Below are 42,581 nucleotides of genomic sequence, written 5' to 3'. Positions count from 1 at the left end.
CAGTAGTTAAGCATTCAGAGGCCGAAAGTACTTGTCTGGAGACGGACTGGGAGGATAGGAAGTTGCCGGTTAAGCAAAGGCTCCGCTGCGGCGGAGCTTTTTTCGTGCAAGAATACCCTAGAATATGGTATAATGGATTCGTTATTATATCGAGAAGAACAGAGAATAGGAAACAGACAGAGGAAATAGGTATGAACAACGTCTACGCACTTGTGGAACATTTTTATGAGAATCATGTGGATGCAGAAAAGATTTTGGCGCAGGAGATTATCGAAAAGTATCTGCGCAAAAAGGCATGGCATGGTGCGGATGACGCAGAACTGCGCAGGATCTGGCAGGCCGTATCGATGCTCATCACGTATGTGGAACAGATGAATTTGTATTCGTTTGCTTCGCTGACTATTTACGATTATCAGGAGATTCTCTACCGTTTGGCACAGGATAATCAGGATTTTTCCCTGCAGGAAGACTGCGTCAATGCTTTTTTTGACATCGTCGAGGATTTTTACCGCTCTTATCAGAAGAAATACGGCAGCGAGGAAGACCTTTCTTATATCCGCGATGCCAGAGAGTCCCTTTACGATAACGGGCACTTTGTCATGCCGCCGCGCCGTTCGCAGGATGAATTCTACACATCCCTCAATCATCAGGAAGAAGTCACGGAGGAGGATGTCGACCATCTTAATGACCTGCTCGACAATCTCCTGACGCGCATCGGCCGCTATTTTCACCAGAAGGATTTCGAACGCGATATGGACCGCGCTCTGCTGCTTTATTCGGGACCGGAATGCACGACGCTGCCGCAGAAAGAATCCCAGTCTGATGAAAAGGATACGTTTTGGCTGAGTTTCTGGGATTATTTTCTCTTTGATTATCATATGATTGAGACGGATGAAGTTCCGCTGCGCTATTTTTTCAAACACGAGCAGGAAAATCTGACTATCATGGAACAGGATATCATACGCGATCTCCTGAAGGCGAAGTTTACGGTTTTTTATGTTGTGGGCATTGGCAACGGTTTTGCCACGTGCCGCAATCTCTTTACGGATGAGCTCATCGATCTGCCGGATCAGGATTTTATGTTCCCCGATATCGAACATTTGATTTTCTTCGGGCATCTGCATGCCCGCGGGGTCATGATGCTCAATTATGTGACGTCACTGCCGGCCAGCGGCAGACTGCGGCGCCGCATGCGGGATATCATCCTGCGCCAGTTCGAAATTTTCCGCTGCCAGAAGCCGGATGCGGTCCTCGATGATTTTTTCCAGCGTGATGCGGTGGTCGTGCGCCATACCCTGCACATCATGGCGACATTTGCCCAGCTCAATGTTGTGCCGCTGCGCAAGATGCCAAAACCTTTGCCGGCCAATCCGGCCATTCGGCAGAGCTTTGAAGAAGAAGAAAATATCCTGCGGGAAGTTGCCTACCGGATGGGCTACAGTCTTTTTTCGGGCAGTCTCATGTGCAAGCTGTTCGAGGACTATATGTCCGTAGCGGACCCTGCTTCGTACCCTGAGGAAATGCCGGCCATCGTCACGGCCTGCCTGTTAAGCTACGGCAAGATCAATGACTTGGGCTTTGAGCGGGTTCCTGCCCTTTACAGCATGTTCGGTGCCACGAAAGAGGACGTCTATCGCCATATGGAAATCCTGCGCCAACGGCTGCACTGCACGAAATTCGACCCGCGCTATCTGACGGAAGAGGCCTTTGTCACGAGCCTCTATGTCAATTAAATCAGGAAATAAGGATTGACAGGTTTCGGGGGCGTCTGTTATACTGATGCCATAAACGAATAGCGAAGGGGAGTAACCTCGCGGCTGTTGTCAACAAGCATGCTGCCTTGGCAGCTGGTGACAGCGTTACGGCTATAATGAAGTAATAGGTGAGACTTTCGCATGATACCCATTTGGGCTACCATGCGAAAGTCTCTTTTTGTTTCTATAGAATCTATAGAATGTATTTCATAAAGAGAGAGGAAGCGAAAAAATGGAAATTTTATCGATGCAGTTTTTGATGGCTCTGGGGACCATCGTGCTTATGGATTTGCTGCTCGGCGGCGACAATGCCGTCGTCATCGCGATGGCGGCCAACAAGCTGCCGGAGAGCCTGCGCAAAAAGGCGATTCTGATTGGTACGGCGGGGGCCGTCATCATCCGTTTGCTCATGACGTTTGCCGCTGTGTGGCTTTTGACCATTCCGTATCTGCAGGCCATTGGCGGCCTCATCCTGCTGCCGATTGCCGTGAAGCTCCTTTTGCCAGCGGGGCAGGAGGAAGAAGTACAGGCTTCGGACAGCCTGATGGGAGCGGTAAAGACCATCATCATCGCGGATGCGGCGATGGGCGTCGACAATGTGCTGGCCATTGCCGGTGCTTCGCACGGCAGTTTTCTGCTCGTGGTCCTGGGCTTTCTCATCAGCATCCCGATTATTGTCGGCGGCAGCACGCTGATTGGCAGAATCATGGACCGTTTCCCTGTCGTGCTTTACGCCGGTGCGGGACTTCTCGGCTGGACGGCCGGCTCGATGATCGTGCATGACAAGATTATCGGCGCGATGCTGACGGCGGCAGCGGGGGATGGAGCGGCTCTTATCGTGCAGGGCGTTCTGGCCATCGGCGTCATTTTTGCCGGCATGGTGCTCGGCCGCAGGGCAAAGCGCCAGTCGTCGGAAGTTTGAAGAAAAGCAGGAAAGAAGCCTCATAACATGATATAATGAAGGGAACTATGAAAAATCACGACTTATGAGGGGGTACTTTCATGAAGAAAATCTTTACACTGGTCCTGACGGCCCTGATGGTGCTGTCTTTTGCGGCGGTCACGCAGGCAGCAGGTCTCAATGAACTGACGGAGACCAAGGTACAGCTTGAGGACAATCTCGACGCCGATGGCTTTGCGGCCGCGTATAACAAGGTCAGTGCCTATCCGATTCAGGGCGATTTGACGAAACGGGTGCAGGGCAATTACATCTCGTATTTTGCCGGTATCGACGACAGCACGGTCATGATCCTCAATGCCAATCAGCTCGGCAGGCTCTCGAACATCGTCATCGCGCATCACGGCGCGATTGATTCGGCCGAACAGGAAAAGCTGCGCATTGTCTTTAACTGCACGCTGACGGCCCTCGGGCTCAAGGCGAACGAGAATAATCTGTTCTTTGCGAATCAGGCCTTCGACCGCCTGAGCCTGACGAATGACACGCTGCTCGCCGCCCGCCTGCCGCGCGAGGAAACGAACCGTACCTGGACGTTTTTAAAGGCAGTCAATCCGGAAAAACAGGTCACGACCATTCTCATCGAAGCCGTCGTGGATGCCAATAAATGACGCGCATACGCATGATGGAAAAACAGGAACCCTATAAAGTGGACTGGCAGCATTTTTCCCTGCAGGATTTTCTGGAACTGCGCTGGCGCCTGCTGCATGACTATGATGCCGTACTGCCGGGCGGCGAGTACTTCGGTCAGGTGCGCTGCGGCGATGTCTGCTATGATATCCAGATTGAATGGCTCGATGCCGATATCTGGGATAGAAAAGACGGAAACGCCGATGTTCGTGGGGAAGCCCCTGAGACGGAGCGTGAGCTCTTTGTCACGATGAGTCCGTTTTTTCCGCACGCAAAAGAGGATTCGTCCCTGCCATATGATGAACTCGTGCCGGGCATGCCTTATGATACGCAGAAGGGCGGCAGTCTTGTCTGTGCGCGCAGGGATTTCCTGCGGATGGCGTATGAAGACTTCCAGCTGTTTGCAGAGCGCGGCATTGCTGATAAAATAGCAGTGTTTCCGCGCCTGCAGCAGGAAGCCTGCCGGCTGACGGGCTTTTGGGACAAGCATGACGCGATTCTCTGCCGCCTGCGTGAGCAGGAAAAGGAAGGGCAGAACGGCAGCACGGATAACGAAACATGAGGGAACATAAGATGAAGGAATGTGGGCTGAGGGTAAAGCATTTTTTCTTTGGACAGGCACGGCGCCGCTTTGCCGAGGGGCTGTTTGTCTGGCTCTGTCTGACCAATACGACACAGCTCGTGCAGCTCTATATATATGAAGGAAAATCGCTTCCCACTGCCGAAATGATGATGCTGCTCGGGGAAGGTGCCCTGCGGGTGGCGGGCCTCTCGTTCCTGCTGGCACTCATCTGTTCGTTTCTGCCGCGCGTGCTGCGCTTTCTTATCGCTGTTTTAAGCGGACTGCTCCTGCTCGTGGATATTTTTTCCCTGCTTCACTATCACAGCGTGCTCGATGCCGGCCTGCTGCAGGTCATTCTGGCAACAAATCCGGCAGAAGCCGTCGAATACCTCGTGACACAGGGCCGGGATATCCTGCCGCTGCTGCTTTTGGCAGGACTGGGCCTGTTTTTGCTGCTGCTCGGGCGCTCTTGGATGCTGCGGCATGGCAAAAAGCTGCATTTTTTGAGGCTGTGCAACGGGAAAAGCGGGCAGAGGAAGCAGCTTTCCTTTTTCAGCAGCTCCGGACGCAGGCGCTGCGCGGCCATGCTGACTTTTCTGTTTGCCGCTTCCTGCTGCCATGCCTGGGCCAATCCGGAGGAACACCTCGAAAAGATGCCGGCCAATCTTTCCGTGGGACGTCTCGCCATGAATCTTGAGCAGTCGTATGAGGAAACGCGTTCGACTGCCTATGTTGATTATGCCCTCGCGAATCAGCCTGTGGAAATTCTTGCCGACCGTCACGATATTCCGAAGGTCGTCTTGATCCTCGGGGAGTCGACGAGCCGCCATCATCTGCAGCTTTACGGCTATGACCTGCCGACAACGCCAAATCTCATAAGGCGGCAGCAGGCAGGGGAGCTCACGGTGTTTTCGGATGTGACGAGCCCGCACGCGGGAACGATGGCCGTCATGCGGACGCTGTTCAGCTTTTACGACAACGAAGCAGCGGGTATGTGGTACGACTACGGCAATGTTTTTGACATCCTGCGTGCGGCCCATGTGCATACGGCCTGGCTCTCGAATCAGGAGTCCTCGGGCTTTTACGGCAGCATCGGCCGGACGCTGGCCGCGCGCTGTGACGAACAGGCCTTCACGAGCCATCTTGCCCATACGATTGACTTGTCCGAGCGCTATGATGAAGAAGTGCTGCCGCTTCTCGATGACGCTCTTTCAGGCGACGGGCGCAGCGATGACGCACAGTCGGATTTCTTTGTCGTGCATCTGATGGGCGCGCATGAGGACTTCAAAAGGCGGTATCCTGCCGAATTTGCCAGGTTCACAGCGGCGGATGAAACGGGCGGTGTGAAAGATGACGCCGCTTCGCGGACCATTCGCGCCGAGTATGACAATGCCGTGCTGTACGATGATTACATCGTCAATGAAATCATCAGGCGCTTTGAAGAGCAGGACGCCGTGGTTATCTTTTTATCGGACCATGGCGAGGAAGTCAACGACGTGCGCGAAATCGTCGGTCATGGCGATGAGAGCAGCGCCTGGCAGCGCGATATTCCCATGGTCATCTGGACTTCGGCGAAATTCCGCGCGCACCATCCGGAGGACGCGGCCCGCATTGAACGGTCAAAAGACCGCCAATGGCAGAGTGATGAAATGATTCACACGCTGCTGGACCTCATGAAAATTGCCGTACCGCAGTATGAAAAAGAAAAGAGCCTGCTGCTCTGAGACAAAAAGAAGACCTGCCGCACTTGGAAAACGTTGCGGCAAGTCCTTTTTTGTATGAATATGATGAAATGGATGCTGTTATTCTGTCTGGGCCTTGGCTGCTTTCTTGGCCGGCAGCAGGAACGTGGCGCCGGCGCACAGGGCGGCGATGAGAACGAGCAGGGCCATGACGGAAGCAACGCCGAACGTGTCGGCGAAATGGCCGAGCACGGGGACGACAATGCCGCCCACGCTCATGGAGATGCCGAGCGTGACGCCCGAAGCAAAGCCAATATTCTTGGCGAGGTATTCCTGACCGAGAACGACGAAGGAGGAATACGGCGCCAGCATCGCAAAGCTCAGCGGGATGAGCATGGCATAGACCGCGTAGATGCTGCCGGAAAAAGCGACGACGGCGAGCAGCGGCACGAGCAGAAGATTGCCGAGGCAAAGCGTACGGCGGTACCCGTGACGGTCGGCGAAGCGTCCGCCGACAAGCGTGGCGAGCACGCCCATGATGCTGACGATCGAAAGCGTCAGAGAGCCCGTGGCTTCGCTCGTGCCCAGTGCGTGGATACAGAAGAGCGGCAGGAAACTCGAGATGCCCGTGAAGACGGTCGCACGGAACAGGATGACGACGAACAGTCGGAAAAAGGCATGCCAGTCATTTTCCGCAGCGACGGCCGCCGGTTTGTCTTCTTTGACGGCCTCAGCTGCTGCCGCTTTGGCGGCTTCCGCCTTGCTCTTGGCGATGGCGCGGCGCAGATGCGGCGCCGCAAGCAGCAGCGCCAGACTCATGATGACGGCATTGATGCCGTAGAACGCGAGGCCGTGCATGCCAAAAGTCGTGACGAGGAAGACGGCGAGCAGGGGACCGAAGCCAAAACCGCCGTTGCCGCCGACGCTGAAAATACTCATGCCCTCGCCGCGATTGCCCTGTGAGACGCCGTTGACGCAGCGGGCGGCTTCGGGGTGGAAAATCGCAGCCGCGATGCCCATGACGGTGACTGAGGCAAAAATCAGCCAATAATTCGTGACAAAACCCGTGAGTGCGAGGGAGGTGCCGGCAAAAAAGACGCCAAGGGCCATGAACCATTGCCGCGAGCCTCTGTCCGCGAGCCAGCCAAAAAGCGGCTGAATGATAGAACTCAAAAAGGAAGAAGCAAACATCAGACCGGCGACCGCCGTATAATCCATGCCGTAATAGCTGACAAAGAACGGCAGCAGTGCCGGCAGGGAGCCTGTGTTGATGTCATTGCTCAAGTGCCCTGCGGCAAGTAAATAAAGGTATTTCTTATTCAATGTATCGTATCCTTTCTTTTCCCTCTTTTTTTCGCTGCCGTGTGTCCAATCTGCCCGTTCTGCTCCGTCAGGAGGTTACCTCTGGAAGTATGCGTTTGCCTGCTTATAGTTGAAATCGCACTGCAGGATCGAGTCACATTTTCCCTGCTTCAAGTCAGCGGCCATCTTGATGACGCTGCGGTAAACGACGCGGGCCGGACCGGAACCGACGCTGAGGCGGCGCACGCCGGCCTTTTTGAGACCGTCGAAGTCATGGTACTTGCCGTTCAGTAGGATATTGACCGGTGCAGGGATGTTTTCGACGACTGTTTTGACGGCAGCAAGGTCAAGGGGCCCCGCGACAAATATGCAGTCAGCACCGGCTTCTGCGTACTGGCGGCCGCGCTGCTTCTCGGTAATGGTATCCATGATCATTTCGCTCCTTTGTATTATACATCATAAGGATTATTTCTGCTTTTGATTATACGTGGTATAATGTAAGAATAACAGTTCATTTTTAGCAACCTGCTGTAAGAAAAACTTACATAAAACCCGCGCAGGGCTCTTTTTCCTGCAGAGAGGAAAGACATATGACCATCACACAATTGCAGTATTTTTGTGCGGCCTGCCGTTACGGCAGCATTACGAAGGCCGCGGAGGCTTTGTTCGTCTCGCATCCGGCCGTTTCCGTGGCGATCAAGTCACTGGAAAAAGAATTTGGCATTGATTTGTATACGCATACGGGCAACCGCGTCATCCTGACGGAAGAGGGCAGGGCGTTTTACCGGCATGCCCTTGACATTTTGCAGCGCTGTGATGCGATGTATGCGGATTTTGCCGGACGGCCGGAAGACAGTTACCGCGTGCAGATGGGTATTCCGCCCATCCGTTCTGTCTCGCTTTTCCCAAAGCTCCTGCAGGACCTGCAAAAGAAGCATCCGGTGCCTGTCGTGCTGCACGAATACAGTTCGGGCCGCTGTCTGCAGAAACTCAGCAATGGCGAGCTCGACTGCTGTTTGGTGAATTTCCGTGACGCGGATCTGTCGCGCTTTCATCATCAGGTCCTGCTGCAGGACCGCTTTGTCTTTGGCATTGCCAGGGAGCATCCGCTGGCTCAAAGGGATTTTGTCACACCGAAAGACCTTAAAGATATCCCGCTGCTGCTGCAAAACGACGATTCAGTTCAGAATCAGCCGCTGCTGCAGGCTTTCTATAAGGCTAATGTCACGCCGAACATCCTGCTGTACTCCAGTCAGGTCCTGACGGTCCTGAATTTCCTGCGTGCCGGCTGCGGCGGTGCATTCCTCTATGAAACGGCGGTCCCAAAAGATGAATTCGCTATATTGCCTTTTCATCCTGAAATCCGGGCGAAATTCGTCCTCGTCTGGCCGAAAGGCGGCTATCTGAACCGAAATGTACAGTTCGTGCTGAAATTCATCCAGAATTATTTTTAGTAAAGCTGCTTTGAATTGCTTAGAATATGGAAATAAAAAGAAGAAGTTCCGGAACCATGCGGCTCCGGAGCTTCTTCTTTTTGATTTAGGTATTTGATTTTTGGGAAAGCGAATTTAAGTGGGGAAGTGCAGAGACTCAGGCAAACGGATTCTCGCTCGGGTAGAGCATGCCTTTTGGCTGATTGAAGGAGACATCGCCGACACCGAGGTACTTCAAGATGGAGAAGATGGCCTTGCCGTAGTGGCCGAAGGCTACTGCGCCATGATGCGGGAAGTGTTTCTCGATGAGAACGTGGCGGTAGAAGCGGCCCATCTCCGGGATGGCGAAGATGCCGATGCCGCCGAAGGAATTCGTGGCTGCCGGCAGGACTTCACCTTCGGCGATGTAGGCGCGAAGCTGACCGTCCGACGTGCTCTGCAGACGGAAGAACGTGATGTCGCCATCGGCGATATCGCCTTCGAGCGTGCCGCGCGTGATGTCCGGCGTGTTGCCGTTCTCGAGCAGGCGGTTCTGGATCAGCTGATACTTGACGCCGCCCTTGCGCAGTTTGCAGAGCGGGGTATTGCCGCAGTGGAAGCCCATGAACGTATCCTTGAGCGTGTAGTTTTTCGTGCCCTTGATGTGTTCTTCAAAGAGGTCTTTTGGCACGGAGTTGTTGATGTCGAGCAGCGTGACGGCATCCTGCGAGACGCAGAGGCCAATGTATTCGGAGAGGGCACCGTAGATGTCGACTTCGCAGGCAACCGGAATGCCGCGCGAAACGAGGCGGCTGTTGACGTAGCACGGCTCAAAGCGGAATTCCGTCGGGAAGGCCGGCCAGCATTTGTTGGCAAAGGCCACATATTTGCGCGCGCCCTTGTGCTCTTCCATCCAGTCGAGCAGCGTGAGTTCATACTGTGCCATGCGCGGCAGCAGGTCAGGATACGGATTGCCGCCTTCCGTGCCGAGCTCCTTCGTCATGTCGGCGACGACATCCTTGATGCGCGGGTCGTCTTTATGTGCGCGGTAAGCAACGAGCAGGTCGAGCTCGGAGTTTTCTTCGATTTCCACGCCGAGGTCGTAGAGCGGCTGAATCGGGGCATTGCAGGCAAAGAAATCCTGCGGGCGCGGGCCGAACGTGATGATCTTGAGGTCTTTGAGGCCGAGCAGCGTGCGGGCAACCGGCTGGAATTCGGCGATCATGTCCGCGACTTCTTCGGCCGTGCCGACCGGATACTCCGGAATAAAGGACTTCAGGTGGCGCAGGCCGAGGTTGTACGAGCAGTTGAGCATGCCGCAGTAAGCATCACCGCGGCCGTTGATGAGGTTCTTGCCGGTCTCTTCGGCGGCAGCGACGTACATGACAGGGCCGTCGAACTCACGGGCAATCAGGGTTTCCGGCGTCTCCGGACCGAAGTTGCCGAGGAAGACGACGAGGGCGTTGCAGCCAGCGTCCTTGGCTTCCTTGACGGACTCGAGCATATCTTTCTCGTTTTCAACGGTCTTCTTTACTTCATATAAAGAACCGTATTTTTTCGCATAGGCATCGACGATGGCCTTGCGGCGGTTTTCTGAGAGGGAAATGATGAAGCAGTCACGGCTGACCGAGATGATGCCGCATTTGAGATCTGGGATGTTGCTCATGTTCATGATAAAAACGCTCCTTTTGTTTTGCTTTTCGCTTGACTCCCAATTCATACACAGGGGGCAATGGGCTTTGATTTATTCTAGCGTGCCTGTGCACGCTCTTTACGGTTCTAAGAATATCACGAAGAGGCTGACTTGTCAATCATTTTAGATGATTTTTATCGAGTTTTGTCTAATTCTGTACTTGCATGACGGATTTCTTCTATTAGAGGCACCAAGAAAAGAAAATTATACAGAAAGAAAGCGATTACCATAATGACCTTCCCGAGCAAAAAAGAAAAAATAAAAAGTGATAGAACGTATTGACTCGTGTTCTATCTTGTGTTATATTGTGTTCATAGCAAGCGTTCATGTGCACGCAAAAAAGGCGGGCACCAAGGAGGAAAAAATCATGCGCTATCTTATCGGTATTGATATCGGTACTTCGGCAACGAAGACCGTCTTATTTGATGAAAGATGTCACGTCGTCACCTCGGCTTCGCAGGAATATCCGCTGTACCAGCCGCAGAACGGCTGGGCTGAGCAGGAACCGCTCGACTGGTACAGCGCGGTGCTCGTGACGATCCGCAAAGTCATCAAGGATTCCGGCATCGATGCCAAGGACATCAAGGGCATCGGTCTTTCGGGACAGATGCACGGTCTCGTCATGCTCGACAAGGACAACGAGGTCATCCGTCCTTCCATCATCTGGTGTGACCAGCGTACGGGCCGCGAATGTGAGGAAATCACGGAGCGCGTCGGCCGCGAGCGACTCATTGAAATTACGGCTAATCCGGCACTGACGGGCTTTACAGCTTCGAAAATTCTCTGGGTCCGCAATCATGAAGCCGAGAATTACCGCCGCTGCCGCCACATCCTGCTGCCGAAGGATTACATCCGCTTCCGCATGACAGGGGAGTACGCCACGGAGGTTTCCGATGCGAGCGGCATGCAGCTTCTCGATATCCCGAACCGCTGCTGGTCGGACGAGATCCTCGAGAAGCTCGAAATCGACAAGGCCCTGCTGCCGCGTGTCTATGAATCGCCGGAAGTCACGGGTACCATCAGCAAAGAATTTTCAGAAAAGACGGGCTTGTCAGTAGATACTGTCGTTGTCGGCGGTGCCGGCGACAATGCCGCTGCCGCAGTCGGCACGGGCATCGTCTTTGACGGCCGTGCCTTCACGACCATCGGCACGAGCGGCGTGGTCTTCGCGCATACGAGCAAGCCGCGCATCGACCCCAAAGGCCGCGTGCACACGTTCTGCTGTGCGGTGCCGGGCTGCTGGCACGTCATGGGCGTCACGCAGGCCGCCGGTCTCTCGCTGCGCTGGTTCCGCGACAATCTCGCTGAAGGGTATAAGGATAAGGCCGTGCGCCTCGGCGTGGATTCTTACGACCTCATCAATCAGGATGTTGCGAAAGTCCCGATTGGCAGCCGCCGCCTGATTTATCTGCCGTACCTCATGGGCGAACGCACGCCGCACCTCAATCCAAACTGCCGCGCCGTGTTCTTCGGCCTTTCGGCCATTCACACGAAGGCCGATATGCTGCGGGCTGTCATGGAAGGCGTCAGCTACTCTCTGCTCGACTGCTTCGACATCCTGCGCGAGATGAAAGTCAATGTCAATGAGATGATGGCCTGTGGCGGCGGCGGCAAGAGCCGCATCTGGCGTCAGATGCTCGCCGATATGTACGGCTGTGAAGTCAAGACCATCAAGGCGCAGGAAGGTCCGGCCCTCGGCGTGGCCATTCTCGCCGGTGTCGGCGCGGGCATCTTCCCCGATGTGCAGACGGCCTGCAAGGAGTTCATTGAGCAGGACACCTGGTGCCAGCCCGACGCTTCGGCTCACGCGTATTATGAAAAGGGCCACAAGCTCTATCAGAAGCTTTATCGTCAGCTCAAAGATTGCTATGAAGATCTGGCTGCTTTATAAGATAAAGAAAATGTATGGAAATGGTGTATTTGGTGTATGTAGTATCTTAAAGGAGTGTAAATCATGACAGAGGGAATCATCGATAACACGCCGAGTGCAGCGGACATTAAGCGCGCTGCCTGGGTCAAGAAATGTGTTTATTTTGCAGCTGGCATGGCCGGCCTGCTCTTCGGTCTTGACCAGGGCGTCATCGCCGGCGCACTGCCGTTCATCAGTCAGGAGTGGGGGCTTTCGAGCCAGCAGCAGGAATGGGTCGTCAGCTCCATGATGGTCGGCGCGGCCACGGGCGCTATCATCGCTTCGTTCCTCGCACGCGGCATCGGCCGTAAGAAAAGTCTGATCATCGGCGCTTCGCTGTTTATCGTCGGCTGCGTTGGCTCCGGCATGTCCCTGAGTGCCACGATGCTCATCGGCTTCCGCCTGATCCTCGGCCTGTCGGTCGGCATCGCTTCGTACACGGCGCCGCTGTACCTCGCGGAAATGTCCGACAAGGACGCGCGCGGCAAGGTCATTTCGGGCTATCAGCTCATGGTCACGGTCGGCATTCTCGCAGCCTTCCTCTCGGATACGGCTTTCAGTTATTCCGGCGACTGGCGCATGATGCTGACGGTCATTGCCATTCCTGCCATCATCCTCATCCTGACGGTTTCGCGCCTGCCGGACAGCCCGCGCTGGCTGGCCACGAAGGGCCGCTTCACAGAAGCTTCTAAGGTTCTTCATTCCCTGCATGCCAGTGCAAAAGTAGCAGAAGATGAACTTTCCGATATTAAAGAGACGCTTAAAGTCAAACAGGCTGGCTGGCAGCTCTTCAAGACGAATAAGAATGTCCGCCGCGTCGTATTCCTCGGCGTGCTTCTGCAGGCCATGCAGCAGTTCACGGGCTTCAATGTCATCATGTATTACTCGCCGAAAATTCTGAGCCTTGCAGGTTTCTCGAGCACGGAAGACCAGATGATTGGCACGGTCCTCAACGGTATTGTCTTCACGCTTTCCACGTTCATCGCGATTTTCATGGTTGATAAATCCGGACGCAAACCAGCCCTTAAAATCGGTTTTGGTGTCATGGCCGTTTCGATGGCAGCTGTCGGCGTCTGCATGTCGATGCTCGAGGACGGTACGGCAGCTTCGTGGGTTTCTTATTTCGCCGCTGTCATGACGATGGTCAGCATCGCTGGTTTTGGCATGAGCGCCGGCCCGATTGTCTGGGTCCTCTGCTCTGAGATTCAGCCGCTCAAGAGCCGCGAATTCGGCATTGCCTGCTCGACTATGACGAACTGGATCACCTGCGCGATTGTCGGTGCTACGTTCCTTTCGCTCGTCGATACGCTCGGCTCGGCCCATACGTTCTGGCTCTATGCCGTTCTCAACGCCTTCTTCATCGTTCTGACGGTTGCCTTTGTACCGGAGACGAAGAATGTTTCGCTGGAGCAGATTGAGAAAAACCTCATGTCCGGCAAGAAACTCCGCAACATCGGCTGCTGATAAAAGGACCTATGTCTTTTACAGATCCCGAGCCAGCGTGTAAAATAAATTGTGTGATGATATTGTGTAATCACTATATTGTGAGGAGAGAGAAAAATGAAATCTGTAAATGATGCTGCTTTCCGTCCGTACGGACGCGTGCTGCCGCTTGATACGAAAGAATTCTGTGAGACGCTCAAAAAGATTTCCGTGCCGGCTGAGGGTACGGTCTACGAGCCGTCCGTCAGGGAATTTGAGGCTCTGCCGCTTTTTAAAGAACTCACGGACAAGACGTACGGCGAGATGCCGACGGAACTCGGCCACTGCAGCGGCCATAACGAGAAGCTCAATGCCCTCGAGTATCACCGTTCCTCGGAAATCGATATTGCGGCGACGGACCTCGTGCTGATGCTCGGCCGTCAGCAGGATATCGACCCTGAGACGCTGACGTATGACACGGGCAAGGTTGAATGCTTCTTCGTCCTGGCCGGCACGGCCGTCGAGCTTTATGCGACGACGCTGCATTTTGCACCGTGCGGCATTGACGGCCAGGAATTCCGCTGCGGCGTGGCCCTGCCGCGCGGCACGAATGAGGCCCTTGAAAATCCGATTGCCAAAGAAGGCGAGGACCGCCTGCTGTTTGCCGTCAATAAATGGATGATCGCGCATGAAGAGAGCGGCCTGCAGAAGGACGGGGCTTATATCGGCCTTAAGGGAGAAAATCTTTCCCTCTGATTTAAGCTTTGTGCAAATGATTGCCGGATAAGCGGACTGTATGCGGCAGGGGCAGAGAGAGTTTCGTCGGGAAATCCTGACGAAGCTCTCTTTTTATTTTTATTTTCCTTTTGAGACGTAATTTGCTACAATAATATATAAGAATCGCTTTTAGGAAGTGAGGAAACTATCATGGTTACCATGAAAAAGATAGCGGAGCTCTGCGGCGTTTCGCGCGGTACGGTCGACCGTGCCCTAAATGGCCGCGGCCGGGTCAATGCCGAAACGGCGGCGATGATCCGCAAAATGGCAGAGCAGCTCGGCTATGAGCCAAATCCTGCGGGCAAGGCCCTTGCGGCGCGCAAGCATCATCCGGTCATCGGCGTCCTGCTGCCGTCAGAAGGCAATGCCTTTTTTGACGATGTCATTCACGGCATGGACAAGGCGGCAGAGTCGTATGCCATTTACGGCCTGACGGTCCGCTACTACCCGATGAAGGGCTATGATGTCGACAAACAGCTGCATCTAATGGAGACGATGAAAGGACAGGTCAATGCGCTGATCATCAGCCCGATTGATGACGAACGCATCGCGAAGGCCATTGATGATTTTGTCGATGCGGGTATTTTTGTCATAACCATTGTCAACGACATCAAGAGCTCGAAACGCCACTGCTATGTCGGCAGCGACTATTTCAATGGCGGCGAGACGGCCTGCGCGCTTTTAGAGGCTTTGCTCGGTGAAACGGCAAAAATCGGCATCGTCATGGGCAGCCGGCAGGTGCTCGGCCACTGCGAAAGGCTGCAGGGCTTTGAGCACCGCATGAAACGTATTCCCGGTTTTTCGATTGCCGGCATCATCGAGAATGGCGACGATGAAATTTGTTCGTATGAACGCACGAAGGAGCTCCTGGACGACCATCAGGATATCACGGCGATGTTCCTGCTCGCGGGCGGCGTCTACGGTGCCTGCCGCGCCATCATGCAGCTGCCGGAAAAAGAGCGGCCGACGACGATTGCCTTTGACAGCGTGCCGCTGACGGTCGAGATGATGCGTCAGGGCATCGTCAAGGCCATTCTCTATCAGCATCCGACGCGTCAGGGCCGCATGGCCGTGAATATTGCCTTCGAGTATCTCGTCAACGGCCGCATGCCGGACAAGACGAATTACATCATGAAAAATGAGATCCGCCTGCTCGAGAATCTTTGACTTTTGTCTGCTGAGGGACTGTTTTTGAAACAGTCTCTTTTTTGCTGCTCCGGACTTGCTTAAATGTTTGACATATGTTAATATTAACTTGTAAGTTTTACATATGTTAAATATAAAACAGACACGGAGGTTTTGTGATATGGATATTTTAGAAAGGAAAATCGGGCGCCTGCCCTTTGTCATCATGAATCTGCTGCTCTATATCATGGTGCCGTTTTATTATGCGGCCTGGGAGTACCGGAGCTTTGCAGCCTATGCACAGGCTCCGGACGGACTCGTCATGGGCACGTTCTGCATCTTGGAGGACGGCATTCCGTTCTTTTTCGGCAGGGAAGCCGGCGGCCTGGCCTCGCTGGAATTTACGGCGCCGTTCTGCCTTTTGCTGCTGCTCGTCACGCTCTGGCGCTGCAATGACTGTCGGGCAAGCAAGTGGTGGCTGCTCGGCCAGTGCCTGCCGCTTTTGAATGTGCTGACGCTCGTCATTTTGACGGTGCGCAGGAGTCAGCCCGTCACGCGTCACTTTATCCGGTCGCGTCAGGAGGTATTTTCGGAAAAGAGCCGGGAGTCGGACTGCCTGACGCAGCACCGCCATATTGCCTGAGCCGGAGCGTCAGGCCTTGCCGCCAAAGCGGACAAATGTTAAAATTAAGAAACAGGAAATAAGGAACAAGGTTGAGAAAAGTGGGCGAAAGCCAGGACTCAAAAGGACAGGAAAGAGGGAAACATCGTGAAGTTCTGTGATAAATTGCTGCAGCTGCGCCGGGCGCGCAGGCTGACGCAGAAAGAAGTAGCAGCGGCCTGCGGCATTACGCGCCAGACCTACAGCGGGTACGAGTCGGGGGAGCGCTATCCAAAGAAGAAAGAAACGTATCGGGTGCTCGCGGATTTTTTTGCTGTGAAGGTCGACTATCTTTATACAGATTCGGAAGCCTTCATCGGGGAAGCGGGCTCGCAGTACGGCAGGCGCGGCATGGCGCAGGCTAAAGAACTCGTCGGGCAGCTTGCGGGCATGTTTGCGGGCGGCGAGCTCTCGGATGAGGACCGCGATGCGGTCATGCGTTCTCTCGAGCGTGCCTACTGGCTGGCCAAGGAAGACAACCAGAAATACACACCGAAAAAATACAGGAAGTGAAGCCCGATGGATTCTCTACAGCTTTACCGCTCAGCCTGCAGGGTGCGGCCGGAAAATGGCCGCGATATGCTGGCTCTTGCGAAGGACCTCGGCATCCATGTGGAATTTGCCGACGACTACAAGAACCTTTTGGGCATGTACTTCAATAAATGGCATCACCGCTTCATTTTCCTGAACAGCCGGCTCGATGAGGACTGGCTGCCGATGGTCCTCGCGCACGAGATCGGCCACGACCAGCTGCACCGCGACCTCGCGAAAACCGGCCTGCAGGAATTCGAGCTCTTTCGCATGAACAGCCGCACGGAGTACGAGGCCAATGCCTTTGCCGCTCATCTGCTGCTCGACAACGACGAAGTTTATCATTATGTGCGGGCAGGAGAGGACGTCGCGGCGATTTCGCAGCGCCTGCACACGAATATCAACCTCATGCTCATCAAAATGCGCGAGATGGTTTCGCTCGGTTACGACCTGCGCCTCACGGATGACGGCGACAGTCAGTTTTTTAAGCATATCCGTGCCTGACTTTGCCTGACTTTCCCATGCGCACAGAATCTGCGCACGTAATTTATAAAGAAAAAACCTGCCGTCCCGGCCAATGCATGGTCAGGATGACAGGTTCTTTTTTGTCCGTTATTTTATTTTATTTTTTTCTTGGGTAGACGCCGATGGTCCATTCGTTGAGCAGGGGCAGATGTTCGCCGATTTTGCGGCAGACTGCTGCTGCGAACATGGAAAGCCCGAGAATCACGAAGTAGTAGACGATGGTGACAGGAGCCGTCATCAGATGACCGCTTTTCTGCAGGGCCACCGAAACATACGTGATGAAGAACGGATGGACGAGATACGCAAAGTACGAATGACGCCCGAGCTGGTGCAGGATGGGATTCAGGACTTTGGGATACTTCTGGTACGTGAAAATCGTGAAGAAGAAAATCGACGAGGCCAGCGTGTAGAAAAGTCCTGCAGGGCAGAGCTGATGAGCCGTGTTGATGGCCTCAAGTGCCGTATAACCCGTCTCGTAAATCAGCTGGTAGTAATACGCGACGAGCCAGACGAGCGCTGCCCAGAAGAACACCGTGACGGCACGGCGGTATTTCTGCATGAAGTTCTGGAATTCGTGGATATGGACCGCGAGATAGCCGCCGAGCACGAAAATGAAGATGTAGTGGACGACCCAGTAATTCAGGCGGTACATGAGGAACGGCTTGAGCCACGAATGGTCGGGCAGGCCGTAAACGAAGGTGTTGAACGGCACGGAAAAACTCGACCAGTAGTCAAAGGCAATCTGCGCGATAAAAAGCAGCGTCAGACTGATGAGGCCTGCGCGCCGCACGATGGCAATCCAGAGCGGCATTAAGAGGTAGAACCAGATGAGAATCACGAGGAAGTACAGCTGGTATTTTGCCGTGCCGAAGAACAGGATGGTCAAAAAGTGCAGCGGGTCCGGCAGGCCTACGCGGTAAAACAGGCCATCGTGTACAAGGTAGAAGACGGACCAGACGATATACGGAATCAGGACGGTCCGGAAGCGCTTCTTCATGAAGGCTCTGTAATTGAGGGGCTCATGAATATCGAGATTGTAGAAGAGCCCGAAAGCCGAGATGAAGAAGAAAATCGGCACGCTGAAGCGTGAGGCCACTTCGAGAAGGGCAATGAGATGGATATTGGCGGTCTGATTCATGAGGTACTGTGAGCCCACATGAATGGCAATGACGCCCATCATGGCAATGCCGCGGATGTATTCGATGGCCGGCAGGCGCGGCTTGCGCTTGCGCACAGGGGCTGCTGCCGGACTTGCTTGCTCTGCCAAAGAAAAAACTCCTTACTTCTATATTAGGATATTAGAATGAATCAATTCGGACAGGAATCAGTCGCCGAGGATAAAATCGACATGGACGTTGGCCGTCATCGAGAGGCTGCCCGGTGCAATCGGCGTACTTGCGTCCTTGGCCATAGCGGCCATCGACACCATGTTGAAGCGGCGCGTCTCAAGGTAGCCCGTGCTCTCGCTGACATTCTGGATGCCGACGATGCGTTTGCCAAGGCCCTTGGCGATGACATCAGCCTTGTCGCGTGCATCCTGTACCGCGTTTAAAAGCGCGGTCTTGCGGACGGCGCGCGTGTCGCTGGCGGAGAAGTCGAGCGAGTTGATTTCGTTGGCACCGTTATTGAGAGCGGCGTCAATGACTTTGCCCGTCAGCTTGATGTCACGGACGACGACGACGACGGAGTTGTTGACCGTGTAACCCGTAATCTTGTTGTTCTGTCCCTTTTCCGTGCTGTAATTCGGGTAGAACGAGTAATTGCGCGTCTGGATGTCCTTAGCCTCGATGCCAAGGCCTTCGATGGCCTTCTGAATCTGGTTTGACGTCCACGCGTTGTCGTTCTGCGCTTTGCCGGCATCGCTGCCCTGCGTCGTCACGCCAATCGTGACCGTGGCCATGTCAGGCGTGGCCGTGCCCGTGCCCTGACCGTCTACGGAAAGCATCGGGGGAGCCTTGGGCTCCTGCTGCGCTGCGGCAAAAGCCATGCTGCAGGAGAGCATCATCAGGGCGCAGACCAGCGCGAAGATGTGTCTTACGTTTTTCATACAAAAACCTCCAATCAATAAAATAACATGTATCCATTCTAACACACTTTCAGACGCGATGCATGAAATTTACGGGAATGTCCATGAAGAACGGACAGACTAAAAAACGCAGGAATTTTTATATCAGGAGCAGGATATTATGGCCCTTAGGGAGAATTATACAAAAAGAATTGAAAAGCCGGCTTTTGGTACCCTGCCTCTTTTTATAAGCGGCAGTTAAGCTGGTTTGTGTATAATGTATCCTATAGTAAAAGCAAGGATGGGAGATGCTTTATCATGATGGCATTGAATTTTCAGGCTGCCAAGCATAAGAAGATGATCATGGAGCGCACGAAGAACTGCACCGTTCGTCTCGGCGATGTCAGCAAGCTCTATCCGGAGGGCTCGATCGTCTGGATTACCTCGGGCAAGAAGGGCGAACCGAAACACCGCATTTACACGGCTTACCTCGACAAAGTCCGCGTCAAGACGATGGGCACGCTGACGAGCGCCGACCTCGGTCATCAGAATCCGGAGATCAACTCGCGCGAAGAACTCATCGAGGATTTCGAGCGCATCTACAAACGCCGCATCCTGATGGAAGATACGGTCACCGTTATCTATTTCTCGGAAGTTCACGATGACCTGCAGGATTGATGGTTAACCAGTGTTTTGGGGGAGTCGGGGCAGGAATTTTCACCTGTCCCAACTTTTTTCAAAAAAGGTGTTGACAATACAGCACATTGTCCGTATAATAATACATGTCGCTGAAACACAGCGGCAACAACAGAAGACGGCCCGGTAGTTTAGTTGGTTAGAATGCCGCCCTGTCACGGCGGAGGTCATGGGTTCAAGTCCCATTCGGGTCGCCATCATGCGGAAATAGCTCAGTGGTAGAGCACCACCTTGCCAAGGTGGGGGTCGCGAGTTCGAGCCTCGTTTTCCGCTCCATTATTTCGGCGACATAGCCAAGTGGTAAGGCCGAGGTCTGCAAAACCTTTATCCCCAGTTCGATTCTGGGTGTCGCCTCCAATTTTATATTCATGCGGAAATAGCTCAGTGGTAGAGCACCACCTTGCCAAGGTGGGGGTCGCGAGTTCGAGCCTCGTTTTCCGCTCCATTTTATTTTGGCGACATAGCCAAGTGGTAAGGCCGAGGTCTGCAAAACCTTTATCCCCAGTTCGATTCTGGGTGTCGCCTCCAAGATGAAATGCAGCCCGGAAGGTTTTCTTCCGGGTTTTTTATGTTGTGTTTTTATAATCAGGATAGGAGTGTCACCTATGGCCAATGAACCGTCCCGCATCACGGACAATCTGCTGAATATCTTCAATTATTCCTTCGTGGAGACCGTGCCGTATGCGTTTTTTAAGCCTAATCCGGAGCGCGATATTGCCGTGCGGCTCATCGACAAGGAATATCACTGTCCGGGCTGCGGCAAGGTGACACACGTCGTCTATCAGCAGCGCCCGCTGACGTATTTTTCAAAGGGCAAGCTCGCGCAGCAGCGCCGCATTTACGATAAGCTCGGCAAGCATTTTCCGACCATGGGCGAGATTGAAGCGGGCACGCCCTTTACGAATGAGGCCATTGGCTACTGCCGCAGATGTGCGGAAAAGGGACTGCTGCAGGACGAGACGCCTGCGCAGCGCGTCTGCAATCTCTCGCAGGAGCTTCACGCCGAAGATGAGCTCGTCGTGGCCAAGGCCAAGGCCGCGATGGAAGAAGCCCTCAAAAAATGGCTCGCCGGTGTCGAGTCGGCCGAAGAATTCCTGCAGTACGGTCTCGGCGATTTCAATGCCGTGCGCGACCTCATCTGTGCCGTCATGCTGCAGGACACGGAGCCTGTGGAAAAAGTCCTTGCAGATTATGCGCAGAAAGCTGCGTCAATCAAGGCTGAGATTGAAAAGCTGTTAGACGGGCTGCCGGACAAGTGGAAGGCCTATGCCGCGCGCTCGACCGGTGTCTATGAATCCATGAACGACAAGATGTACCATGAGTATACGGTCATTTTCCCGCAGGCCGGCATGATCCCCGAGGATTATTACATCTACCGTGCCATTGAGAAGAGCCGCGTGCGGATGTTTTTAGAGCAGCCGCGCATTGAGACGCTCGAAGAGCTCTTGACGGAAGTCGGCTTCCACGGCGAGTGGATTGACCTTGTGAACCAGCGCCTGCAGGAACTCGTGCAGAACGCTTAAAAGAATCCCTTGTGCGGGAATTATGAACGATTCCCGCACAGGGGATTTTGCTTTTTCGCGTTTTTTGCGGTAATTTGTGTCATCTGCACGAATATTTCACTCTATTTCACGGCAGAGCCGCCCTATATTATGGTAGATATGGGCAACATATGCTAAAATAGAATCGTTGCGAATAACGAATAAGAAACGGCCGGCCGCCAGCGCAGGAGCGCAGGGAAATGGGGGGATGGCAGCAGGCCGTGGCAATAAGAATTATGGTATGGGGGAATACAGATGGAATTCCGGCAGTTGGAATATTTTTGCACGATCAGCGAACTCGAGAATTTCACGCGCACGGCCAAGGTACTGCATGTCTCGCAGCCTTCGGTCACCAAGGCCATCAAATCCTTGGAAGCGGAGCTTGGGCTGACGCTCATCGACCGCAGTCAGAAACACGTCACGCTGACCGAGGCCGGCAAGGCCTTTTTGATTCATGCCCGCCGCATTATGCAGGATATGGAAGCGGCCAAGCAGGACATGATGCGTTTCTGCGTGGGCGGGCGCGGCACGATTCATTTTGGCGTGCCGCCGATGTTTGAAGCCTATCTCTTTCCGGAATTCTTCAAGGATTTTCGCGCGCAGTTCCCGAATACGCGCCTCGATGTGCAGGAATTCCGCGATTCCGACGAGGTGCGGGAACGCGTGGAGCTCGGAGACCTCGATTTTGGCGTCATTTTTGGCAGCGGCGGGGAGCATGTGCCCAATGAATTTGCCATCATGCAGGACGAGATGAGCCTCTGCCTGCCCTTCACGCATCCGCTTTGCCAGAAAAAGCGCATTACATTTGCGGATTTTGCCCATGAGCGGTTTGTCCTGCAGCTGCCGCGCACGTATCAATACCGCGAAGTTTTTACGCGCTGCGTGGAGGCGGGCTTTACGCCGGATGTCATGCTGACGACATCGCAGCTCAAGACCATCAAGCAGCTTGTGGCCAACGGCACGGGAATTTCCATCCTGCCGAATTTTGTTCTGCGGCAGGAGCATGCCTTTGCCAAGCGTCCGCTCACGCCGCCGATTGTGGCGCGCACGTCGCTTTACTGGAGCGGCCATAAAGTGTTTTCCGTACTCGACAAGGAATTTTTGAATTTCATGAAGGACTATGCTGCGGAAGGAAAGTTTCAGGAAGAATCCGAGGCCCCGGAGGGGGCCGGAGAAGACAGGCAGGTGTAACGATTGCAGCTCAAACGCCTTGAGGCATATGGCTTTAAATCTTTTGCGGATAAAATCACCATCGATTTTGACCGTGGCATCACGGCCGTGGTCGGACCGAACGGCAGCGGCAAGAGCAATATCACGGATGCCGTGCGCTGGGTGCTCGGCGAACAGAATATAAGGAATCTGCGCGGCACGCGCTCCGAAGACATCATCTTTGCCGGTTCGGCCACGCGCCGGCCGCTGAATGTCGCGGAGGTCTCGCTGATTTTTGACAACGACGGCACCCTGCCTGTGGATTTCCGCGAGGTGGCCGTGACGCGCCGCCTCTACAGGAGCGGCGAGAGCGAATATTACATCAACCGCTCGCGCTGCCGCCTCAAGGATATCTATGACCTTTTTGCCGATACGGGCATCGGCCACGATGGCATGAGCATCATCAGCCAGAACCGCATGGATGATATTTTAAACAGCCGTCCGGAGGACCGCCGCGCCTTTTTCGAGGAAACGGCCGGCATCACGAAATACCGCAGCCGCAAGCGCGAAACGGTGCGGAGGCTCACGGATACCGAGGCCAATCTCCTGCGCGTGCAGGATATCATGCAGGAAATCGAGCATCAGCTTGAACCCCTTGCGCGCCATGCGGAAAAAACGCGCCAGTACAATGAACTCCATGAAGCATACCGCCGCTGCCAGTTGACAAAGCTCGCGCGCAGTGCAAAGCGCGAGTCGGAGCGCAAGACTGCCAATGCTTTAAAAATGAGCAAAGCCCGCGATGAGGCCATGGCAGTCGAGACGGAAGCGAAAAAAGCCGGCGCAGCGAAAGAGGCCGTGCAGAAGGACATCTTGGACCTCGAGCAGACCATGCGCAGTGGTGCAGAGGCCAATGAGAGCCTGCGCCAGAAACTCGAAAAAGCAAGCCGCGAGGCCGCGGCGCTTGAAGAGCGTCAGGAACAGAACGGCGTGAGCAGCGTGCGTCTTGCAGCCAGAAACAAGGAACTGCAGGAGGCCCTCGTAAAATCCGTCAGCGAAATTGGCCGTCTGTCGGGCGAAGCCGCTGATAAAAAGGCGAAGTTCACGGCTGCTGACGAAAAGATTGCGGCGCAGCAGGAGCGCGCGGCCAAGATGGCGGCCATCGTGCTGGAGAAAAAGAAAAAAGCACAGGCAGCGGCAGCTGCCAAGGAAGCTTGTCAGGAAGAACTCGCCAATGCCAAGCAGGAACTCGCGGTGCTCGACCGCGATATTGAAAATGGCAGCGAGGGGCAGCAGGCGCGCAGGGAAGCCATCGCCGCGGCTGAGCAGAAGCAGAAAGAACTGAGCTCTGCTCAAAAAGAAATGGCAGCGGAAGTTGATAAGGCCGAAGTGGAGCTCCAAAAGGCGGTAAGCCGGCAGCAGCAGGCGCGCCATGCCCAGCAGGAAGCACAGGCAAACCTCGCGCTGTGCCGCGAAAAGCAGGATGCACTGCGGCAGAAAACGGCCGGCCTGCAGGAAAAAATCGATTTTCTCCAGCACCTGCAGGAAGATTACGAGGGCTTTGGCAAGGCGCCGAAGGCCATTCTGCAGAGTACGGAGAAGTGGCATAAAGGCGTGGCCGGCGCCATTGCCGAGCTTTTGACCATCCCACAGAAGTACATGACGGCCATCGAGGTGGCGTTAGGCGGCAATCAGCAGAATATCGTCACGGACGATACGGATACGGCCAAGGCGGCCATTGCTTACCTGAAACAGAAGCATCTCGGCCGCGTGACGTTCCTGCCGCTCTCGACACTTGCCGTGCAGTATCCGAAAGAACAGGAGAAAGAAGCGGAAAAGGGCGAAGGGGCCATTGGCTGGGCCAATGAGCTCGTCGAAACAGCGCCGCACTGCCAGAAAGCAGCGGACTTCCTCTTGGCGCGCATCCTCGTCGTCGACACCCTCGACCATGCCTTAGCCCTTGCGAAAGAGCAGCATTACCGTCTGCGCATTGTGACGCTCGACGGCGAATTTCTCGCGCCGGGCGGTTCGCTCTCAGGCGGCGGCCGGCCGCGCCGGGAGACGAGCTTTTTAAACCGCAGTGCAGAAATCGAAGCCCTGCAGGCCAAATATAAAAAAATGCGGCAGGAACTGCAGGTTCAGGCCAAGGCAGTCAAAGAGGCGGCCAAAGAAGCGGCCCTTGCGGAAAATCAGCAGGGCGAGTGCCTGAAAGAGGTACAGCAGCAGAGCGTCAAACGCGCGGAACTGCGCGTCAGCCTCGCAAAGCTGCAGGAAAATCTCGCCAGTCAGGAAAAAGAGTTGGCAGGCCTTCTGGCAGCTGATGAAAAAAGTCAGGCCACGTTTGCCGAGAGCCAGAAGCGGCGCGTACTGCAGCTGCGCAGAGTCAAAGAGCTCACAGCGGCTTTGCAGGCAGCCGGCAAAAATGTCGAAGAAAGCGTCTTTGCCCTCGAGGATGTGGAGCAGGATGCAGGGGCCCTCGCCAAGTGCATTCAGCAGGATGAGCTCAGGCGCACGGTTCTCGAGCAGGAATGGAAGCGCAGTCAGGAACAGACGGAGCTCTACCGTCAGGAAAAACAGCGCAGTGAACAGGCCCTGAAGGAAGTCGAGCAGGAACAGAAAAAACTCGCGGCAGACAGTCAGGCAAGTGCCGTGCGCTTAAGGGAACTCGGACAGCAGACACAGTCGTGGCAGGATGCCTTTGAGGAAGCGCAGCAGAAGCAGCGTCACCTCTATGCCCGGCGCATGGACAGGATGGCTGCAGGGCAGGAGCTTGAGGAGAAGGCGCGCGCGCTTGCGCGAAAACTCAGCCAGAAGCAGGCGGAAATTCACGAACTCGAGCTTGCGGCCGCCAAAATCCAGATGCTGCTCGAGGACAGCCAAAAGGCGATTCTGCAGGACTTCGGCCTGACGCCGGAGCGCGCCCTCGAGAAAGCTCTTGACCTCGAGCCGCAGGCCTTGCGCGCGCGCATGCAGTCGCTCAAAAAGAAGATGGACGACCTTGGCCCCGTCAATCCGAACGCCGTCGAGGAATACGAAAATCTGCAGCAGCGCCATGCCTTCATGAAGAAGCAGTCGGACGACCTCGTTGAGGCCAAGGAGAATCTCGCGCATATCTTAGCGGAGATGGACGAGGCGATGACCGAGCAGTTCCAGTCAGCCTTCGCCGACATTCAGCGTTATTTCGGAGAAATCTTCGTGCGCCTCTTCGGCGGCGGCCGCGCCGAGCTCAAACTGCTCGACGAGCACGATGTTTTGAACACGGGCATCGATATCCTCGTGACGCTGCCGCAGAAGAAGCGCCAGAGCCTGGCGGCGCTTTCGGGCGGCGAGCGCGCGCTGACCGTCATTGCGCTGCTCTTTGCCTTTTTGCGCTACCGGCCGTCGCCTTTCTCGGTGCTCGATGAAATCGACGCACCTCTCGATGAGGCGAATGTCGTGCGCTTTGGCCGATTTTTGCAGGAATTTGCCGCAAAGACGCAGTTCATCGTCGTCACGCACCGCAAGGGCACGATGGAAGCCGCCAATTCGCTGTACGGCGTGACGGTCGAGGAATCGGGCGTTTCGAAGATCCTGTCCGTCCGTCTCGATGATGTGCGCGCTGCGGATGCAGATGGTATGGACGATGCTGGGAATGCAGATTGAGGACAGGCCCTGCAAAAGCAAAAACATAGGAATCATAGAATACAGAATATAGGAGGAATCAGCATGGGATTTTTTGATAAACTGAAGAAGGGACTCAACAAGACCCGCGAGAATTTTACCAACAAGATTGAAAAAATCATCATCGGTTATGCCGATATCGACGAGGACCTGCTCGACGAGCTCGAGGAAACGCTCATCATGGCCGATGTCGGTGTCAAGACGACGGATAAGCTCATGACGGCTGTGCGCAAGGGCATCAAGAAAAAGGAAATCAACACCCCGGAAGACCTCAAGCCATTTTTGCAGAAGCAGATTGTCGAGATTCTGACCGCAGGTGAGGACAAGACACGCATTGCAGAGAACGGTCCTACGGTGCTGCTCGTCATCGGCGTCAACGGTGCCGGCAAGACGACGACCATTGGCAAGCTCGCAGCTTACTATAAAGGGCAGGGAAAATCCGTGCTGCTCGCCGCTGCCGATACATTCCGCGCTGCGGCCATCGACCAGCTCGAAGTCTGGGGGCAGCGCACGGGCGTGCCGGTCATCAAGCACGAAGAGGGCTCGGACCCTGCTGCCGTGGCTTTTGACGCCGTCAAGGCCGCTGTGGCGCGCAAGGTCGATATGCTGATCATCGATACGGCCGGCCGCCTGCAGACGAAGTCAAACCTCATGCAGGAGCTTGAAAAGATCAACCGCGTCATCGGCCGCGAAATTCCGGGAGCCCCGCATGAGACGCTGCTCGTGCTCGATGCCACGACGGGACAGAACGCCATCAGTCAGGCAGAACTTTTCACAAAAGCCGCGCCAATCACCGGTGTCGTGCTGACGAAGCTCGACGGCACGGCCAAGGGCGGCGTCGTCATCGGCATCAAGAGCCAGCTTGCCATGCCGGTCAAGTGGATTGGCGTGGGCGAGGGCGTCGAGGACCTGCGCCCGTTCAATGCCGAGGACTTTGCCAAAGCCTTGTTCAACGAATGATTTTACCGAAACCTACAATATATATACTGGATATATACTGGCACAAAAAATCGGTATGCCCGCAAGCGGGTCATACCGATTTTTGCTGTGCTTATTTAGCTGTGAATCAGAATTTGAGCTTAGCGAAGCGGGCTACGGCGCGCTTCGTGTTCTCACGGCTGCCGAAGGAAGTAAGGCGGAAGTAGCCTTCGCCGCACGGGCCAAAGCCTGCGCCCGGCGTGCCGACGATGTTGACTTCATGCAGCAGTTTGTCGAAGAAGTCCCACGAGCTCATGTTGTTCGGGGTCTTGAGCCAGATGTACGGGGCGTTGACGCCGCCGAAAGCCTGAAGGCCTGCAGCCTTGAGACCCTCGCGGATGATGCGGGCATTTTCCATATAATAGGAAATGAGTTCTTTGACCTGCTTCTTGCCCTCTTCCGTGTAGATGGCAGCGGCGCCGCGCTGAACGATGTAAGCCGTGCCGTTGAACTTCGTCGTGTGACGGCGGTTCCAGAGTTTGTTGAACGGTACGAGCGAACCATCCGCTGCGCGGCCCTTGACCGTCTTCGGGATGATCGTGTAGCCGCAGCGCGTGCCCGTGAAGCCGGCCGTCTTGGAGAACGAACGGAACTCGATGGCGACGTCCTTGGCACCCGGAATCTCGTAGATGGAACGCGGTACATCGTCTTCCGTGATATAAGCGGCATAAGCGGCGTCGAAGAGGATGACGGATTCATTTTCTTTGGCATAATTGACCCACTTCGTCAGCTCTTCGCGCGAGAGCGTCGTGCCCGTCGGGTTGTTCGGGCAGCAGAGATAGATCATGTCGACTTTTTCTTTCGGCAGGTCCGGCGCAAAGTTGTTTTCAGCCGTGCACGGCAGATACGTGACGCCTGCAAAGTGGCCGTCATCCTGCAGCGTGCCCGTGCGGCCGGCCATGACGTTCGTGTCGAGGTAAACCGGGTAAACAGGGTCCGTGATGGCCACCTTGTTGGCAAGGCCGAAGATTTCCTGAATGTTGCCGCAGTCGCTCTTGGAGCCGTCACTGACGAAAATCTCATCCGAGGCAATCTCGATGCCGCGGTCCGTGTAATTGTTTTTGATGATGGCTTCCGTCAGGAATGAATAGCCCTGCTCCGGACCGTAGCCATGGAACGTCTCAGCCTTGGCCTGGTCGTCAACGGCCTTGTGCATGGCCTCGATGCAGACCTGCGGCAGCGGCTGCGTGACATCGCCGATGCCGAGGCGGATGATATCCGCATCCGGATTTGCTTCCTTATAAGCAGCCACGCGGCGCGCGATTTCAGCGAAGAGATAGCTGCCGGGCAGCTTCAGATAGTTATCATTAATGGTAGCCATAAAATGAACTCCTCCTCATAGAATTGTTATCAGTATAACTTTTTAGCATATTATATCACAACATTATGCATATGGCTACTGGATTTCCCGTGGAATCCGCAAAAAATGGTGAAAGCGGCGATAGTTATCGTATGAGATATTCCCATAAATCTTGTAAATTATTCATAAAAGGTATCATTACGGTGAGAATTAATTATAATTAATTCATGATAAGATGTATTTATTATTAAAATATTTTATAATAAATAGTATTTACTTATACTTGACGCTTATTGTATAATAAATGCGTACTTAAGGGATGTTGTACTGTCCTTTGTTTGTTTTTTGCTGTATCCTGTGTGCAAAATGAAATCATGTTTCTAGGCAAAATATTCCTGACAAAAATTTTATTTATCGTAAAATCCTTGCAGGAATATCGACAGGTGAGAGCGAAAACATCAAACAAGCGAAAATAATCCATTGTTCAAAATTGTTTTGTGGGGAAATGATATTGAATATCATGGATTGATGTCGTTAGGACAGACATTCGTGAAGTAGTGTGGGTATCTGTTTTATAGGAAGGGGAGTTTATCTTGGTACTTGGTATCTGTATCCTGCTGGCGTGCCTGATCGTCGGTGTACGTTACGGCAGTCTGGGTCTTCCAGTTATCAGTGGTATCGGCCTTATCATTTATGTCTTTGCTCTCGGCTACAAGCCGGGCACGCCGCCAATCGCCGTCATGCTGACGATCATCGCGGTCGTCACCTGCGCCGGCTATCTGCAGACGTCGGGCGGCCTTACGGTCATGCTCAAATACGCAGAGAAGTTCCTGCGCAGCAACCCGAAGCGCGTCACGATTTACGCGCCGATCACGACGTGGCTGCTGACCATCCTCTGCGGCACGGGCCACGTTGTTTACACGATGTTCCCGATCATCTATGATGTCGCCATTCACGAGAACATTCGCCCGGAGCGTCCGATGGCTGTGGCCTCCGTCGCTTCGCAGATGGGTATCTCGGCTTCGCCGGTATCCGTTGCCCTTGTCAGTATGGCTGGCTTCATCAGTGCTGCCGGCCTGCCGTTCACGGTCATCAACCTGCTGGCTGTCTCGATTCCGGCTACGTTCTGCGGCGTTATCGTCGCTGCTCTCTGGAGCTACCGCCGCGGCAAGGACCTTGCTGACGACCCTGTCTTCCAGGAGTACATCAAGGATCCGGCTCATAAGCAGGATGTTTACGGTGCTCAGACCGAGTCGCTGCAGGACAAAGAGCTGCCGTCTTCGTTCTACCGCGCCATGTACATTTTCTTCCTCGGCATCATCATCATTGCCGTACTCGGCAACTTCCCGCAGGTTCTGCCGGCTTTCCCGAACGCAAAGGGCGTTCTGAAGCCGATTTCCATGACGACGGTCATTCAGATGATCATGCTCGTCATCGCCGCTGCCATCCTGATTTTCTGCAAAGTCAACGCCAAAGACGTTGGCAAGAGCCAGGTCTTCCATGCCGGCCTCGGCGCAGTCGTCTGCGTTTACGGTGTTGCCTGGATGGCTGATACGTGCTTCTCGAACCACATGACGGAGCTCAAGGAACTCATCGGCGGCCTCGTTCAGGCTTATCCGTGGACGTACGCCCTGGCACTCTTCCTCACGTCGAAACTCGTTAACTCGCAGGCTGCTGCTGTTTCCATCATCGTGCCGCTGGCTCTGACCATCGGCGTGGACCCAGTCGTCATCCTGTCCTTCATCTCGGCCTGCTACGGTTACTTCTTCCTGCCGACGTATCCTTCGGACCTCGCCTGCATCAACTTCGACCGTTCCGGCACGACGCATATCGGTAAATATGTCCTGAACCACAGCTTCATGATCCCGGGCCTGCTCGGTGTCTTCACGGGCTGCGTGGTCGGCTATATCATTGCACATATCCTTTACTAATTATGAGGGGTCTGTCAGCATGAAAAGGGGAGACACTTTGTGTCTCCTTTTTTTCATAGGAAAAATATAGAAAGGATTTTGATTTTATGAAGGAGTATACATTCCATTACGGCCATGGCACGAAAAGTTTTTCTCTCGATGAGACGAAGGTCATCAAGGAAGTCGATATGCCGGCCGTCAAGCCGCTGACGGATGTCCGTCAGGCCGTACTTGACGCGATTTATCATCCGATTGGCCAGAAGCCGATCAATGAGGTCATCAAGCCAGGCGATACCGTGACGTTTATCTGCAATGACCCCACGCGTGTTGCCAACAGCTTTGATTTCATGCCGGTGCTCGTTGACGAGATGAATAAGCTCGGTGTGCCTGATGAGAATATGCAGATTGTGTTCTCGCTCGGTACGCACCGTCTGATGACCAAAGAGGAAATGGCGGAGGGTGTTGGTGAAGACGTTGCCAAGCGCCTTAAGATGTACAACAGCGACTGCAATGTGCCAAGTGACTTTGAGTACTTTGGCACGACGAGCCGCTTTACGCCGGTGCTCATCAACAAGCACATCTGCCACAGCGACCACGTCATCCTGACGGGCACAATTGTGCATCATTATTTCAGCGGTTACGGCGGCGGTCGCAAGGCCGTGCTGCCGGGCTGTGCCGCGATGGAGACTGTGCGCCATAACCACAGCTTCATGATGGACCCGAATGCCGGTCTCGGCCGCACCGTCGGCAACCCTGTCTACGAAGACCAGATGGAAGGCGTGGCACTCTGGGCTAAGGGCAGAAGCGTCATCCTCTTCAACGCGATTCTCGACGCCGAGCACCGCTTCCTCCGGATGTTTGCCGGCGATTATATCAAGGCCCATCAGGAAGCCTGCAGGTTCGTTGATGAAGTCTACGGTGTTAAGATCCCCGCACAGGCCGATATCACGATTGCGAGCTGCGGCGGTTATCCAAAGGATATCAACGTCTATCAGATGCAGAAAACCATGGATAATGCTGTGCTTGCGACGAAGCAGGGCGGCGTCGTCATCCTCTTGGCAGAGTGCGAAGAGGGCAGCGGCAGCAAGGTGCTTGAGGAGACCTGCCGCACGCTGAAGACGGCCGATGCTATCGAGGCCAAACTGCGCGAGCGCTTCCTCATCGGCGCCAACAAGGCGTATGCGATCACGCGCCTGACGAAGAAGGCTCATTTCATCCTCGTCACGGGCCTCGACCGAGCCCTTGCCAAGGATATGCTGTTTGACGGCGCTGTCGATACGGTGGAAGAAGCACTGAAACTCGCGGAGCAGTATGTCGGCAAAGACCCCAGATACATCCTGATGCCGACGGGCAGCCTTACGGTACCGCTTTACAAGCATTGATGCTCTCAAACCATATGGCAATATAGAAGAAAAATCCCTTCCGGAACTATGCAGTGCATGTTTCCGAAAGGGATTTTTTATCCGTTATGAATATATATCAATATGGAACTTGAATTTACTTTTTGTCAGAGGCAGCGGACGCTTTGGAGTCCGTTGGCGAAGTTTTGGCAGTTTTAGGTGCTTTTGCTTTGCGGTCTTCTTTGTCAGCCGAAGGTGCAGGCTGCTTGCTGTCTTCTTCCAGGGAGTTGCCCTTTAAAAGGTCTTTGCAGAAGTCAATGAAGGACTGGGCAGCCTTTGAAATGTAGCGGTCTTTTTTCCAGGCGAGTCCGACGTCGACGAAGACGGGGTCTGAGAGCGGCAGCGTCTTGAGGCCCGGTACTTCGTCTGCGACCATATCCAAAAGGAACGTGATGCCGACACCGTTAGCGACCAGGCCCTTGAGCGTATTGATCTGGTTGGACTCCAGCACGATGTTTGGCGTGACACCCGCTTCCTTCATGCGTCCGAGAATGGTCTGGCGCAGGAAAGAGCCTTCTTTTAAGAGGACGATCTTCGTATCGACGACATCGTCCATGGAAATGCTCTTCTTTTTCGCGAGCGGGCTGTCTGCGGGCACGCAGCAGACAATCTGGTTCTTGGACATGGGCAGCTGCTGCAGGCGGTTTGAGGCGCCCGAGAGGATGATGATGCCGAAATCGAGTTCATCGCGCTCGAGCTGTTCGCGGATGGACATCGAAGCTTCTTCGTGCATGAAAATGTCGAGGTGGGAGTAGCGGCGCTGGAAGCTCGAAAAGATGCGCGGGAAGAGGTAGGCGCCCATCATCGGCGGCACACCGATTTTGATGGTGCCTTTCTGGAGCTGCTTGTAGTCGTTGACTTCAAGCACGGCATCCTGGATGTTGCGCAGGGCCAGCTCGACCCGGTTCAGGAAGACAGCGCCCTCTGGTGTCAGGGCCAGCTGCTTCTGACTGCGGTCAAAGAGCTGTATGCCGAGCTCCGCCTCGAGTTTCTTGATGGCAACCGTGATGTTCGGCTGGGAAACACGCAGGCGTTCCGCAGCGCGGGTGATATTTCGCAGACGGCTGGCCATCTGGAAATATTCAAGTTGTCTGAGTTCCATGGGAATCGCTTCTTTCTTTATAAATTCGCTTTATTTAGTGCCATTATAACATATTTTTGATGAATATATGGTAGTATAACCAAAAATTATCAAAAATATTTTCGGTTTCTGTGAAAAATGCGGATTGCTCTGGAAAAATAACCTTTTTTTATCTGTTCGGGAGTGTTTATGATAATTTTCAGGGGCCGGAAGGAAATTGGCGGGCTGACAGGGAATTGTATATTAAAAAGATATTACGAAGGATATGAAGGAAACGAGGGGGAACTGCATTGATTCGGGGAATTGGTACGGACATCGTCGAGATTGCGCGCGTGGAGAAGGCCGTGAGCAAAGAGGCTTTTCGCGCGCGTGTCTATACAGAGGCAGAGCGCACTTACTGTGAGGGCCGCGGCAGGCAGAAGACGGCGAGCTACGCGGCGCGCTTTGCGGGCAAGGAGGCTGTGCTCAAGGCATTGGGAACGGGGCTGCGCGGCGGGACACTGCATGACATCGAGATCCTGCCCGATGACCTCGGGGCGCCGCAGGTGACGCTCAAAGGGTATTTTGCCACGCTGGCGCGCCGCAAGTCCGTCTCACATGTCTGGGTTTCGCTGAGCCATTCGCAGGCTTATGCCACAGCTCAATGCGTCGTGGAGGGATGAGCATGAAGATATCACTGGTAAAGGAAATGCGGGAAATCGACAGGCGTGCAGGCGAAGAATACGGCCTGCCCGAGCTCCTGCTGATGGAAAATGCCGGCCGCCAGACAGCGGCCGCGATGATTTCTCTCCTGGGTTCCGTAAAGGGGAAGACCATCTGCGTTCTCGCGGGCAGCGGCAATAACGGCGGCGATGCTTTTTCGGCAGCGCGTTACCTTTATAATGAAGGCGCCGCCATCAAATTGTTCCTGACAGGGAATCCGGAGCACATCAAGGCTTCGCCGTCTGTCATGCAGCAGGGCCTTGCGGCCATGGGGATTTCCGTGCACGGCCTTGCGGGAGAGCGCGATATGGACCGTCTGCGCCTGGCTCTGCGCTTTGCCGATGCCATCCTTGACGGCATTTTAGGCACGGGCTTCCGCGGTACGCTGCGCCCGCTTGTCAGGCAGGCCGTCGAACTCGTCAATGCGGCGAAAAAGCCCGTGCTCTCCATCGACATCCCGAGCGGCGTCGAGGCGGATACGGGCGGCGTCGCGGATATTGCGGTCAAGGCCGACTGCACGCTGACGCTCGGCCTGCCAAAGCCCGGACATTTCCTGAGCCCCGGGGCAGAGCATGCGGGAAAAGTCCTCGTCGACGGCATCGGCATTCCGTGGCCGCTCCTGGAGGATCCTGCCATCAAGCAGCGGGAAATCGATGATGAGCTTGCCGCTTCGCTGCTTCCCGCAAGGCCCAGGGCAGCGCATAAGGGCAGCTGCGGCCGCATTCTCGCCGCGGCCGGCTCGCGCGGCATGACAGGTGCAGCCGCGATGTGCTCGCTCGCGGCCCTGCGCGCCGGCTGCGGCATCGTGACACTGGCCGTCCCCGAGAGCCTGCAGCCCATCCTCGCGGGCAGGCTCACCGAGGTCATGACCAAGGCCATCCCCGAAGAGGAGCCGGGCATCCTGGGCGGCAGCAGGGCTCTGCAGGAAATCACTTCTTCGGCCGCTGCGTATGACGCCGTACTGATTGGTCCGGGGCTTGGCCGCGCTGAGGCCGCGCAGGCGCTCGTCCGCGCCCTTCTGCAGAATCTTGACAAGCCGCTGCTCCTTGACGCCGATGCCATCTATGCCTTAAGCGGCCAGCCGGAAATCCTGCGCGAGGCAAAGCATGTGCCTGTTTTAACGCCGCATCTTGGCGAGATGGCAAGGCTGCTCGGGCTCTCGGTATCCGACCTGCGCGAGGACCTCGTCGGCATGGCCCGTGAAGCGGCCCAAGAGTATCATGCTATTTTCGTCGTCAAGAGCGAGTGCACGCTTGTGGCTTATCCGGACGGACAGGTCTTTTTCACGACGAAGGGCAACGCCGGCATGGCGACGGCCGGCGCAGGCGACGTGCTCGCCGGCACGATTGCCGGACTCATGAAACAGATGCCGTATGAAAAAGCGCCGCTTTTGGGCGTTTACCTGCACGGACTGGCCGGCGACCTTGCCTATGCGGAAAAAGCGGAAGGACTCATCGCGGGCGATATCCTTGCAAAGCTGCCGGATGCGCGCCAAAAACTGAAATACATGGATGAAGCAATAGACATGTCGTTGCCAAAAAGACAATAATGCATATTGCGTGTAAAGTTTCCTATTTTTAGCCTGAGTACTATTGACAAACTGTACAGGCGGGACTATGATATAGATACTTTAACGGAAAGAAAAGAGGAGTTTTCAATGGCAAAAGTAGATATTGATTGGAACAACCTGGGTTTCGCTTATCAGCCGATTTCCCAGCGTTACGTTGCAAACTTTAAGGATGGAAAATGGGGCGAAGGTCATCTGACCGATGACGCAAATGTCACGATCAATGAATGCGCCGGCATCCTGCAGTACTGCCAGGAAGTCTTTGAAGGCCTCAAGGCATATAAGACGAAGGACGGCCGCGTCGTCACGTTCCGTCCGGACATGAATGCAAAGCGCATGATTGATTCGGCAAAGCGCCTCGAGATGCCGCCGGTTTCCGAGGAAATGTTCCTCGAAGCTGTCGATCAGGTTGTCGCAGCCAACAAAGACTGGATTCCTCCTTATGAGTCCGGCGGTGCCCTTTATCTGCGTCCGTATCTCTTCGCTACGGGCCCGGTCATCGGTGTTAAGCCGTCCGATGAATACCAGTTCCGTCTCTTCGGCACGCCGGTTGGTTCTTACTTCAAAAACGGCGTAAAGCCGATCACAATCTGCGTCAGTGATTACGACCGCGCTGCCCCGCATGGCACGGGCAACATCAAGGCCGGCCTGAACTACGCCATGAGCCTTTATCCGTACATCCTCGCTCATCAGAGAGGCTATGATGAGAACATGTACCTCGATGCTGCAACGCGTACGTACGTTGAGGAAACGGGCGGTGCCAACTTCCTGTTCGTCACGAAGGACGGCAAGATTGTCACGCCGAAATCCGACAGCATCCTGCCGTCGATTACGCGCCGTTCGCTCGTTACGATTGCCGAGCACCTCGGCTACACGGTCGAGCATCGTCCGGTCAAGTTCACGGAACTCAAGGACTTTGCCGAAGCCGGCCTCTGCGGCACGGCTGCTGTCATCTGCCCGGTCGGCAAGGTTGTCGGCAACGGCGAGACGATCGAGTTCCCGAGCGGCATGAAGGAAATGGGTCCTGTCCTCACGAAACTCTACAAGACGCTGCGCGGCATTCAGCTCTGCACGGTCGAAGCACCGGAAAAAGGCTGGGTTCGCGAAATCAAGTAAGCTGCGATTTGTTCATGGTCTGGCTGCCTTTGGCAGTCAGGCCATTTTGTTTGTCTTAGGAGTAAAAAATTTTGACAGTCACAAGGATTTTGCGGATAACGGCGAGAATAGCTTTATTGTAGATATATATATTGTAATTTATCGGACAGCAAATGTCTTTCTTTTCATTTTTCATTCATAAGGATTTGTCATTATAGTATTATCTTGTATTTATATTTAGGAGTTTTGCTTATGCCGTTTGAGCTGCCATACCCATTACAATTTCATGGTATCATCTCGACGATCGGGCCGATGGATATCCTCGATATCTTCATTGTGGCGGTCATCCTTTATAAAGTCTATGTCCTGCTGCAGGACACGCGCGCGATTACGCTCGTCAAGGGCATTCTCGTGCTCCTCGGCGTTACGATGGTCTGCAGCTGGCTCGAGCTGCACGTCATTTCGTGGCTGCTGCAGAAGGCGGTAACACTCTTGTTTGTCGCCTTGCCAATCGTCTTTCAGCCGGAACTGCGGCGCGCGCTCGAGCATCTCGGTCAGGGAAAGTTCCTCGGCCCGTCGGTGCTGCTTGATGATGAGGAAGCAAATTCGGTCGTCAATGAGCTCGCGAAGGCCGTCAAGGTCATGTCGGCCAACAAGACGGGCGCACTCATCGTCATCGAACGCGATATGGGCCTCAACGATATCAGCGCTACGGGCATCCAGATTGATGGCCTGATTACCGCGGATTTTCTTTTGAACGTCTTTATCCCGAATACGCCGCTGCATGACGGTGCGGCCGTTGTGCGCGGCAAGCGCCTCATCGCGGCCGGCTGTCTTTTGCCGCTGACGGAAAATCGTTCGCTCTCGACGGAGCTCGGCACGCGCCACCGCGCGGCCATCGGCCTTTCCGAGCAGTGCGATGCCTTAATCGTCGTCGTCAGTGAGGAGACGGGCACGATTTCCGTCGCGGAGAACGGGCGCATGGTCCGTCACCTCGACACGGAAAAACTCAAGAATATCCTGCGGCCGGCGTTCACTTCCCCGCAGAAGGGACTCAGGGAGATCATCCGGAACTGGAGGAAGAAGAAATGATGTCTAGATTGCGCAATATTGTGCAGCATAATCTGCCGGCGAAGGTTCTGGCCCTTGTCATTGCGGTCATTCTCTGGGGCTATGTCATGAACGACCAGAATCCTTCCATCGAGAATACGTATACGGTACAGCTCGATGTCGTCAATGCGCCGGATGGCTATAAAATCACGAAAGATGCCTCGACCATCAAGCTGCGCGTCCGCGGTCCGCGCTCGCTGTTTGTCTCGGCGACGGACAGCGATTTCAAGGCATATGTAGACCTTGCAAAAGTTGAAGAGGGCAAGCACGCGGTTAAGGTACAGACCGTGCTGCCGCAGGGCTTTGAGCTTGTCGAGGCCAAGCCGGACACCGTGACGTTTACACTCGAACGCATCGTGCAGAAAACGATGAAGGCCGAGTTCATCGTGACGGGCTCGACGGCACCGGGTACGACCGTCGCGCATATCGAGCCGTCGGTCGAAAATGTCACGATTGAAGGTGCGGAGTCCGATGTCAAGGAAGTCACGCGCGTCATCGGCTATGTCGGCCTTGCGGGCAATGGCGACGATTTCAAACTGAAGGTGCCGCTGACGGCCATCAACGCCGATGGGCGTGAGGTCTCGGGCGTTACCGTCAAGCCGGCTTCAGCTGAGGTCAGCGTGCAGCTGGCCCGCGGCCTCATGAAGAAAATCGTCACGGTCAAGCCGGTCTTGGGCGACAGCCTGCCCGATGGCTACGAAATCGGCTCTGTCAAGACGGACCCTGTGAAAATCGAGATAGCCGGACCGGAAAACGTCCTCTCGAAGATTACAAGTATCGAGACGGAGAAAATTTCACTTGACGGCCTGACGAAGACAACGGACAAGAATGTCCAGCTCGCACCGTCGGACGGTGTCACGGTGACGAATAACAGCGTGACGGTCCACATCGAAGTCAGGGCGAAGAAAAAAACGCCTGCGTCTTCACCTTCTGCGACGAGTTCGTGATTTATAGTTCAGCAATTTAAAAATAGTTGATAGGAGGACTGCAATGATCCGCATCCGCAATCTGGCCGTGCCGTTCACGGAGACGGCCAGCCTCAAAGATCTTGCAGCCAAGCGTCTCATGTTACCACCTCAGCAGCTTGATGAGGTGGTAATTGTGCGTAAGGCTGTCGATGCGCGCCGCTACCACGGTGCGCCCATTGAGTTTGTCTACATGCTCGACGTGAAGCTCGACAAAAAGCTCGAGAAGAAAGTCCTGCAGAAAATGAAGCGCGACCGCAATGTCGAAGGGCTGAGCGATAAGCCGCCTGCCGCGGAAAAACTGCCAAATCTAAAGCTTGAAAAACGGCCCGTCGTGGTCGGCTTTGGCCCTGCGGGCATGTTTGCGGCTTTGACGCTTGCGCGCCACGGCTGTGAGCCCATCGTGCTCGAGCGCGGCCACGATGTCGACACGCGCCACGAGGACATCAAGAAGTTCTGGCAGGGCGGGGCCCTCGACGTCCAGTCGAATGTGCAGTTCGGCGAGGGCGGCGCAGGGACATTCTCCGACGGCAAGCTCACGACGCGCATTAACGATGTGCATATGAAAGATGTCATCGAGGCGTTCATTGCGGCGGGAGCACCTGAGGAAATCCGCTATCTGCATAAACCGCATATCGGCACGGATATCCTGCGGGAGGTTGTGCGCAACATTCGCAAAGAAATCATCCGCCTCGGCGGGACCGTGCGTTTTTCTTCGCAGGTTACGGACCTTGAGCTCGGCGCGGAGGGCGTTGAGGCCGTCATCATCAACGATGAGGAACGCCTTGAAACGGACGTTGTATTCTTCGGCATCGGTCATTCGGCGCGCGATACGTACCAGATGCTGCTCTCGCGCGGCGTCGCCATGGAGGCCAAGCCTTTTGCCATGGGCGTGCGCATCGAGCATCCGCAGGAATTCATCGACCGCGCACAGTACGGCGAGGATGCAGGGAACCCGCTCCTGCCTGTGGCCGACTATGCCCTGACCTACAAGGACCCCGTGACGGGGCGCGGCGCGTATTCCTTCTGCATGTGTCCGGGCGGCTATGTCGTCGCGGCGGCTTCCGAAAAGGACCGCGTCGTCACGAACGGCATGAGCAACTACAAGCGCGATTCGGGCATCGCGAACAGTGCCCTGCTCGTGCAGGTCGCACCTGCTGACTTCGGTCAGGAAGTGCTCGCCGGCATGCACCTGCAGCAGAAGCTCGAGAGTCTGGCCTTTGACCTCGGCGGCCGCAATTACTTTGCGCCGGTGCAGACGGTCGGTGATTTCCTTAAGGGAACGAGCGGCTCGCAGGAATTTTTGACGAAGCCGACATACGCACCGGGGGTCAGGGCGGCGGATTTGCACCGCTGCCTGCCGGATTTCATCACGAAGACACTCGCGGGGGCTCTCCCTTATTTTGACCGCAAGATTGCGGGCTTTGCCAACGAGGGCGCCGTCATGACGGGCGTTGAGACGCGTTCTTCGGCGCCGTGCCGCATCCGCCGCGACCGCGCGACGTTTGTCGCCGAGGCGACGCCGGGGCTTTACCCGATGGGCGAGGGCGCAGGCTACGCGGGCGGCATCATGAGCGCCGCGGTCGACGGCATGAAAGCCGCACTTGCATTTTTAAGCGAAAATGTGCATACTAATAAGATGTAGAGTTTTGTAAAACGAAAATTGAAACCTCAGGGGGAAAGAATTATGGCAAGATTATTTGGTACAGACGGTGTCCGCGGCGAGGCAAATGTCACGCTGCTGCCGGAGATGGCTTACCGCCTCGGCCGTGCCGCTACGCTTTATTTTGGCAAAGAGTCCGACGAACAGCCGCTCATCATCATCGGCCGCGATACGCGCATTTCGGGCGAGATGTTTGAGTCGGCCCTGACAGCCGGCATCTGCTCGGCAGGCGGCCGTGCCATGCTCGCCGGCATCATCCCGACGCCGGCCATTGCGTATCTTGCACGCAAGCACAAGGCCAAAGCCGGCATCGTCATCTCGGCTTCGCACAATCCGTTCCACGACAACGGCATCAAATTCTTCGGCGGCGACGGCTACAAACTGCCGGACTCCGTTGAGGACGAGCTCGAGGCCATCGTGCACCAGCTTGAGACGGATGACAACTTCGCACGTCCGTCCGGCGCTCATATCGGCCATATCGAATACCGCACGGACCTTCTGAACCAGTATATGGAATTCGTGCTTTCGACCTGCAAGGAACGTTTCGACGGCGTCAAGGTCGTGCTCGACTGCGCGAACGGTGCTGCCTACGAGGCCATGCCGAAAATCCTGCGCCATCTCGGTGCGAACGTCAAGGTCATTCATGCGCTGCCGAACGGCACGAACATCAACGACGGCTGCGGCTCGACGCATCTTGAGTCGCTGCAGAAAGCCGTCCTCGAGAATCATGCGGACTTCGGCATTGCGCATGACGGCGACGCCGACCGCTGCCTCTGCGTCGACGAAAAGGGTCAGGTCATCGACGGCGACCACATCCTCGTCATGTGCGCGATGGATATGATGAAGGAAGGCAAGCTTCCTTATAATACGGTCGTCACGACGGTCATGGCCAACATCGGCTTCCATCAGGCCATCAAAAAGGCCGGCGGCCGCGCTGAAATCACGAAAGTCGGCGACCGCTACGTCCTCGAGAACATGCTGAAGAACGGCTATAAAATTGGCGGCGAACAGTCCGGCCACATCATTTTCACGGACTTCTCCACGACGGGCGACGGCCTCATCACGGCCCTGCAGGTCCTTTCCTCGCTGAAGCGCAGCGGCCGCAAGGCTTCGGACCTCACGGCCCTGATGACGACGTATCCTCAGCTGCTCGTCAACGTCAAAGTCGCGACGAAGGAAGGCTGGGAAGAGAACGAGGCCATCAAAAAGGCCATTGCCGAGGGCGATAAGGAACTCGGCGAGAACGGCCGCATCCTCGTGCGTCCTTCGGGAACGGAGCCTCTGATCCGCGTCATGGCTGAAGGTCCGGATCAGGAACAGCTTGACCGCATCTGCCATGCCATCGCCGACGTCGTCAAGAAGGAACAGGGCTGAGGTGTATGAAACGCGCTGTTCTGCTCGTGAGCTTTGGCGCGTCTCACGATGATTCGCGCCGGCTTACGCTCGATGCCCTTGCAGAGGACTTTAAGGCGGAATTTCCAGAAGCTGTCATTTGTCAGGCCTATACGTCCGTCTTTATCCGCAAAGCCCTTGCAAAACGCGGCATTCATATCGATTCGCTTACAGAAGCCCTTGAACGCCTCGCGGAAGAAGGCATGGAAGAGGTGCTCGTGCAGCCGACGTATATGACGCCGGGGGAGGAATATGAGCAAAAAGTCCTCGCCGTCGTGCCGTCCTACAAGGACCGCTTCAAGCGCCTCACCGTCGGGGAGCCTGCCTTTGCACGCGAAGAAGATTACGCCAAAAATCTCTTGGCCATCTGCCAAAGCATCTTTCTGCCGCGCGGCACGGACCTCGTGCTCCTCGGACACGGTTCGCCGCACCGGCACAATCCCGTCTACGAGCGCCTGCAGCGGGAAATCGACGCGCAGGGACTGCCCATCCACGTCGGCGTGCTCGAATCGACGGACACGCCGGACTTTGCGATGGTGCTGAAGAGACTGCAGGCCCGCAGAGCCCAAAAAGTTCTCCTGGCACCGCTGCTGCTGACGGCCGGCATGCATGTCGAACGGGATTTGGCCGGCGAGGACGAGACTTCATGGAAGTCCCGCCTTACGCAGGCCGGCTTTGCCGTCAGCACCATCGTGCAGGGACTCGGCGAGTCGCCGTATTTCCGTGCAATTTACATCGACAAGGCAAGAAGACTCCTTGGATAATTCGCAAGCGAGACAACAAAACTTCATGGTGATGTTCTTATGATAGAAGGTCCTGCATCCAATTACGGGTGCAGGGCCTTTTCTATTTACGGCATTACAGCAAGGGAAGAAAAATTCATGGCAGGGCGGGGAGAAAGCCTGTGCTGTTTTTATTGACAGTCTTTTTGGAAAAGGGTACGATGAAAAAGAGCCTGCCCCTGCAGGCGTATAGTTTCTTATTTGGTCTATAGAAAGGACTGGTTGACATGTTAGGAGGATATTTGCGATGACGAACGGGATTTTTTTTGGTATTGGCGTCGGACCGGGCGACCCGGAGCTTTTGACCGTCAAGGCCATCAAGGCCATCCGTCAGGCAGATGTGCTGATTGCACCGAAGACGGAGAAAAAGGACGGCAGTGTGGCGCTCTCGATTGCGCGGCCCTATCTGAAAGAGGACATCGAGATTGTCTATCAGGTATTTCCGATGGTCCGGGATTTCGCTGAGGATACGGGAGCTTGGGAACACAATAAGGCAGAGATTCTAGCGCTTTTGCATCAGGGCAAAAATGTGGCGTTTTTGACCCTTGGCGACCCGATGTTTTTCAGTACGTATATTTACGTTTATCGTCTGCTGGAACACGAAGATGTCCAGATTGAGACGATTCCGGGCGTGCCGGCCTTTGCGGC

The 42,581-nt window shown here is 55.0% G+C and carries 35 protein-coding genes, 5 tRNA genes and 1 pseudogene (1 of these 41 running past the window's edge); 34 read left to right on the top strand and 7 right to left on the bottom strand.

Annotation, left to right across the window (positions count from 1 at the left end; translation table 11 throughout):
- The first annotated feature begins 191 nt into the window (after window positions 1-191).
- The 5 genes from ACE419_RS05040 (at window position 192) to ACE419_RS05020 (ending at window position 5,625) form a co-directional block, all read left to right on the top strand.
- The gene (locus tag ACE419_RS05040) at window positions 192-1,733 is read left to right on the top strand and encodes a hypothetical protein (protein WP_435721242.1); all 1,542 of its coding nucleotides are present in this window, start codon (window positions 192-194) and stop codon (window positions 1,731-1,733) included.
- Between the two features lie 253 nt (window positions 1,734-1,986).
- Entirely contained in the window at window positions 1,987-2,676 is a 690-nt protein-coding gene (locus tag ACE419_RS05035; protein WP_432647102.1) for a TerC family protein, read from the top strand.
- An 80-nt stretch (window positions 2,677-2,756) separates the two neighbouring features.
- Window positions 2,757-3,320 carry a hypothetical protein gene (locus ACE419_RS05030; RefSeq protein WP_435721241.1) on the top strand — a complete coding sequence of 188 codons (564 nt, stop codon included), beginning with the start codon at window positions 2,757-2,759 and terminating at the stop codon, window positions 3,318-3,320.
- The gene (locus ACE419_RS05025; RefSeq protein WP_432647104.1) at window positions 3,317-3,901 is read left to right on the top strand and encodes a hypothetical protein; all 585 of its coding nucleotides are present in this window, start codon (window positions 3,317-3,319) and stop codon (window positions 3,899-3,901) included. The genes ACE419_RS05030 and ACE419_RS05025 overlap by 4 nt, the downstream gene beginning before the upstream one ends.
- Before the next feature lie 11 nt (window positions 3,902-3,912).
- Window positions 3,913-5,625, top strand: coding sequence for a phosphoethanolamine transferase family protein (locus ACE419_RS05020; RefSeq protein WP_435721240.1), 1,713 nt, complete (start codon window positions 3,913-3,915; stop codon window positions 5,623-5,625).
- Window positions 5,626-5,703: 78 nt separating this feature from the next.
- On the opposite strand, the gene ACE419_RS05015 is transcribed toward ACE419_RS05020, so the two are convergent.
- Entirely contained in the window at window positions 5,704-6,906 is a 1,203-nt protein-coding gene (locus tag ACE419_RS05015; RefSeq protein WP_435721239.1) for an MFS transporter, read from the bottom strand.
- A 75-nt stretch (window positions 6,907-6,981) separates the two neighbouring features.
- On the bottom strand, window positions 6,982-7,314 hold the full coding sequence (locus ACE419_RS05010) for an isocitrate lyase/phosphoenolpyruvate mutase family protein (RefSeq protein ID WP_432647107.1): 333 nt from the start codon (window positions 7,312-7,314) through the stop codon (window positions 6,982-6,984).
- A gap of 161 nt (window positions 7,315-7,475) precedes the next feature.
- On the opposite strand from ACE419_RS05010, the gene ACE419_RS05005 reads away from it, so the two are divergent.
- The gene (locus ACE419_RS05005) at window positions 7,476-8,339 is read left to right on the top strand and encodes a LysR family transcriptional regulator (protein ID WP_435721238.1); all 864 of its coding nucleotides are present in this window, start codon (window positions 7,476-7,478) and stop codon (window positions 8,337-8,339) included.
- Between the two features lie 136 nt (window positions 8,340-8,475).
- Here the strand turns inward: ACE419_RS05005 and ACE419_RS05000 are convergent, their stop codons facing one another.
- Complete coding sequence (locus tag ACE419_RS05000; protein WP_432647109.1) at window positions 8,476-9,969, bottom strand: L-fucose/L-arabinose isomerase family protein; 1,494 nt, start codon at window positions 9,967-9,969, stop codon at window positions 8,476-8,478.
- Window positions 9,970-10,357: 388 nt separating this feature from the next.
- Here ACE419_RS05000 and xylB point away from each other — a divergent pair, with 388 nt between their 5' ends.
- The 7 genes from xylB to ACE419_RS04965 all read left to right on the top strand — a co-directional run bounded on the left by xylB (window position 10,358) and on the right by ACE419_RS04965 (window position 16,919).
- Window positions 10,358-11,881 (top strand): xylulokinase, encoded by a 1,524-nt coding sequence (gene xylB / locus ACE419_RS04995; protein WP_432647110.1) that lies wholly within the window; start codon window positions 10,358-10,360, stop codon window positions 11,879-11,881.
- 63 nt (window positions 11,882-11,944) lie between these two features.
- Window positions 11,945-13,363, top strand: a complete 1,419-nt coding sequence (locus tag ACE419_RS04990; protein ID WP_435721237.1) for a sugar porter family MFS transporter — start codon at window positions 11,945-11,947, stop codon at window positions 13,361-13,363.
- A 96-nt stretch (window positions 13,364-13,459) separates the two neighbouring features.
- On the top strand, window positions 13,460-14,077 hold the full coding sequence (locus tag ACE419_RS04985; protein WP_435721236.1) for a DUF4867 family protein: 618 nt from the start codon (window positions 13,460-13,462) through the stop codon (window positions 14,075-14,077).
- Between the two features lie 171 nt (window positions 14,078-14,248).
- On the top strand, window positions 14,249-15,265 hold the full coding sequence (locus ACE419_RS04980; protein ID WP_435721235.1) for a LacI family DNA-binding transcriptional regulator: 1,017 nt from the start codon (window positions 14,249-14,251) through the stop codon (window positions 15,263-15,265).
- Window positions 15,266-15,404: 139 nt separating this feature from the next.
- Window positions 15,405-15,866 (top strand): hypothetical protein, encoded by a 462-nt coding sequence (locus ACE419_RS04975; RefSeq protein ID WP_435721234.1) that lies wholly within the window; start codon window positions 15,405-15,407, stop codon window positions 15,864-15,866.
- Window positions 15,867-15,992: 126 nt separating this feature from the next.
- On the top strand, window positions 15,993-16,397 hold the full coding sequence (locus ACE419_RS04970; RefSeq protein WP_432647115.1) for a helix-turn-helix domain-containing protein: 405 nt from the start codon (window positions 15,993-15,995) through the stop codon (window positions 16,395-16,397).
- Window positions 16,398-16,403: 6 nt separating this feature from the next.
- Complete coding sequence (locus ACE419_RS04965; RefSeq protein WP_435721233.1) at window positions 16,404-16,919, top strand: ImmA/IrrE family metallo-endopeptidase; 516 nt, start codon at window positions 16,404-16,406, stop codon at window positions 16,917-16,919.
- A gap of 118 nt (window positions 16,920-17,037) precedes the next feature.
- Here ACE419_RS04965 and ACE419_RS04960 read toward each other — a convergent pair whose 3' ends face one another.
- Window positions 17,038-18,207 (bottom strand): acyltransferase, encoded by a 1,170-nt coding sequence (locus ACE419_RS04960; RefSeq protein ID WP_435721232.1) that lies wholly within the window; start codon window positions 18,205-18,207, stop codon window positions 17,038-17,040.
- Between the two features lie 57 nt (window positions 18,208-18,264).
- Window positions 18,265-18,987: an SIMPL domain-containing protein gene (locus tag ACE419_RS04955; RefSeq protein ID WP_435721231.1), complete on the bottom strand. Its 723-nt coding sequence runs from the start codon at window positions 18,985-18,987 to the stop codon at window positions 18,265-18,267.
- 276 nt (window positions 18,988-19,263) lie between these two features.
- On the opposite strand from ACE419_RS04955, the gene ACE419_RS04950 reads away from it, so the two are divergent.
- The 10 genes from ACE419_RS04950 (at window position 19,264) to ftsY (ending at window position 26,948) form a co-directional block, all read left to right on the top strand.
- Window positions 19,264-19,623, top strand: coding sequence for an ASCH domain-containing protein (locus tag ACE419_RS04950; RefSeq protein WP_432648291.1), 360 nt, complete (start codon window positions 19,264-19,266; stop codon window positions 19,621-19,623).
- Window positions 19,624-19,761: 138 nt separating this feature from the next.
- A tRNA-Asp gene (locus ACE419_RS04945) sits at window positions 19,762-19,838 on the top strand.
- Between the two features lie 4 nt (window positions 19,839-19,842).
- Window positions 19,843-19,917 (top strand) — tRNA-Gly (locus tag ACE419_RS04940).
- A gap of 7 nt (window positions 19,918-19,924) precedes the next feature.
- Window positions 19,925-19,998, top strand: a tRNA-Cys gene (locus ACE419_RS04935).
- 13 nt (window positions 19,999-20,011) lie between these two features.
- Window positions 20,012-20,086 (top strand) — tRNA-Gly (locus ACE419_RS04930).
- A gap of 9 nt (window positions 20,087-20,095) precedes the next feature.
- A tRNA-Cys gene (locus ACE419_RS04925) sits at window positions 20,096-20,169 on the top strand.
- Between the two features lie 77 nt (window positions 20,170-20,246).
- Window positions 20,247-21,164, top strand: coding sequence for a hypothetical protein (locus tag ACE419_RS04920; RefSeq protein WP_435721230.1), 918 nt, complete (start codon window positions 20,247-20,249; stop codon window positions 21,162-21,164).
- Between the two features lie 273 nt (window positions 21,165-21,437).
- Window positions 21,438-22,373, top strand: a complete 936-nt coding sequence (locus tag ACE419_RS04915) for a LysR family transcriptional regulator (protein WP_432647823.1) — start codon at window positions 21,438-21,440, stop codon at window positions 22,371-22,373.
- A 3-nt stretch (window positions 22,374-22,376) separates the two neighbouring features.
- Entirely contained in the window at window positions 22,377-25,970 is a 3,594-nt protein-coding gene (gene smc, locus ACE419_RS04910) for a chromosome segregation protein SMC (protein ID WP_435721229.1), read from the top strand.
- Between the two features lie 63 nt (window positions 25,971-26,033).
- Complete coding sequence (gene ftsY, locus ACE419_RS04905) at window positions 26,034-26,948, top strand: signal recognition particle-docking protein FtsY (RefSeq protein WP_432647821.1); 915 nt, start codon at window positions 26,034-26,036, stop codon at window positions 26,946-26,948.
- Between the two features lie 106 nt (window positions 26,949-27,054).
- On the opposite strand, the gene ACE419_RS04900 is transcribed toward ftsY, so the two are convergent.
- The gene (locus tag ACE419_RS04900; protein WP_435721228.1) at window positions 27,055-28,287 is read right to left on the bottom strand and encodes an LL-diaminopimelate aminotransferase; all 1,233 of its coding nucleotides are present in this window, start codon (window positions 28,285-28,287) and stop codon (window positions 27,055-27,057) included.
- 569 nt (window positions 28,288-28,856) lie between these two features.
- On the opposite strand from ACE419_RS04900, the gene ACE419_RS04895 reads away from it, so the two are divergent.
- Complete coding sequence (locus tag ACE419_RS04895) at window positions 28,857-30,197, top strand: anaerobic C4-dicarboxylate transporter (protein ID WP_435721254.1); 1,341 nt, start codon at window positions 28,857-28,859, stop codon at window positions 30,195-30,197.
- 86 nt (window positions 30,198-30,283) lie between these two features.
- Window positions 30,284-31,558 (top strand): nickel-dependent lactate racemase family protein, encoded by a 1,275-nt coding sequence (locus ACE419_RS04890; RefSeq protein WP_435721227.1) that lies wholly within the window; start codon window positions 30,284-30,286, stop codon window positions 31,556-31,558.
- Between the two features lie 250 nt (window positions 31,559-31,808).
- Here the strand turns inward: ACE419_RS04890 and ACE419_RS04885 are convergent.
- Window positions 31,809-32,678, bottom strand: a pseudogene (locus tag ACE419_RS04885) (LysR family transcriptional regulator); the annotation flags it as partial.
- Between the two features lie 269 nt (window positions 32,679-32,947).
- Between ACE419_RS04885 and acpS the strand changes: the two are divergent.
- From acpS to cobI, 9 genes are all read left to right on the top strand, one after another.
- Window positions 32,948-33,319, top strand: coding sequence for a holo-ACP synthase (gene acpS / locus ACE419_RS04880; RefSeq protein ID WP_435721226.1), 372 nt, complete (start codon window positions 32,948-32,950; stop codon window positions 33,317-33,319).
- Between the two features lie 2 nt (window positions 33,320-33,321).
- Complete coding sequence (locus ACE419_RS04875; RefSeq protein ID WP_435721225.1) at window positions 33,322-34,908, top strand: NAD(P)H-hydrate dehydratase; 1,587 nt, start codon at window positions 33,322-33,324, stop codon at window positions 34,906-34,908.
- Window positions 34,909-34,980: 72 nt separating this feature from the next.
- Window positions 34,981-36,042, top strand: coding sequence for a branched-chain amino acid aminotransferase (locus ACE419_RS04870; RefSeq protein WP_435721253.1), 1,062 nt, complete (start codon window positions 34,981-34,983; stop codon window positions 36,040-36,042).
- Between the two features lie 231 nt (window positions 36,043-36,273).
- Complete coding sequence (gene cdaA, locus ACE419_RS04865) at window positions 36,274-37,113, top strand: diadenylate cyclase CdaA (protein ID WP_435721224.1); 840 nt, start codon at window positions 36,274-36,276, stop codon at window positions 37,111-37,113.
- Complete coding sequence (locus tag ACE419_RS04860) at window positions 37,110-38,078, top strand: CdaR family protein (protein ID WP_435721223.1); 969 nt, start codon at window positions 37,110-37,112, stop codon at window positions 38,076-38,078. The genes cdaA and ACE419_RS04860 overlap by 4 nt, the downstream gene beginning before the upstream one ends.
- A gap of 43 nt (window positions 38,079-38,121) precedes the next feature.
- Window positions 38,122-39,741, top strand: a complete 1,620-nt coding sequence (locus ACE419_RS04855; RefSeq protein ID WP_435721222.1) for an NAD(P)/FAD-dependent oxidoreductase — start codon at window positions 38,122-38,124, stop codon at window positions 39,739-39,741.
- Window positions 39,742-39,783: 42 nt separating this feature from the next.
- The gene (gene glmM / locus ACE419_RS04850) at window positions 39,784-41,133 is read left to right on the top strand and encodes a phosphoglucosamine mutase (protein WP_435721221.1); all 1,350 of its coding nucleotides are present in this window, start codon (window positions 39,784-39,786) and stop codon (window positions 41,131-41,133) included.
- A gap of 5 nt (window positions 41,134-41,138) precedes the next feature.
- On the top strand, window positions 41,139-41,915 hold the full coding sequence (locus ACE419_RS04845; RefSeq protein ID WP_435721220.1) for a sirohydrochlorin cobaltochelatase: 777 nt from the start codon (window positions 41,139-41,141) through the stop codon (window positions 41,913-41,915).
- 265 nt (window positions 41,916-42,180) lie between these two features.
- Window positions 42,181-42,581 carry the 5' portion of a precorrin-2 C(20)-methyltransferase gene (cobI, locus tag ACE419_RS04840; protein ID WP_435721219.1) on the top strand. Its footprint extends 328 nt past the window's final position, so the window shows 401 of its 729 coding nt (coding positions 1-401); the start codon lies at window positions 42,181-42,183; its stop codon lies beyond the right edge, outside the window.

This window comes from Mitsuokella apri, from assembly GCF_047974105.1.
Taxonomy (GTDB): Bacteria; Bacillota; Negativicutes; order Selenomonadales; family Selenomonadaceae; genus Mitsuokella.
This window is presented reverse-complemented; position numbering and strand designations above follow the sequence as displayed.

Excerpts from the sequence above, each read along its gene's own strand:
- ACE419_RS05020 (WP_435721240.1), top strand. The coding sequence starts at position 3,913 with ATGAAGGAATGTGGGCTGAGGGTAAAGCATTTTTTCTTTGGACAGGCA.
- ACE419_RS04980 (WP_435721235.1), top strand. The coding sequence starts at position 14,249 with ATGGTTACCATGAAAAAGATAGCGGAGCTCTGCGGCGTTTCGCGCGGT.
- ACE419_RS04845 (WP_435721220.1), top strand. The coding sequence starts at position 41,139 with ATGAAACGCGCTGTTCTGCTCGTGAGCTTTGGCGCGTCTCACGATGAT.
- ACE419_RS05005 (WP_435721238.1), top strand. The coding sequence starts at position 7,476 with ATGACCATCACACAATTGCAGTATTTTTGTGCGGCCTGCCGTTACGGC.
- ACE419_RS04890 (WP_435721227.1), top strand. The coding sequence starts at position 30,284 with ATGAAGGAGTATACATTCCATTACGGCCATGGCACGAAAAGTTTTTCT.
- ACE419_RS04875 (WP_435721225.1), top strand. The coding sequence starts at position 33,322 with ATGAAGATATCACTGGTAAAGGAAATGCGGGAAATCGACAGGCGTGCA.
- ACE419_RS04855 (WP_435721222.1), top strand. The coding sequence starts at position 38,122 with ATGATCCGCATCCGCAATCTGGCCGTGCCGTTCACGGAGACGGCCAGC.
- xylB (WP_432647110.1), top strand. The coding sequence starts at position 10,358 with ATGCGCTATCTTATCGGTATTGATATCGGTACTTCGGCAACGAAGACC.
- ACE419_RS04950 (WP_432648291.1), top strand. The coding sequence starts at position 19,264 with ATGATGGCATTGAATTTTCAGGCTGCCAAGCATAAGAAGATGATCATG.
- ACE419_RS05000 (WP_432647109.1), bottom strand. The coding sequence starts at position 9,969 with ATGAACATGAGCAACATCCCAGATCTCAAATGCGGCATCATCTCGGTC.
- ACE419_RS05025 (WP_432647104.1), top strand. The coding sequence starts at position 3,317 with ATGACGCGCATACGCATGATGGAAAAACAGGAACCCTATAAAGTGGAC.
- ACE419_RS04965 (WP_435721233.1), top strand. The coding sequence starts at position 16,404 with ATGGATTCTCTACAGCTTTACCGCTCAGCCTGCAGGGTGCGGCCGGAA.
- ACE419_RS05030 (WP_435721241.1), top strand. The coding sequence starts at position 2,757 with ATGAAGAAAATCTTTACACTGGTCCTGACGGCCCTGATGGTGCTGTCT.
- ACE419_RS04920 (WP_435721230.1), top strand. The coding sequence starts at position 20,247 with ATGGCCAATGAACCGTCCCGCATCACGGACAATCTGCTGAATATCTTC.
- ACE419_RS05010 (WP_432647107.1), bottom strand. The coding sequence starts at position 7,314 with ATGGATACCATTACCGAGAAGCAGCGCGGCCGCCAGTACGCAGAAGCC.
- ACE419_RS05035 (WP_432647102.1), top strand. The coding sequence starts at position 1,987 with ATGGAAATTTTATCGATGCAGTTTTTGATGGCTCTGGGGACCATCGTG.
- glmM (WP_435721221.1), top strand. The coding sequence starts at position 39,784 with ATGGCAAGATTATTTGGTACAGACGGTGTCCGCGGCGAGGCAAATGTC.
- ACE419_RS04915 (WP_432647823.1), top strand. The coding sequence starts at position 21,438 with ATGGAATTCCGGCAGTTGGAATATTTTTGCACGATCAGCGAACTCGAG.
- ACE419_RS05040 (WP_435721242.1), top strand. The coding sequence starts at position 192 with ATGAACAACGTCTACGCACTTGTGGAACATTTTTATGAGAATCATGTG.
- ACE419_RS04900 (WP_435721228.1), bottom strand. The coding sequence starts at position 28,287 with ATGGCTACCATTAATGATAACTATCTGAAGCTGCCCGGCAGCTATCTC.
- ACE419_RS04990 (WP_435721237.1), top strand. The coding sequence starts at position 11,945 with ATGACAGAGGGAATCATCGATAACACGCCGAGTGCAGCGGACATTAAG.
- ACE419_RS04975 (WP_435721234.1), top strand. The coding sequence starts at position 15,405 with ATGGATATTTTAGAAAGGAAAATCGGGCGCCTGCCCTTTGTCATCATG.
- ACE419_RS04860 (WP_435721223.1), top strand. The coding sequence starts at position 37,110 with ATGATGTCTAGATTGCGCAATATTGTGCAGCATAATCTGCCGGCGAAG.
- ftsY (WP_432647821.1), top strand. The coding sequence starts at position 26,034 with ATGGGATTTTTTGATAAACTGAAGAAGGGACTCAACAAGACCCGCGAG.
- cdaA (WP_435721224.1), top strand. The coding sequence starts at position 36,274 with ATGCCGTTTGAGCTGCCATACCCATTACAATTTCATGGTATCATCTCG.
- ACE419_RS04955 (WP_435721231.1), bottom strand. The coding sequence starts at position 18,987 with ATGAAAAACGTAAGACACATCTTCGCGCTGGTCTGCGCCCTGATGATG.
- ACE419_RS04985 (WP_435721236.1), top strand. The coding sequence starts at position 13,460 with ATGAAATCTGTAAATGATGCTGCTTTCCGTCCGTACGGACGCGTGCTG.